The sequence below is a fragment of the Pseudomonas sp. lyk4-R2A-8 genome, from assembly GCF_030209095.1.
Taxonomy (GTDB): Bacteria; Pseudomonadota; Gammaproteobacteria; order Pseudomonadales; family Pseudomonadaceae; genus Aquipseudomonas; species Aquipseudomonas quebecensis.
This window is the reverse complement of the sequence record NZ_JARVSS010000031.1, coordinates 1-57,671: the sequence shown is the minus strand read 5'-3', so window position 1 is coordinate 57,671 and position 57,671 is coordinate 1. Positions and strand designations below refer to the sequence as shown.

Annotated in this window: 46 protein-coding genes and 3 pseudogenes (1 of these 49 running past the window's edge); 30 read left to right on the top strand and 19 right to left on the bottom strand. The window is 62.6% G+C overall.

From position 1 onward, the window contains the following. Nucleotides 1–220, top strand: partial view of a cysteine hydrolase family protein gene (locus QRN10_RS22740; RefSeq protein ID WP_285429202.1) — the 3' end only. The gene continues 350 nt to the left of window position 1, outside the view; the window shows 220 of its 570 coding nt (coding positions 351–570); its start codon lies off the left edge, out of view; the stop codon is at nucleotides 218–220. A 253-nt stretch (nucleotides 221–473) separates the two neighbouring features. Here QRN10_RS22740 and nirD read toward each other — a convergent pair whose 3' ends face one another. After that, a complete protein-coding gene (nirD, locus tag QRN10_RS22735) occupies nucleotides 474–839 on the bottom strand; it encodes a nitrite reductase small subunit NirD (protein WP_285429201.1) in 366 nt (121 codons plus the stop codon). After that, nucleotides 839–3,400 carry a nitrite reductase large subunit NirB gene (gene nirB / locus QRN10_RS22730; protein WP_181077871.1) on the bottom strand — a complete coding sequence of 854 codons (2,562 nt, stop codon included), beginning with the start codon at nucleotides 3,398–3,400 and terminating at the stop codon, nucleotides 839–841. The genes nirD and nirB overlap by 1 nt, the downstream gene beginning before the upstream one ends. A 506-nt stretch (nucleotides 3,401–3,906) precedes the next feature. On the opposite strand from nirB, the gene QRN10_RS22725 reads away from it, so the two are divergent. The 3 genes and pseudogenes from QRN10_RS22725 (at nucleotide 3,907) to QRN10_RS25405 (ending at nucleotide 10,005) form a co-directional block, all read left to right on the top strand. Further along, the gene (locus QRN10_RS22725; RefSeq protein ID WP_285429200.1) at nucleotides 3,907–7,914 is read left to right on the top strand and encodes a bifunctional nitrate reductase/sulfite reductase flavoprotein subunit alpha; all 4,008 of its coding nucleotides are present in this window, start codon (nucleotides 3,907–3,909) and stop codon (nucleotides 7,912–7,914) included. Between the two features lie 138 nt (nucleotides 7,915–8,052). Next, nucleotides 8,053–9,150, top strand: a pseudogene (locus QRN10_RS25410) (cache domain-containing protein); the annotation flags it as partial. A gap of 87 nt (nucleotides 9,151–9,237) precedes the next feature. Then, entirely contained in the window at nucleotides 9,238–10,005 is a 768-nt protein-coding gene (locus QRN10_RS25405; RefSeq protein ID WP_370694778.1) for a methyl-accepting chemotaxis protein, read from the top strand. On the opposite strand, the gene QRN10_RS22715 is transcribed toward QRN10_RS25405, so the two are convergent. The 3 genes from QRN10_RS22715 to QRN10_RS22705 are packed head-to-tail and all read right to left on the bottom strand — an operon-like array spanning nucleotide 9,995 to nucleotide 12,314. Continuing rightward, on the bottom strand, nucleotides 9,995–10,789 hold the full coding sequence (locus tag QRN10_RS22715; RefSeq protein ID WP_285429198.1) for a nucleotidyltransferase domain-containing protein: 795 nt from the start codon (nucleotides 10,787–10,789) through the stop codon (nucleotides 9,995–9,997). The genes QRN10_RS25405 and QRN10_RS22715 overlap by 11 nt on opposite strands. Further along, nucleotides 10,786–11,265 carry a P-loop nucleotide/nucleoside kinase family protein gene (locus tag QRN10_RS22710; RefSeq protein ID WP_285429197.1) on the bottom strand — a complete coding sequence of 160 codons (480 nt, stop codon included), beginning with the start codon at nucleotides 11,263–11,265 and terminating at the stop codon, nucleotides 10,786–10,788. The genes QRN10_RS22715 and QRN10_RS22710 overlap by 4 nt, the downstream gene beginning before the upstream one ends. Before the next feature lie 20 nt (nucleotides 11,266–11,285). After that, nucleotides 11,286–12,314, bottom strand: a complete 1,029-nt coding sequence (locus tag QRN10_RS22705; RefSeq protein WP_253507934.1) for an apurinic/apyrimidinic endonuclease family protein — start codon at nucleotides 12,312–12,314, stop codon at nucleotides 11,286–11,288. Nucleotides 12,315–12,509: 195 nt separating this feature from the next. On the opposite strand from QRN10_RS22705, the gene QRN10_RS22700 reads away from it, so the two are divergent. Both QRN10_RS22700 and QRN10_RS22695 read left to right on the top strand, forming a co-directional pair. Further along, complete coding sequence (locus QRN10_RS22700) at nucleotides 12,510–12,926, top strand: DUF2231 domain-containing protein (protein ID WP_181077880.1); 417 nt, start codon at nucleotides 12,510–12,512, stop codon at nucleotides 12,924–12,926. After that, nucleotides 12,923–14,215, top strand: a complete 1,293-nt coding sequence (locus QRN10_RS22695; protein WP_285429196.1) for a PQQ-dependent sugar dehydrogenase — start codon at nucleotides 12,923–12,925, stop codon at nucleotides 14,213–14,215. Before QRN10_RS22700 ends, QRN10_RS22695 begins: the two co-directional genes overlap by 4 nt. A gap of 42 nt (nucleotides 14,216–14,257) precedes the next feature. Here the strand turns inward: QRN10_RS22695 and QRN10_RS22690 are convergent, their stop codons facing one another. Together QRN10_RS22690 and QRN10_RS22685 are read right to left on the bottom strand one after the other, a co-directional pair. Next, nucleotides 14,258–15,661, bottom strand: a complete 1,404-nt coding sequence (locus tag QRN10_RS22690; RefSeq protein ID WP_181077883.1) for an MFS transporter — start codon at nucleotides 15,659–15,661, stop codon at nucleotides 14,258–14,260. Nucleotides 15,662–15,925: 264 nt separating this feature from the next. Continuing rightward, a complete protein-coding gene (locus QRN10_RS22685) occupies nucleotides 15,926–16,456 on the bottom strand; it encodes a GNAT family N-acetyltransferase (RefSeq protein WP_285429195.1) in 531 nt (176 codons plus the stop codon). Between the two features lie 154 nt (nucleotides 16,457–16,610). On the opposite strand from QRN10_RS22685, the gene proP reads away from it, so the two are divergent. Continuing rightward, nucleotides 16,611–18,113, top strand: a complete 1,503-nt coding sequence (gene proP / locus QRN10_RS22680) for a glycine betaine/L-proline transporter ProP (protein ID WP_181077887.1) — start codon at nucleotides 16,611–16,613, stop codon at nucleotides 18,111–18,113. Nucleotides 18,114–18,164: 51 nt separating this feature from the next. Continuing rightward, a complete protein-coding gene (locus QRN10_RS22675) occupies nucleotides 18,165–18,671 on the top strand; it encodes a GAF domain-containing protein (RefSeq protein WP_181077888.1) in 507 nt (168 codons plus the stop codon). Here QRN10_RS22675 and QRN10_RS22670 read toward each other — a convergent pair. Then, nucleotides 18,668–19,568, bottom strand: a pseudogene (locus QRN10_RS22670) (AraC family transcriptional regulator). The gene QRN10_RS22675 and the pseudogene QRN10_RS22670 sit on opposite strands and share 4 nt — an antisense overlap. Nucleotides 19,569–19,734: 166 nt before the next feature. Here QRN10_RS22670 and QRN10_RS22665 point away from each other — a divergent pair. The 3 genes from QRN10_RS22665 to QRN10_RS22655 all read left to right on the top strand — a co-directional run bounded on the left by QRN10_RS22665 (nucleotide 19,735) and on the right by QRN10_RS22655 (nucleotide 24,645). Next, nucleotides 19,735–20,757: an alpha/beta hydrolase gene (locus QRN10_RS22665; protein ID WP_285429194.1), complete on the top strand. Its 1,023-nt coding sequence runs from the start codon at nucleotides 19,735–19,737 to the stop codon at nucleotides 20,755–20,757. A gap of 64 nt (nucleotides 20,758–20,821) precedes the next feature. Beyond that, entirely contained in the window at nucleotides 20,822–22,018 is a 1,197-nt protein-coding gene (locus QRN10_RS22660) for an MFS transporter (protein WP_285429193.1), read from the top strand. A 74-nt stretch (nucleotides 22,019–22,092) separates the two neighbouring features. Then, the gene (locus QRN10_RS22655; protein WP_181077892.1) at nucleotides 22,093–24,645 is read left to right on the top strand and encodes a bifunctional diguanylate cyclase/phosphodiesterase; all 2,553 of its coding nucleotides are present in this window, start codon (nucleotides 22,093–22,095) and stop codon (nucleotides 24,643–24,645) included. 9 nt (nucleotides 24,646–24,654) lie between these two features. Here the strand turns inward: QRN10_RS22655 and QRN10_RS22650 are convergent, their stop codons facing one another. Continuing rightward, complete coding sequence (locus QRN10_RS22650) at nucleotides 24,655–25,476, bottom strand: AraC family transcriptional regulator (RefSeq protein ID WP_285429192.1); 822 nt, start codon at nucleotides 25,474–25,476, stop codon at nucleotides 24,655–24,657. A gap of 103 nt (nucleotides 25,477–25,579) precedes the next feature. On the opposite strand from QRN10_RS22650, the gene QRN10_RS22645 reads away from it, so the two are divergent. After that, on the top strand, nucleotides 25,580–26,791 hold the full coding sequence (locus QRN10_RS22645) for an MFS transporter (RefSeq protein ID WP_181077894.1): 1,212 nt from the start codon (nucleotides 25,580–25,582) through the stop codon (nucleotides 26,789–26,791). A gap of 106 nt (nucleotides 26,792–26,897) precedes the next feature. Beyond that, on the top strand, nucleotides 26,898–28,058 hold the full coding sequence (locus QRN10_RS22640) for a GGDEF domain-containing protein (protein ID WP_181077895.1): 1,161 nt from the start codon (nucleotides 26,898–26,900) through the stop codon (nucleotides 28,056–28,058). 59 nt (nucleotides 28,059–28,117) lie between these two features. Here the strand turns inward: QRN10_RS22640 and QRN10_RS22635 are convergent, their stop codons facing one another. Next, nucleotides 28,118–28,432 (bottom strand): DUF2834 domain-containing protein, encoded by a 315-nt coding sequence (locus tag QRN10_RS22635; RefSeq protein ID WP_181077896.1) that lies wholly within the window; start codon nucleotides 28,430–28,432, stop codon nucleotides 28,118–28,120. Nucleotides 28,433–28,515: 83 nt separating this feature from the next. On the opposite strand from QRN10_RS22635, the gene QRN10_RS22630 reads away from it, so the two are divergent. The 3 genes from QRN10_RS22630 (at nucleotide 28,516) to QRN10_RS22620 (ending at nucleotide 31,734) form a co-directional block, all read left to right on the top strand. Next, nucleotides 28,516–29,304 (top strand): helix-turn-helix domain-containing protein, encoded by a 789-nt coding sequence (locus tag QRN10_RS22630; RefSeq protein ID WP_181077897.1) that lies wholly within the window; start codon nucleotides 28,516–28,518, stop codon nucleotides 29,302–29,304. Nucleotides 29,305–29,358: 54 nt separating this feature from the next. Next, nucleotides 29,359–31,068, top strand: a complete 1,710-nt coding sequence (locus QRN10_RS22625) for an amidase (RefSeq protein WP_285429191.1) — start codon at nucleotides 29,359–29,361, stop codon at nucleotides 31,066–31,068. 234 nt (nucleotides 31,069–31,302) lie between these two features. Beyond that, on the top strand, nucleotides 31,303–31,734 hold the full coding sequence (locus QRN10_RS22620; protein WP_253507946.1) for a nuclear transport factor 2 family protein: 432 nt from the start codon (nucleotides 31,303–31,305) through the stop codon (nucleotides 31,732–31,734). Nucleotides 31,735–31,756: 22 nt separating this feature from the next. Here QRN10_RS22620 and QRN10_RS22615 read toward each other — a convergent pair whose 3' ends face one another. Next, nucleotides 31,757–33,082 carry an aminotransferase-like domain-containing protein gene (locus tag QRN10_RS22615; protein WP_285429190.1) on the bottom strand — a complete coding sequence of 442 codons (1,326 nt, stop codon included), beginning with the start codon at nucleotides 33,080–33,082 and terminating at the stop codon, nucleotides 31,757–31,759. Nucleotides 33,083–33,171: 89 nt separating this feature from the next. On the opposite strand from QRN10_RS22615, the gene QRN10_RS22610 reads away from it, so the two are divergent. The 3 genes from QRN10_RS22610 (at nucleotide 33,172) to yghX (ending at nucleotide 35,582) form a co-directional block, all read left to right on the top strand. Further along, nucleotides 33,172–34,056 (top strand): DMT family transporter, encoded by an 885-nt coding sequence (locus QRN10_RS22610; RefSeq protein WP_285429189.1) that lies wholly within the window; start codon nucleotides 33,172–33,174, stop codon nucleotides 34,054–34,056. A 99-nt stretch (nucleotides 34,057–34,155) separates the two neighbouring features. Continuing rightward, nucleotides 34,156–34,650 (top strand): PaaI family thioesterase, encoded by a 495-nt coding sequence (locus tag QRN10_RS22605; protein ID WP_266249652.1) that lies wholly within the window; start codon nucleotides 34,156–34,158, stop codon nucleotides 34,648–34,650. Between the two features lie 44 nt (nucleotides 34,651–34,694). Beyond that, the gene (gene yghX, locus QRN10_RS22600; protein ID WP_285429188.1) at nucleotides 34,695–35,582 is read left to right on the top strand and encodes a YghX family hydrolase; all 888 of its coding nucleotides are present in this window, start codon (nucleotides 34,695–34,697) and stop codon (nucleotides 35,580–35,582) included. 95 nt (nucleotides 35,583–35,677) lie between these two features. On the opposite strand, the gene QRN10_RS22595 is transcribed toward yghX, so the two are convergent. Further along, nucleotides 35,678–36,862 (bottom strand): DUF2252 domain-containing protein, encoded by a 1,185-nt coding sequence (locus tag QRN10_RS22595; RefSeq protein ID WP_181077908.1) that lies wholly within the window; start codon nucleotides 36,860–36,862, stop codon nucleotides 35,678–35,680. A 61-nt stretch (nucleotides 36,863–36,923) separates the two neighbouring features. After that, nucleotides 36,924–37,826 (bottom strand): LysR family transcriptional regulator, encoded by a 903-nt coding sequence (locus QRN10_RS22590; RefSeq protein WP_285429187.1) that lies wholly within the window; start codon nucleotides 37,824–37,826, stop codon nucleotides 36,924–36,926. Between the two features lie 133 nt (nucleotides 37,827–37,959). On the opposite strand from QRN10_RS22590, the gene ampC reads away from it, so the two are divergent. Beyond that, nucleotides 37,960–39,102: a class C beta-lactamase gene (ampC, locus tag QRN10_RS22585; RefSeq protein ID WP_253507955.1), complete on the top strand. Its 1,143-nt coding sequence runs from the start codon at nucleotides 37,960–37,962 to the stop codon at nucleotides 39,100–39,102. A gap of 21 nt (nucleotides 39,103–39,123) precedes the next feature. Here the strand turns inward: ampC and QRN10_RS22580 are convergent, their stop codons facing one another. Then, the gene (locus QRN10_RS22580) at nucleotides 39,124–40,401 is read right to left on the bottom strand and encodes an ATP-binding protein (protein WP_181077914.1); all 1,278 of its coding nucleotides are present in this window, start codon (nucleotides 40,399–40,401) and stop codon (nucleotides 39,124–39,126) included. Further along, nucleotides 40,402–41,109 (bottom strand): winged helix-turn-helix domain-containing protein, encoded by a 708-nt coding sequence (locus QRN10_RS22575; protein ID WP_181077916.1) that lies wholly within the window; start codon nucleotides 41,107–41,109, stop codon nucleotides 40,402–40,404. A 162-nt stretch (nucleotides 41,110–41,271) separates the two neighbouring features. Between QRN10_RS22575 and QRN10_RS22570 the strand changes: the two genes are divergently transcribed. Further along, nucleotides 41,272–42,471, top strand: a complete 1,200-nt coding sequence (locus QRN10_RS22570; RefSeq protein ID WP_285429186.1) for an MFS transporter — start codon at nucleotides 41,272–41,274, stop codon at nucleotides 42,469–42,471. On the opposite strand, the gene QRN10_RS22565 is transcribed toward QRN10_RS22570, so the two are convergent. Beyond that, entirely contained in the window at nucleotides 42,427–43,029 is a 603-nt protein-coding gene (locus QRN10_RS22565; RefSeq protein WP_285429185.1) for a MiaE family protein, read from the bottom strand. The genes QRN10_RS22570 and QRN10_RS22565 overlap by 45 nt on opposite strands. A gap of 148 nt (nucleotides 43,030–43,177) precedes the next feature. Between QRN10_RS22565 and uspL the strand changes: the two genes are divergently transcribed. Continuing rightward, nucleotides 43,178–44,041 (top strand): universal stress protein UspL, encoded by an 864-nt coding sequence (gene uspL, locus QRN10_RS22560; protein WP_285429184.1) that lies wholly within the window; start codon nucleotides 43,178–43,180, stop codon nucleotides 44,039–44,041. A gap of 72 nt (nucleotides 44,042–44,113) precedes the next feature. Here the strand turns inward: uspL and QRN10_RS22555 are convergent, their stop codons facing one another. Next, nucleotides 44,114–44,584, bottom strand: a complete 471-nt coding sequence (locus QRN10_RS22555) for a DUF1289 domain-containing protein (RefSeq protein ID WP_181077924.1) — start codon at nucleotides 44,582–44,584, stop codon at nucleotides 44,114–44,116. 398 nt (nucleotides 44,585–44,982) lie between these two features. Here QRN10_RS22555 and acnB point away from each other — a divergent pair, with 398 nt between their 5' ends. Beyond that, entirely contained in the window at nucleotides 44,983–47,592 is a 2,610-nt protein-coding gene (acnB, locus tag QRN10_RS22550) for a bifunctional aconitate hydratase 2/2-methylisocitrate dehydratase (protein WP_253511851.1), read from the top strand. Between the two features lie 121 nt (nucleotides 47,593–47,713). On the opposite strand, the gene QRN10_RS22545 is transcribed toward acnB, so the two are convergent. Then, the gene (locus QRN10_RS22545) at nucleotides 47,714–48,991 is read right to left on the bottom strand and encodes a serine/threonine transporter (RefSeq protein ID WP_253507963.1); all 1,278 of its coding nucleotides are present in this window, start codon (nucleotides 48,989–48,991) and stop codon (nucleotides 47,714–47,716) included. A gap of 261 nt (nucleotides 48,992–49,252) precedes the next feature. Here QRN10_RS22545 and QRN10_RS22540 point away from each other — a divergent pair, with 261 nt between their 5' ends. The 4 genes and pseudogenes from QRN10_RS22540 to pdxR form a co-directional block, all read left to right on the top strand. Next, nucleotides 49,253–50,206: a 2-hydroxyacid dehydrogenase gene (locus QRN10_RS22540; RefSeq protein WP_181077928.1), complete on the top strand. Its 954-nt coding sequence runs from the start codon at nucleotides 49,253–49,255 to the stop codon at nucleotides 50,204–50,206. 129 nt (nucleotides 50,207–50,335) lie between these two features. Beyond that, entirely contained in the window at nucleotides 50,336–51,403 is a 1,068-nt protein-coding gene (locus tag QRN10_RS22535; RefSeq protein ID WP_285429183.1) for a phosphotransferase family protein, read from the top strand. 9 nt (nucleotides 51,404–51,412) lie between these two features. Then, a complete protein-coding gene (locus tag QRN10_RS22530; protein WP_181077932.1) occupies nucleotides 51,413–52,180 on the top strand; it encodes an SDR family oxidoreductase in 768 nt (255 codons plus the stop codon). Nucleotides 52,181–52,250: 70 nt separating this feature from the next. Further along, nucleotides 52,251–53,669: pseudogene (pdxR, locus tag QRN10_RS22525) on the top strand (MocR-like pyridoxine biosynthesis transcription factor PdxR); the annotation flags it as partial. A gap of 73 nt (nucleotides 53,670–53,742) precedes the next feature. Here the strand turns inward: pdxR and QRN10_RS22520 are convergent. Then, nucleotides 53,743–54,372 carry a DNA-3-methyladenine glycosylase I gene (locus QRN10_RS22520; RefSeq protein ID WP_285429182.1) on the bottom strand — a complete coding sequence of 210 codons (630 nt, stop codon included), beginning with the start codon at nucleotides 54,370–54,372 and terminating at the stop codon, nucleotides 53,743–53,745. Nucleotides 54,373–54,590: 218 nt separating this feature from the next. On the opposite strand from QRN10_RS22520, the gene QRN10_RS22515 reads away from it, so the two are divergent. The 3 genes from QRN10_RS22515 to QRN10_RS22505 all read left to right on the top strand — a co-directional run bounded on the left by QRN10_RS22515 (nucleotide 54,591) and on the right by QRN10_RS22505 (nucleotide 57,409). Further along, a complete protein-coding gene (locus QRN10_RS22515) occupies nucleotides 54,591–55,916 on the top strand; it encodes a C4-dicarboxylate transporter DctA (RefSeq protein WP_181077978.1) in 1,326 nt (441 codons plus the stop codon). A gap of 86 nt (nucleotides 55,917–56,002) precedes the next feature. Beyond that, complete coding sequence (locus QRN10_RS22510; protein ID WP_285429181.1) at nucleotides 56,003–56,704, top strand: FadR/GntR family transcriptional regulator; 702 nt, start codon at nucleotides 56,003–56,005, stop codon at nucleotides 56,702–56,704. A gap of 18 nt (nucleotides 56,705–56,722) precedes the next feature. Then, nucleotides 56,723–57,409, top strand: a complete 687-nt coding sequence (locus QRN10_RS22505; RefSeq protein WP_181077939.1) for a GntR family transcriptional regulator — start codon at nucleotides 56,723–56,725, stop codon at nucleotides 57,407–57,409. The last annotated feature ends 262 nt before the right edge of the window (nucleotides 57,410–57,671 follow it).

The following is a 57,671-nucleotide window of genomic DNA, read 5'->3' as shown; positions in this document are numbered from 1 at the left end:
CACCAACAACTCCGTCGAAGCCACCGCCCGCAGCGGCGGCAACCTGGGCTTTAACGTAATCGTCGCCGCCGACGCTTGCTACACCTTTGACCAGACCGACTTATCCGGGCGCCTGTGGCCGGCCGAGGATGTGCATGCACTGTCGTTGAGCAACCTGGCGATGGACTATGCCAAGGTGGTCGAAACTTCACAGATACTGGACTTAAAGGCTGACACATAAACCTGTGGTAAGCGGGCTTGTCGAATCGTCGCACCGCCCGCGCTGGGCCGCGAAGCGGCCCTGTTCCCAGACACCGCGGTGTGCCAGGCAAAAACGCCTGGCAGGTTTTGGGGCTGCTGCGCAGCCCAGCGCAGGGCAAGCCTGCTCACCACAAAAACCTCACATTGCTCAGGCTCTGTGTTCTATCGAAGAGGTCTAGATACCTGTGCCTATCGGGGCAGGCTCCCACATCGTGCTCTGTGTAGGTCAGGATTCAGCAAGACACTTGCACCTCCACCATCCCACCCTTCAACCGCACCGGCCACACCCGCAGGCGCTGGCGCTGGGTTTCCAGGCATTGGCCGTCGTGCAGGCGGTAATGCTGTTTGTAGATCGGCGCGGCCACCACCAGCTCGCCCTTGAGGCTGCCCACCAGGCCACGGCCGATTACATTGGCGCCGGACTCCGGGTCGTGGTTGTCGATAGCGTAGAGCGTCTGTGCTTCGGCGTCGGGCAGGTAGAACAGCGCCACCTGTGCGCCGTCCAGCCACACCACCACGCCGGAATTGCGCACCAGGTCGGTTTCATTGCAAACGGCTTTCCAGCTGGCGAGTGTACGTAAGGTATTGGGCTGGCTCATCAGGCAATCTCCTCGGCGACGGCAATCAGGTTGAGTTCGGCGGCCATGATCGGGCGACGCTGGCCGCGTTCCTGGACGAAGTGAATGTCCGGGTCCGGGCGTTTGTCGTTGACGAAGGTGCGGAAGCGCTTGAGTTTTTCCGGGTCTTTGAGGGCATTGGCCCATTCGCATTCGTAGCGGTCGACCACCTGTTGCATCTGCGCTTCCAGTTCGGCGCCCAGGCCCAGGCTGTCGTGCACGATCACATCCTTGAGGAAATCCAGGCCGCCTTCCAGGCTTTCGCGCCACACCGAAGTGCGTTGCAGCTTGTCGGCGGTGCGGATGTAGAACATCAGGAAGCGATCGATGTAGCGAATCAGCGTGGCATCGTCGAGGTCGGTGGCGAACAGTTCGGCATGCCGTGGACGCATGCCGCCGTTGCCGGCGATATAAAGATTCCAGCCTTTTTCGGTGGCGATCACCCCCACATCCTTGCTCTGGGCTTCGGCGCATTCGCGGGTGCAACCGGACACCGCGAACTTGAGTTTGTGCGGCGAACGCAGGCCCTTGTAGCGGTCCTCGATCAACAGCGCCATTTTCACGCTGTCCTGCACGCCATAACGGCACCACGTGCTGCCGACGCAGGATTTGACCGTGCGCGTGGACTTGCCATACGCATGCCCGGTCTCGAAACCGGCCGCGATCAGCTCGCCCCAGATGTCCGGCAATTCGTGCAGTTGCGCGCCGAACAGGTCGATGCGCTGGCCGCCGGTGATCTTGGTATAGAGGTTGTATTTCTTCGCCACCTCGCCGATCACGATCAGCTTGTCGGCAGTGATCTCACCGCCCGGAATCCGTGGCACCACCGAGTAGGTGCCGTTCTTCTGCATATTGGCCATAAAGGTGTCGTTGGTGTCCTGCAACGGCACCAGCGACGGGTCCATGATCGGCTGGTTCCAGCACGAGGCCAGGATCGAGCCCACCGCCGGTTTGCACACGTCACAGCCGATGTGACCACGGCCGTGCTTGGCCAGCAGTGCTTCAAAGCTGAGCACCCCTTCCACACGCACCAGGGCATACAGCTCCTGACGGGTATAGGCGAAGTGCTCGCACAAACGCTTGTCGACACTGACGCCACGGGCCAGCAGTTCATGTTCGAACACCTGCTTGAGCAACCCGGCGCACCCGCCGCAGCCGGTGCAGGCCTTGGTCTGCGCCTTGAGCACGCCGAGGTCGGCGCAGCCGCCGTCGATGGCTGCGCAGATCGCGCCCTTGGTGACGTTGTGGCACGAACACACCGTGGCCGATTCCGGCAACGCGCCGGGGCCGAGGGTTGGTGCGCCGGCCGAGGACGGCAGGATCAGGCTGGCGGGTTCGGCCGGCAAGGCGATGCCGTTCTGCAGGTATTGCAGCAGCGTGTCGTAGTAGCTGTTGTCACCCACCAGCACCGCGCCGATCACCTGCCTGCCGGCGGCATCCACCACCAGACGGCGGTAGCTGGCGGTGGCCTCGTCGATAAACTGATAGCTGCGCGCGCCCGGCGTGTGGGCGTGGGCGTCACCGATGGAACCGACGTCGACGCCGAGCAACTTGAGTTTGGTCGACATGTCCGCCCCCACAAACGGCTCGGCGCCCTGCCCGCACAGCAACGCCGCCACGCCACGGGCCATCTGGTAGCCGGGCGCGACCAGGCCGAACAGGCTGCCGTTCCACGAGGCACACTCACCGATTGCGTAGATATGCGGATCGCAGCTCTGGCATTCGTCGTTGATCACCACCCCACCGCGCGGGCCGATCTCAAGCCCCGCCTGGCGCGCCAGAGCATCCTGGGCGCGAATACCGGCGGAAAACACGATAAGGTCGGTTTCCAGAAATTCGTCGTTGGCGAAATTCATGCGATAGCGATACTGCTCGCCAACGCTGATCGACTGCGTGGCACGAGACAAATGCACGCCGACGCCCAGTCGTTCGATCTGCGCCTTGAGTGCCAGGCCGCCGAAGTCATCCAGCTGCACCGGCATCAGGCGCGGCGCGAACTCCACCACATGGGCTTCCAGGCCCAGGCTTTTGAGGGCGTTGGCCGCTTCCAGGCCGAGCAGCCCACCGCCGACCACCACACCGCGCCGCGCATTGGCGGCGGCCGCACGGATGGCGTCGAGGTCCTGCAGGGTGCGGTACACCAGGCGCGAGTCACCTTCGGCGCCCTCTATCGGGGGTACGAAGGGATATGAGCCGGTGGCCAGCACCAGCTTGTCATAGGTGACGCGACCTTGGGCGGTGACCACCTGGCGCTGGGCGCGGTCGATATCCAGCACCTGCACGTCAAGGTGCAGGGTCACGCCCGGCGTCTGGTACAGCGCCGCGTCGGACAGCGCCAGCGACTCGGCATCGCGGCCGGTGAAGTATTCGGATAAATGCACGCGATCATAGGCGCGCATCGGCTCTTCGCTGAACACATGCAGTTGGTAGTGATCCAGCGCGCCGCGTTCGATCAACTGCTCCACGCAGTGATGACCGACCATGCCATTGCCGACGACGATCAGGGTTTGCAGCTGGTTCAGACTGGCGTTATTGGCGTTCATATCAGCACCCGACAAAACTCATCACGGTTTGAAAAAAGCAAAAAAAAACGCCTGAAACCTTACGGTTCCAGGCGTCTTTGCCTGTTCTTATACGGTTGGCATCGGACGACTTCGCCGATTCCACCGCTGTTGCCCATGTTGTCGATCGTCGTTGACCGAAGGGGGTTACCGGTGATCTTGCAGGCTCTGTGCCAACCTGTCGCAACCCCGTACCCACAGCCTCCACGCCCGCGCCCCCCTGCCGAACACGCCTCCAACTGGTGCGCAGCGCGTCATAAAAGGGCACAGGACGCTTGCTCCCGCGAGTTCGCGCGGCGGCGGCAAGCACCCTCACCACCATCAGTACGGCACCTTGAACAACCTGGCGCGCCGCTTGCTAGGTACAGCGCCACAGAGCAGTCAACGCTGATTGCCCATCCACGACAAAGGCGCCGTGTAATCCCCGTTCCAACGGAGGGTTACGCGGCGCTTTTTTTTGCCGGGCAGAAAAGATTCGAGGGTTATCGATGGCCAACCAACGCGTACGCAGTGTGTGCCCCTATTGTGGCGTAGGCTGCGGCATCGTCATGCAGGTCGAAGACAATAAGGTGGTCAAGGTAATCGGCGACCCCGACCACCCCACCAATGCCGGTCGCCTGTGCACCAAGGGCAGCACCTGCGGGCAAGCCATCGCCGAGTCCGGGCGCATGGAAAATGCCTACCTGCGCCAGGCCCGCGACCGCGACCCGGTGCGCATCGCCATGGACGAAGCCATCGCCAGGACCGCCGGGCGCCTGCGCAACGTGCTGGAGCGGCATGGCCCCGATGCATTGGCGTTTTATGTGTCCGGGCAGATGTCGCTGGAAGCCCAGTACCTGGTCAACAAGTTAGCCAAGGGCTTTGTCGGCACCCGCCATATCGAATCCAACTCGCGGCTGTGCATGGCCAGCGCTGGCAGCGGCTACAAGCTGTCACTGGGTTCCGATGGGCCGCCGGGCTCCTATGAGGACTTCGACCGCGCCGACCTGTTCTTCGTGATCGGCGCCAATATGGCCGACTGTCACCCCATCCTGTTCCTGCGCATGATGGACCGGGTCAAGGCCGGGGCTAAGCTGATCGTGGTCGACCCACGGCGCAGCGCCACCGCGGACAAAGCTCACCTTTACTTGCCGATCAGGCCCGGCACCGACCTTGCGTTGCTCAACGGCCTGCTGCACCTGCTGGTGAAAAACGGCCATACCGACCCGGCCTTTATCGCCACCTTCACTGAAGGTTGGGAGGTCATGCCTGCGTTCCTGGAGGACTACTCACCGCAGCAGGTCGCCGCCATCACCGGTCTGGCCGAAGCCGACATCCGCCAGGCCGCCGCCTGGATCGGCGAGGCTGCCGAGTGGATGAGCTGCTGGACCATGGGCCTCAACCAGAGCACCCACGGCACTTGGAACACCAACGCCTTGTGCAACCTGCACCTGGCCACCGGCGCCATCTGCCGCCCCGGCAGCGGCCCGTTCTCCCTCACCGGCCAACCCAATGCCATGGGCGGGCGTGAGATGGGCTACATGGGCCCTGGCCTGCCGGGGCAGCGCTCGATGCTGGTGGAGGCCGATCGCGCCTTTATCGAAGACCTCTGGCAGATTCCCGCCGACCGCCTGCCGCGCCAGGCCGGCGACGGCACCGTGGCAATGTTCGAGCAGATGGCCGCGGGGCAGATCAAAGCCTGCTGGATCATCTGCACCAACCCGGTGGCCAGCGTGCCCAACCGTCAAACGGTGATCGATGGGCTGCAGGCCGCTGACCTGGTCATCACTCAGGACGCCTTCCTCGACACCGAAACCAACCGCTACGCCGACATCCTCTTGCCCGGCGCGCTGTGGGCCGAAGCCGAAGGCGTGATGATCAACTCCGAGCGCAACCTGACCCTGATGCAACACGCCGTGGAGCCGCCGGGCGAGGCCGTGGCCGACTGGCGGATCATCGCCCGGGTCGCCTGTGCGATGGGCTATGCCGAAGCGTTCAGCTACGCCAACGCCAGCGAGGTGTTCGAAGAAATCAAACGCGCCTGCAACCCCGCCACCGGCTACGACCTGCGCGGCGCCAGCTATGGGCGTCTGCGCGAGACGCCGCTGCAATGGCCGCTGGCGACGGCCGAGTCGGCGCCGCGCAACCCGATTCGCTACCGCGAGCACGGCGCGCTGCGTTTCGCCACCGCCGGCGGCAAAGCCCAGTTCTTTGCGCGCCCGCACATGCCCCCGGCGGAACTGCCCGACGACACCTTCCCATTCGTGCTCAACACCGGCCGCGTGCAGCACCAATGGCACACTCTGACCAAGACCGGCAAGATCGCCACGCTGAACAAACTCAACCCCGGCCCCTTCGTCGAGATCCATCCCGACGACGCCGCGCGCCTGGGCATCCGGGCCAGGCAACCGGTGCAAGTGCTGTCGCGGCGCGGGCGCGCGGTGTTACCCGCATTGATCAGCGACCGCGTGCAACCGAGCCACTGTTTTGCGCCATTCCACTGGAACGATGTGTTTGGCGAACACCTGGCGATCAATGCCGTGACTTCGGACGCGGTCGACCCGATTTCATTGCAACCGGAATTCAAATGCTGCGCGGTCAGCCTGGCGCGCGTCGAGTTGATCGACCATCAGTTCCTCGACACGCCCCCCCAGGCGGCCACCGACCTTCCCGCTCGCGCAGAGCAATCCACCCTGTCGCGCATCGACGCCTTCGCCGAAATCGCCGGCCTGCGGCCCCTCACCCCGCCGCCCTTGAGCGACAACGAACGCACCTACCTCGCCGGTTTCATCAGTGGCCTGCGCGCCGACAGCGCACGCCAGCCAGGGGAGGTGCCGGTGTTGCCGCCGAACGCGCCGCTGGCCGGCGAAGCGCGGCTATGGGTCGACGGTTTACTCGGCGGGCTGTTCAGTCGCGCGCACGCGGCGGGTGTCAGCACGCTGCCCGCCGCACCTGCCTTGACCTTGCTGTGGGCATCCCAGACCGGCAATGCCGAAGCATTGGCCGAGCGCTGTGCCCAACGCCTGCGCGAGGCCGGTATCAGCGTCGAGCTGAGCGCGATGGCGGTTTTCCCGGCGAGCCGACTGGCAAGCACCCAGAACCTGGCGCTGATCAGCAGCACCTTCGGCGACGGCGACCCACCGGACAACGGCGAAGGTTTCTGGCACAGCCTCAGCCGCAGCGAAACGCGCCTGGAATCCCTGCGTTTTGCCGTACTTGCCCTCGGCGATCCAAACTATGACCAGTTCTGCAACCACGGCAAACGCCTCGACCAACGCCTGCTGGAATTGGGCGCCACGCGCCTGTTGGAGCGTGTCGATTGCGATACCCAATTCCACGACCGCGCCGATACCTGGCTGCTGCGCCTGCAGCACAGCCTCAACCCGACCAAAGCGCCGGCAGTCGCCACGCCCGCCGGCAAGACCAAGCTGTATGGCTCGCGCCTGTTGCTCAACCGCCACCTCAACCCGCACAGCCGCCATAAGGAAACCCGCCAGTTCGCCCTGGACCTGGCCGACTCCGGCCTCAGCTATGAAGCCGGCGATGCCCTCGGCGTAAGGCCGCGTAACTGCCCCGAACTGGCCCACGAACTGCTCGCGCTGACCGGCCTTAAAGCATCGACCAGCGTCAATATCGAGACCTTCGGCGAGGTCTCTCTGCAACAGGCGCTGACTCAGCATTTTGAAATCGCCCGGCCCAGCAGCGAAACCCTGGCGTTTATTGCCGAGCGCAGCGCTGACACGGGCCTTGGGCAGTTGCTGCGGCCCGAACACAAAGCCGAACTGAACGACTGGCTATGGGGTCGGCAACTGGCGGACGTGTTGCAGGCCTACCCCATCGAGTGCTCGGCCGCCGAACTGCTGGGCACGCTGCGGCGCCTGCAACCGCGCCTCTATTCGATTGCCTCCAGCGCCAAGGCCCACCCCGGTGAGGTGCACCTGACCGTCGCGGCCGTGCGCTATGGCAAACGCAAAGGCGTGTCTTCGACCTTTCTCGCCGACCGCGTCGGCGACGGTGAAGTGCCGGTGTTCGTGCAGCCGTCCAAGCATTTCCGCACGCCCAGCGACGGCGATGTGCCGATCATCATGATCGGCCCCGGCACCGGCGTGGCGCCGTTTCGCGCGTTCCTGCAGGAGCGTCGTGCCCTCGGGCATCAAGGCCGCAACTGGTTGTTTTTCGGCGAGCAGCACGCCGCCAGCGACTTCTATTACCAGGACGAACTGCAAGGCCTGCAGCGCGACGGTCTACTCACCCACCTGAGCCTGGCGTTCTCCCGCGACCAGGCGCAAAAGGTCTACGTGCAGGACCGCCTGCGCGAACAAGGCGCCGAGCTGTGGCGCTGGCTGCAGGACGGCGCCAGGGTGTACATCTGCGGCGACGCCCGCCAGATGGCCAAGGATGTCGATCAGGTACTGCGCCAGATCGCACAAACCCACGGCGGGCTGGACCCGGAGCGTGCCGTGGACTATTGGCGTCAGCTGAGCGAGCAGAAGCGTTACCTGCGTGATGTGTACTGATTGGATACAGAACAATCACCGATTGTATTGTGTACAAAAAACCCTAAAGATTTACCCAGACCACGCCGAAACAGCGGTGATAGCAAATCGCCTCGCTTCTTCCCGAACGCGAGTCGCTTTGGCCGCCCCTCCACGCTGATGGTCATCTTGATGAAAATAAAGAACAAGCTTGTACTGGCGTTTGTCTCGGTCGCATTTATCCCGGTCAGCCTGGTGGCGGTGATTTCGGTCATGAACACGCGCAGCCAGGCGGTGGAGCAATTCATCGACGGCAGCACTCGGGAGATTCGCCAGATCGACGGCAATATCCGCCAGTTCTTCGACGGCACTTTGCAGAACGTCGATCAGATGGCCACCGATTCTGTATACACCTCCGTCAGCACCCTGAAGAATTACCAACCCGCCGACGCGCCTGCTCAACCGATGCCCGCCGAAGCGCAAACGGTGATCGAGCGCTTCGCGCGCTATGGCGCGACCCACCCGGCGGCGGCGATCCTGTCTATCGGCCTGGAAGACGGCACCTACGTCAAATGGCCGGATGACCCTCAGTTGGCCAAATACGATCCGCGCGCACGCCCTTGGTACAAAGCGGCGATGGCCAGCCCCGGCAAAACCGTGCGCACACCGGCCTATTACTACGACAAAGACGACGTGGCCCTGGTGGGCACGGCGCGCGCCATGCTCGACGGTGCCGGCAAGCCCAAGGGTGTATTCGTGGTCAGTGTGTCGCTCAAAAACCTCACCGAACTGGTCAAGAGCATCAAGCTCGGTGACAGCGGCTATGTGATGCTGATCGAAGACGGCGTGGTGCTGGTCGACCCGCGCGACGCCGCCCACAGTTTCAAACCGCTCAAGGACCTGGGCACGGCTTACGCGCAACTGGCCCAGACGACTCAAGGGTCCACCGAAGTGGAGATCGACGGCGTGCGCTACATGGCCAACGTGTGGACCTCCCCCGGTCTGGGCTGGCGCTATATCGGCCTGATCGAAAAAGCCGAAGTGATGGCCGAAGCCACCCGCATGACCTACCTCACCGCGATCATCGTCGGCGTGCTGGTGCTGATTTTCGGCCTGATCGCCGCGGCGTTTTCCAAAGTGATTGTCAAGCCGATCGGCCAGGTCAGCACGGGCCTGCAGTCGATCGCCGAGGGTGAAGGCGACCTGCGCCATGAGTTGCAGGTGCAGGGCAAGGACGAAACCGCCGAACTGGCAGGCTGGTTCAACAAGTTCCTCGCCGCCATTCGCCAGTTGATCCAGCACATCGGCGCGGCCTCGGCCAACCTGCATAACGCTTCGAAGGTCAACAGTGAGGTGGCCCACAACATGAATGAAGCCGCCGGTCGCCAGCGCGAAGCGGTGGAACTGGTGTCCACCGCATTCAATGAAATGGTGGCCACGGCCAACGAAGTCGCGCGTTCCTGCAGCGGCGCGGCCGAATCCGCCGAGAACGGCCACCGCCGTGTGGCCGAGGGCAAACAGCAGATCGAAGCGACCACCGACAACGTCAACCGCCTGGGCCGCCGCTTGAGCGAATCGTCCCAGGCCATGGTCGAGCTGGAGGCCGGCAGCCGCAGCATCAACCAGATCCTCGGCACCATCCGCGCGATTGCCGAACAAACCAACCTGCTGGCCCTCAACGCCGCCATCGAAGCCGCGCGCGCCGGCGACCAGGGCCGCGGCTTTGCCGTGGTGGCCGACGAAGTCCGCGCCCTGGCCAAGCGCACCTCCGACTCCACCGGCGAGATCGAGCACCTGCTCGGCACCCTGGAAACCAAGACCCAGGAAGTCACCCAGAAGATGGGCAGTTGCATGGACCTGTCGAAAGCCAGCGTGTCGTCCATCGAAAACGCGCGGGACAGCTTCGAAGGCATCCAGACCTCGGTCAACGAAATCCGCGACCAGAACCTGCAGATCTCCGCCGCCGCCGAAGAGCAGCACAGCGTGGCCGAAGAGATCAATCGGCATATCCAGCAGATCTACGACGAAGCGCGCCTGGTGGAAAGCCTGGCCAACTCGGCCCAGGACGACTCGGGTCGGCTGTCGAAGCTGTCGGATGAGTTGAATGGCTTGGTGGGGCGGTTTAAGTCCTGAGGAGGGGGTCGCGCTGGTGTGAAACCAACCACTCCAGAAACACCTGCAGCCGCGTGCAGAACTGATCGCTTGCGGCGCCAGGGTTGCGCGCTTCAAACAGAAAGAACGCTACCTGGGTGACCATCGCCGGTTGACTCTGGAGGAACATCGCCACATGTTCTTCCAGTGTTTGTGGCCACATCGTTGCCGCTTCCGGGCGCAATATCTGCGTCGCCCTGATCAGTTTGCGCGACGCTTCCCGCTGCAAGCGCAGCCGATCCGCCTCGATATCCGCCTGACCGATCTCGGCAAGATAGGTGTTCAATACCGAATAGACGTCTCCATTTAACGCCAGCGCGATTTCACGGCATGGGCGAAACCGCTCGAAATGGACGGAGAGGTCATTGCCCCAAATACAACGACACTGATGCTTGAGCCAGAACCCCCAAAGGTTGCGGTTTTCAACCGCCATTACCTGCGCGCGCTCGCCGATATCGAAGTCGACTTTGGTGACGTGCGGGTGACGCCGTTCAAGTTCACGGCGAACACGTTCCAGTTGCTCTGCTACCTGCGGGGTCTGCGGCTCGCGCAGCACCAGTGTGAGGTCCAGGTCGGAATGACCGGGCGTCGCGTCACCCCGCGCGACGCTGCCGTGAACATACAAGCCATCGAGCCCCAACGTTTGCTGCGACAGCAGTGAGCAGGCATCCGCCAACACCGACTCATACTCAGCCTGCACGGGTGCCTGCGCCACGGTGAGGATAAAACCCTCGGTGTCCAGGCCCTGTGACGCTGACACGCTCACGGCCGATGCACTTCAATCACCAGCCCCTCAGCCTCGCTCGGCACGCAGAAGTGCCGGGTGATCAGGTCGAACTCGGCGTCGGTGGCGGCAAAGTCGTGTTCGCCGCCGGCATTGCGAGCATGCAGGCGGGCGCGGCAGGTGGCGTCGTCCAGTTCCAGGTAGTGCAGGCAGTGCGGCACTTGGGCGCTGTGTGCCAGGCTCAGCAGCCATTCGCGATTGGCCAGGGTGTTGGCCGGAAAATCCAGCACCACATTGACGCCGGACTTGAGCAGGTCGATCACCAGCGGCCCCATCACGCCGCGCAGGCGTTGAGCACTGCGCAGGTAGTCGGCGATGGACAGCACCTCACCGGGGTACAGTTGCGCCAGCCAAGTGTCTTCGCTGAGCAGGACCGCGCGGTGTTCCGCCACCAGGCGCCTGGCCAGTGTGGATTTGCCGGCGGCGATCTTGCCGCACAACAGGTGCAGGGTGGGCATGCCGGGAAACTCCTTTTTGTTTAACTGGCCTGTGACTGCCAGTATTCGTAGAACGCTGACGATGCCACGTTCTTGTCCTTGGCTTCCAGCATGATGTCGAAGCGATCCAGAAACTGCAGGGCGTAGTCGTTGGTCCAGCGGTTCCACATCTGCTCACTGTGGGCGTACAGCTCGCGCTTGGAGACCACCTGCAACAGCGCCGTCATTTCCAGCTTGTGTGCGGCGTCGAACCCCAGGTCCTGCAGGCGCTCCTGGGGCTGGGAGTAGTGCATGGTGGGGCGCACGCCGCGCCAGCTGTCGATCACACGGGCCACCCGAGGCGAGTCGGGGTCGATATAGGCCTCCTCGTGAATCCAGCAATGGTGGATATCGAGCACCACCGGTGCCAGGTCGGCGACTTGCAGGCAGTGGTCAAGGCCGTAGGTTTTTTCATCGTTCTCGAAGGTGATGCAATGGCGCGCCACCTCCGACAGTCGCGCCCACACCGCGCGGGTGCCTTCCACGCCAAGGCGGCCGGCGATATGCACGTTGCATTTGAGGTCCTGGAAGCGCCGGCCGTAGCCCATCATGCGGATCATGTCGGCGTGGTACTCGAATTCGGCCACGCTGTTTTCCACCACATTCGGGTTTTCCGAGCCAAGCACACAGTATTGGCCGGGATGAAACGACAGGCGAATGTCCGAGGTCCGCGCCAGCTCGCCGATGGCGGCGAAGCCCTCAATCAATTGCGCCTGGATGGCCGGGTCGCGGTAGACAGGCGCCACTTTGGGATGGCTGTAGAACGGCAACAGATCACTGCTCAGGCGCAGCATGCGCAAGGTCGGTGGCAGCGTGGCGACGTAACTTAGCAACTGCAATTGTGCTGCCAGGTTGTGGGTCACCACTTCGACCAATTTGTCACGGGCGACGCCGGGGTCGACGCTGTCCATCCAGCGCAATGTGGTGGTGCGCGGGTTGAACGGGCCTTCAATCAGTTTCAGCGCGCTGGTCGAGAGCACGCGGTCGGGGTGTTTGTACTGGCAGGCAAAGCCGATGCGAGGGTGGGTCATGGAAGGGCCTGGACTGAGTGAGGGCGAGATCATAAGAGCTTGGGCCGAGGAACACGCCACGCGGTTCATAATATTTCGACACGTATCCTCGGTATAACATCTATGAACTTTCCTACAAATGACACGCTCCTTTCCTATGCGAAGTCACTGCGTCCCTGAGCCCAGGGCGCTGCACGATAAGGAGCCGCTTCCCCCATGACTACCCTCCCCACCTACCCCGATATCCGGCCCGGTCCGCTGCACGCGACCTTGCTGGCCGGCAGCGTGCCGCTGTTTTTGGGCGCCCTGCTCAGTGACATCACCTACGCTCAGACCTTCCAGATTCAATGGGCCAACTTCGCGTCCTGGTTGATTGCCGGTGCACTGGTGTTCTGTGGCCTGGCCCTGGTGTTCGCGCTGGTCAACCTGCTGCGCGCCACCCACAAAGCCGGACGCCCCGTCGCCTATGTACTGCTGCTGTTGGCCACTTGGGTGCTGGGGTTGATCGATGCGTTCCAGCACGCCAAGGACGCCTACGCCATGATGCCCGCCGGCCTGGTGCTGTCGGCAATCGTAACCGTGCTGGCAATCCTCGCCACCTGGACCGGCCTGCGCACCGGAGGTGCCCGATGAAAACCTGCCATGCATTGACCGTGCTAAGCACCGCCCTGCTGCTGAGTGCCTGTGGCGCTGAAGGCGACAAGACCCAGGCGCGCGGCCCCGATCCCAAATTGCCCGAACAACAAAGCAGCCTGCTGCCGAGCATGAAGATCGCCGAGCCAACGCCCTGGGGCGAGCAGAAACCCACCGTACCCGAGGGCTACAGCGTCACGGCGATTGCCACCGACCTGGCCATCCCACGCCAGACCCTGGTACTGCCCAACGGCGATATCCTTGTCGCCGAGGGCCGGGGCGGCAGCGCGGCCAAGCTCAAGCCCAAGGACGTGATCGCCAGCGTGATCAAGGCCCAGGGCAACACCCAGGTCAAGGGCGGCAACCGCCTCACCCTGCTGCGCGACGCCGACGGTGACGGTACCTACGAGCTCAAGACAGTGTTCGCCGATAACCTCAACGCGCCCTACGGCCTGGCCTTCGCCGATGGCAAGCTGTACGTGGCCAACCAGGACGCGCTGGTGCGATTCGACTACACCGACGGTCAGACCAAGGCCAGCGGCGCGCCGGTCAAAGTCACCGACCTGCCGGCGCAGATCAACCACCACTGGACCAAATCCCTGGCCGTGAGCGCCGATGGTCGTCAGTTGTATGTGGGTATCGGTTCCAACAGCAACATCACCGAGCGCGGCATGGAAGTGGAAATCGACCGTGCCATGGTCTGGCAGATCGATGCCCAGACCGGCGCGCACAGGCCCTATGCAACCGGCCTGCGCAACCCGACTGCGCTGACGATCCAACCGGATTCCGGGCAATTGTGGACAGTGGTCAACGAGCGCGACGAACTCGGCCCCGACCTGGTACCGGATTACCTGAGCTCGGTGCGCGAGGGTGCATTCTACGGCTGGCCCTACAGCTACTGGGGCCAGAACGTCGATCCGCGCGTGCAACCGCAGAACCCGGCGAAAGTCGCGGCGGCGATCAAACCCGATTACAGCCTGGGTTCCCATGTGGCCGCCCTGGGCGTGGACTTTTCCCTCCCGGCGCTGGGCGAGCGCTTTGCCGACGGCGTGTTTGTCGGCGAGCACGGCAGTTGGAACCGCGACCAGCCGGTGGGCTACAAGGTGATTTTCGTGCCGTTCAAGGACGGTAAGCCGGCCGGTGAACCGCTGGACTTCGCTACCGGCTTTCGCGGCGAGGATGGCAAGACGCGTGGGCGTCCGGTGGGGGTGACGGTGGACCCGAAAGGCGCATTGATCATCGCCGACGACCTGGCCAACACCGTGTGGCGGGTAACGCGCAATCGTTGATCGCGCGCTGCCGGAGCGGTGTGCCCGCTCCGGCAGATTGATTTACAGGTCAGTGATTTCCTTGTGGCGTGGCACCAGGGTCTTCATCACGCTCCAGGCCACCAGATACGCCAGGGCACAGATCGCGAACATGATCATGTAGCCGGTGTGGATGTCATTGATGGACTTGTAGTAGTCAAATACCCAGCCGCCGATCTTGGTCATCACTACACCGCCCAGCCCGCCGGCCATGCCGCCAATGCCGACCACCGAGGCCACGGTTTTCTGCGGAAACATATCGGACACCGTGGTGAAGATATTGCACGACCATGCCTGGTGCGCCGAAGCACCGACGCCGATCAACAATACCGGCACCCAGAAGCTGATGTAGCCCAACGGCTGCGCCAGCAGGACCACCAATGGGAACAGCGCAATCACCAGCATGGCTTTCATGCGGCCGTCGTAAGGGGCGTCGCCTCGGGCCATGAAGTAGCTGGGGAACCAGCCGCCGCCGATGCTGCCGACCATGGTCATGCTGTACAGCACGGCCAGGGGCATCACGATATCGGCGCCTTTCATGCCGTATTGCGCCGCCAGGTAGGTGGGCAACCAGAACAGGAAAAACCACCACACGCCGTCGGTCATGAACTTGCCGAACGCAAAGGCCCAGGTTTGGCGATAGGTGAGCAACTTGAACCACGAGACTTTTTTCGGCGTGGCGCCTGCAGGTGCCTGGGCGAACGGCTGAACGGTCTGGTCGCTGCGGATGTAAGCCAACTCCTCGGCCGACAGGCGTTTCTGCTCTTCAGGCTTCTGATACAGCCCGATCCATACCGCTACCCATACGAAACCGAGCATGCCGATCACGATGAAGGCGGCTTCCCAGCCCCACAGACCGGCGATCAGCGGTACGCAGATCGGCGCCAGGATCGCACCGACGTTGGCACCGGAGTTGAAGATACCGGTGGCCAGCGAGCGTTCTTTTTTGGGGAAGTATTCAGCGGTAGCCTTGATCGCAATCGGGAAGTTACCCGCCTCACCAACCGCCAGCACCGCGCGGGACAGCATGAAGCCGGCAATCGACACCGGGATCACCGCCAGCCCGATGGCGCCACTGATGGCGGCGATGCCCTCGCCCATCGGCACGGAGAACGCATGCATCACCGCACCCGTGGACCAAATGGCGATGGCGATCACATAGGCCGCCTTGGTACCGATTTTGTCGACGAAGCGTCCGGCGAACAGCATGGAAATGGCATACACAAACTGGAACACGGCGGCGATGTTGGCGTAATCGGTGTTGCTCCAGCCGAATTGCGTCGACAACTGCGGCGCCAGCAGGCTGAGCACCTGGCGGTCGAGGTAGTTGACGGTCGTGGCGAAAAACAGCATCGCGCAGATGGTCCAACGATAGTTGCCGACGGCCTGGCCGACACGATGGGCTTTGATGGGCTCGCTTAGATTCATGGCATCACTTTTTATTTTTGTTAGATAGGACATACGCAACGTCATATGTCGTCGTACAACTGCGGCTTTTATATCGGGCCGCGTGGACGCTGTCAATCCGGCATTACCGGTAAATTAGGCAGCCTCGTTCAAGCAAGGTCATATGATGACAAGGCGGGTAATTACCGTTTCATCAGCGGGAGAAACGCGGTGTGCTTTTGAGGGCTGCTGCGCAATCCAGCGCGGGGCAAGCCCGCTCGCCACAGAGCTGTTGGTCGGCCCTGCTCAGGCCGGTTCAGTCGCTGGGCGGCAAACCCGCAGCACCAGGCTCGGTGCCTGGCCGGGAACGTCGTCGAGCAGGCCGTGGCGCTGCATGCCGATCTTCTCCAGCACGCGGATCGACGCCGTGTGGTTCGGACGCACCAGCCCGAACACTTCGGGCAATTGGAGGGTTTCGAACGCCAGTGTCAGCGCGTCGCGGCCCAGTTCGGTGGCATAGCCCTGCCCCCAGGCCTGAACGGCAAAGCGATAGCCAAGGTTGATACGCTGCTGGCCGAGGTAATTCATAGGCGCGATACCACCAAAGCCGATGATGTGGCACGGCGTGTCGCGATGGGCAATCGCCCACCAGCCGTAGCCGCCGCTGGCCCACTGCGCCATCCATCTGTCGAGCAGCCGTTGTGCATCCGCCCAATGCTGCATAGGCCCCGCCGGGTTGAACAGGTTCGTCTGGGGGTCGCCGAAGATCGCGAACAATCGCTGCACATCATCGGATTGGGGCGCACGGTAAACCAGGCGTGAGTTGCTGGACGACATTCGCTGATTGCTCCTTAGGGGTTAAGGCCACTCACCCTATCCGCAAAAAAACGCAAATAGCGGTGAATTATTTCGCATGCACTTGTATCTGAAGTGACAGAGCGGTGCTATCGCAGTGATAGCACCTCCCCTGTTCTGTTTTAGAGTGGTCCGCATGAAATCACGTAAGAAAAGCGTCAATCCCATCGGATTGAATGACATCACCATTGTCGATGACACCAAGATGCGCAAGGCGATCACCGCCGCTGCACTGGGTAACGCCATGGAATGGTTCGACTTTGGCGTCTACGGGTTTGTCGCCTATGTGCTGGGCAAGGTGTTTTTCCCGGACGCTTCGCCCAGCGTGCAAATGATCGCCGCGCTGGCCACCTTCTCTGTACCGTTTTTGATTCGTCCGCTGGGTGGCCTGTTCTTCGGCGCCCTGGGCGACAAGTATGGGCGGCAGAAAGTCCTGGCGGCGACCATCGTGATCATGTCGCTGAGCACCTTCGCCATCGGCCTCATCCCCGGCTACGACAGCATCGGCATCTGGGCGCCGATCCTGTTGCTGCTGTGCAAGATGGCGCAAGGTTTCTCGGTGGGCGGTGAATACACCGGCGCATCGATCTTCGTCGCCGAATACGCGCCGGACCGTAAGCGCGGCTTCCTCGGCAGTTGGCTGGACTTCGGTTCCATCGCCGGCTTCGTGCTCGGCGCCGGTGTGGTGGTGCTGATCTCCAGCATCCTCGGCGAAGCCCAGTTCGAGTCCTGGGGCTGGCGCCTGCCGTTCTTCCTTGCCCTGCCTCTGGGCATGATTGGTCTGTATCTGCGCCACGCACTGGAAGAAACTCCGGCGTTCCAGCAGCACATGGACAGCCTCGAACAAGGCGACCGCGAAGGCCTGTCCCACGGCCCGAAAGTCTCGTTCAAGGAAGTCGCCACCAAACACTGGCGCAGCCTGCTCACGTGTATCGGCATCGTGGCGGCGACCAACGTGACGTACTACATGCTGCTCACGTACATGCCGAGCTATCTGTCCCACAATCTGCATTACAAAGAAAACAGCGGTGTGCTGATCATCATCGCAATCATGGTCGGCATGCTGTTCGTGCAACCGTTCATCGGATTTGTCAGTGACAAGATCGGCCGCAAACCCTTCATTATTGCCGGTAGTATCGGCCTGCTGTTGCTGGCGATCCCGGCCTTTATGCTGATCACCAGCGGCAAGATCGGTCTGATCTTCGCGGGGCTGTTGATCCTGGCCATCGTGCTGAACTTCTTTATCGGCGTCATGGCTTCCACGCTGCCGGCGATGTTCCCCACGCACCTGCGCTACAGCGCGCTGGCCAGCGCGTTCAACGTCTCGGTGCTGATCGCAGGCCTGACCCCGACCGCCGTCGCCTGGCTGGTGGAAACCACCAATGACCTGTACATGCCCGCCTACTACCTGATGGCGTTTGCGGTGGTCGGCCTGATCACCGGCCTGACGATGAAAGAAACCGCCAACCGCCCTCTGCGCGGTGCGGCTCCGGCTGCCTCGGACATGGAAGAAGCCAAGGAACTGCTGCAAGAACACCATGACAATATCGAGCAGAAGATCGAAGATATCGACGCCGAGATCGCCGAGCTTGAAGCCAAGCGTGAAAACCTGGTGCAACAGCATCCTCGCATCAACTAAGACCTGTCCGTGCGCGGTGGCCACCACCACCGCGCCTTTGGAGTGTTCAGCATGCTTTCCAGCGTCACCGCACCACTGTCATTGCTCAGCCCGGAAGAACGCGCCGCCATCGCCGAAATCGAAGCCACCACCAGCATCCTGCAACTCGTCACGCGTCTGACCGGCATGCGCTTTGCTGGCATCGCCAAATTCACCGACCTGGAATGGGTGGTGTGCTCGGTGCATGACCCTTTCGACATGGGCATCCATCCGGATGACGTGCTCGATCTGGAAACCACGCTGTGCAGTGAGTTCTGCATCAACCCGCAGACCCTGTTCATCCCCCAGGTCAGTCAGAACGGCCGCTTCGCCACGCGCCCGGTGGTCAAGCAGTACGCCATCGAGAGCTACGCCGGTGCTCCGATTTTCCTGCCCGACGGCCGTCTGTTCGGTGCGCTGTGTGCGCTGGACTCCAAGGCGATGCTGTTCGACGACCCCAACCTCGCCGAAACCCTGAGCCTGTTCGCGCGCCTGATCGGCTGCATCTTCTTCGCCAACCTCACTGCCCACGAGCGCTAGTGGATGCCTCGGCGCAGCCCGGCGATATCGCGCTTGGGCGGCAAGCCGAACAGTCGACTGTATTCGCGGCTGAATTGCGACGGGCTTTCATACCCCACCCTGAAGGCCGCGCTGGAAACGTCGTGATGCTCGTTGAGCATCAACCGGCGTGCCTCGTTCAAGCGCAACCATTTCTGATACTGCAACGGGCTCATCGCCGTCAGCTGGCGAAAGTGATGGTGGAACGTGGCCGCACTCATCTGCACCCGCGCCGCCAGCTCATCCACACGCAGCGTCGCGTCGTAGTTGAGCTTTAACCAGTCGATGGCTTTGGCGATGCGATAGCCCTGCCCGTCCACGGCACAGATGCGTCGCAGGCGACCGGCCTGATCGCTCTGCAGGAGCCGATAATGGATCTCGCGCTGGATCAACGGCGCGAGCACCGGGATAGCGGCGGGTTCATCCAGCAACGCCACCAGACGCGCGACCCCATCGAGCAGGCCGCCGGTGATGGTGCCGATACCTACGCCTGTCAATGCGGCCCGCTCACGGGTGGGCGGCGTCTCGCCCTGGGCGATCAACTCCGCAAGCATGCGCAGGTCGAGCTTGAAGGTCAGGCCCAGGCACGGCTGCTCGGCGCTGGCGCGCACCACCTCGGAATTGGCCGGAATATCCAGGGACGTCAGCAGGAAGCGCGCAGGGTCATAGCCGTAGCCATGGCCGCCGACCCACAACTGCTTTTTCGCCCTGCGCCACCAGCACGATGCATGGCTCGACCATGCACACCACGGGAGGCTGCGGCCATTCACGTCGATAGAAACCCAGGCCTGGAATCGGCATCGGGCGGTCGCCGGGGCTTGGCACATGCCGGGCAATCGACTGGATCAGCGCGTCCAGGGGCGCTTGATGGAGGTTCATAAGGGGCTCTCTGCTGTGGTCGGTGCACTGTAGCGCGCCACCGCGATACTGTCCCGGTGGGCACGCATGACTCAGAGGATCAGGCAAGTAATCCAGGGTAACGCACTACAGATGCCCGGAGGTCTTGAGGACAATAGGCACACCCCTTTCCTCCAAGGATCATCCGATGAAACGCCTCTTGCTCGCTCTGGGTTTGCTGGTGACGTCTTTTTCTTCACTGGGAGCCGATATGTCCAACGGTGCCGACAACTTCTACACCAGCCCACAAGTGACCGTCGAAAAGGTCTCTTTCAATAACCAATACGGCCTGCGGGTGGCGGGCAATCTGTTCGTGCCCAAGCACCTCGCCCCCGGCACCCGAAGCGCCGCGCTGGTGGTCGGCCATCCCATGGGCGCGGTCAAAGAACAAAGCGCCAATCTCTACGCCACCAAAATGGCCGAACAGGGTTTTGTCACGCTGTCCCTGGACCTCTCGTTCTGGGGCGAAAGCGCCGGCCAGCCGCGCAATGCCGTGCTGCCTGACCTGTATGTCGAGGATTTCAGTGCCGCCGTGGATTTCCTGGGCACTCGGCCCATGGTCGACCGCGAACGCATCGGCGTGATCGGTATCTGCGGCAGCGGCAGCTTCGCGATTGCGGCGGCCAAGATCGACCCGCGTTTCAAAGCCATCGCCACGGTCAGCATGTACGACATGGGCGCGGCCAACCGCAACGGTCTCAAGCACGGCATGACCCTGGAGCAACGGCGCAAGGTCCTGCTGCAGGCGGCCAACCAGCGCTATGTGGAGTTCCAGGGTGGCGAGACCGCCTACACCGGCGGCACGCCGCTGACCCTGACCGGGGACGCCGTGGGTGACGAGTTCTACGACTTCTACCGCACCCCGCGTGGCCAGGTCACGCCCGACGGCGCCTCGGCCCAGACCACCACGCGGCCGACGTTGACCAGCAATGTGAAGTTCATGAACTTCTATCCGTTCAATGACATCGAGACGCTGTCCCCGCGCCCATTGCTGTTGATCGCAGGTGCGGACGCACACTCCCTGGAATTCAGCGAGGACGCCTACCAGCGCGCCGCCGAACCCAAGGAACTGCTGATTGTCCCAGGGGCCGGCCATGTAGACCTTTACGACCGGGTCAACCTGATTCCCTTCGCCAAGCTCGGCGCCTTCTTCAAGCGCCAATTGCAATAACCGACGAGCGCGGTGGCCTGGATCACCAGGCTGCCGCCGTTTGCGCTCTACAGGATTCATGTTCATGAACGCTACCCCGCATTCCCCGCGTTGGGGCGCCGTATTCGCGATGGCGCTTGCCGCTTTCACTTTGGTCGCCTCGGAATTCATGCCGGTGAGCCTGCTCACGCCGCTGGCCACGGACCTGCATATCAGCCAGGGCCAGGCCGGCCAGGGCATATCGGTGTCCGGGCTGTTCGCCCTGCTCACCAGCCTGATGATCGCCGCGGTCGCCGCGCGGATGGACCGCAAGCGCCTGCTGCTGGGCTTGACCGCGCTGATGATCGTGTCCGGCACGGTAGTGGCGATGGCGCCCAGCTTTCAGGTGTTCATGCTTGGCCGCGCGCTGATCGGCGTGGCGATCGGTGGTTTCTGGTCGTTATCGGCGGCCACTGCCATGCGCCTGGTGCCCGAGGCCCAGGTGCCGCGTGCCTTGGCGCTGGTCAATGGTGGCAACGCCTTGGCGACAGTGATCGCGGCGCCGCTGGGCAGTTTTCTCGGCGGCATCATCGGTTGGCGCGGAGCGTTTTTCTGCGTGGTGCCGGTGGCGGTGCTGGCGTTGGTGTGGTTATGGGTGAGCCTGCCATCGATCACATCACCGCGACGGGCCGGCACCGGCAACGTTTTTGCGCTGCTCAAGCGCCCGCCGGTGGCCCTGGGCATGCTCGCCGTGAGTGCCTTTTTCATGGGCCAGTTCATGTTGTTCACCTACCTGCGCCCGTTTCTGGAAGACGTGACCCACGTCAGCGTGACGCTGCTCTCGTTGATTCTGCTGGTGCTGGGCGTTGCAGGGCTGGCGGGCACGCTGCTGATCGAACGCTTTGTGCAACGCAACCTGTATCGCACCTTGACCTTGATTCCCCTGGCGATGGCCGTGATCGCCCTCGCCTTGGTGAGCTTTGGCGGTTCAGCCGTCATCACCACACTGTTGCTGGGGCTCTGGGGGCTGGTGGCCACCGCCGCGCCGGTGGGTTGGTGGACCTGGCTGGCCCGCACCCTGCCCGACGCCGCCGAAGCCGGCGGCGGCCTGATGGTGGCGATCATTCAATTGGCCATTGCGGCCGGGGCTATGCTGGGCGGCGCGGTGTTCGATCTGCTGGGCTATCAGGCTACGTTCGAACTGAGCGCGGCGGTCCTGTGCGCGGCGGCGATCCTGGCCTGGGCCACGGCCCGCGTCAGCCGGCGCGCATCCGGCCATAACGCCGAAGGCAGTCTCGCCTGAGTTTCTAAATATTTCTGAGGGAGCGCCGATAAACTGTCATATCCATGACTTGCAGCGACGCCCTGCGGGAAATAATGCCAAATACTCTCGCTCCTATCGTCCGTACCCTCTCCACCCGCACCAGCCTTTCGCTGACCCGCACCTCACTGCTCAATTTCATGGCCTTGTTGGCGTGTGTGTTTATCGCAGCGGCTTATTCTCTGGTGTACATCGCGCACGACCTGGACCACACCGAGCAGGTCGAAAGCGCTTTTTATACGCGCAAAGCCATGCAGTCGCTGGAAAAATCCCTGCGCTTGACCGTCAAGGACTACGCGTTCTGGAGCGATGCCTACAAGCACCTGCACGTCACCGTCGACACGGAATGGGCCTACGTGCGTGAAAACGTCGGCCCGACGCTGTTCAAGGACTTTGGCTTCCAGGGGCTGTTTGTGGTCAACGAGGCCGACCAGACGGTCTACGCCGTGGTCGAGGGCGAAATGCAGAGCGTCGAACTCAGCCAATGGCTGGGGCAGCCCATCACCGGCATTCTTGAGCAGGCCCGCGCCGGTGCCGAGGACCAGGCTCCGGTCACGCGTTTTATCAACGTACGCGGCAGCCCCGCGCTGGTGGCCGCCGCAGCCATCACCCCAGGCACCGATCCCACGGTCACCGTCGATGGCCGGCTGCCCTCGGTGCTGGTGTTCGTCGACCTGCTCACCGCCGACAAGCTGGCGCTAATCGGCCGTGAATTCGGCGTGAACAATCTGCACATCGCCACGCCCGATGACATCGGCAATGTGCTGCTGGTGCCCCTGGGCGAAAACGGCGACGCCGGCAGCCTGCATTGGGACCCCGAACGTCCCGGCCTGCGCCTTATAGGCATTGGCCTGCCGCTGCTGAGCCTGGCCGCATTGCTGGTGTGCCTGATGGCCTGGGTGATTTCACGCCGGGCCACGGCGGACGCCCTGGCCCTGGATGCCAGCCATGCCTCGCTGCAGAACAGCCAGAACGCCTTGGCCACCAGCGAAGCGCGTTTTCGCGACGTGGTGGAGGCCAGCTCCGACTGGGTCTGGGAAATCGACGCACACTGGCGCTTCACTTACCTGTCGGAGCGTTTCCAGAGTGTCACCGGGCTGGACCGCCACGCCTGGATCGGCGCGGCCATGGTTGACCTGCTCGGCACCGAGGCAGGCCTGCTCTCGCAATGGCTGGGCGACCCCGAGCGCCGTCCGGACTTGAGCCTGCAATGTCGCTACGTAGATGCCCAGGGCCAGGAGCGCATGACCCGCCTGGCCGCGCGGGAAATGCCTTGTGGGGGGTTTCGTGGCACCGCGACGGACGTCACCGAAGAAGTCGAGGCACGCCGGCGTATCGAGTTCCTGTCCCAGCATGACGCGCTCACCGGGCTGGCCAACCGCACGCGCCTGCAGGCATTCCTCAATGGCAAGCTCAAGACCTTGCCGTCTCCGGACCGTCCGCTGGTGATGCTCAGCCTGGACCTGGACCGCTTCAAACCGGTCAACGACCTGCTCGGTCACGCCGCCGGCGACCGGGTGCTCAACGAGGTTTCCGGGCGCCTGGCCGATTGTGTGCGCCACGGCGACCTGGTGGCCAGGGTCGGCGGCGATGAGTTTGTGTTGATCCTCAGCGATGCCGGCACCCAGGACGAGGTCGAGAACCTGTGTCGACGCTTGATCGCCTCCATCGAGCAGGCCGTGCGGATCGACGAGCAGGAGGTGTTTATCAGCGCCAGCATCGGTATCGCCCTGGCGCCCAATGACGCCGGCAACGTAACCGAGCTGTTGCGCTATGCCGACATTGCGCTCTATGAAGCCAAGTCCGCGGGGCGTAATACCTGGCGTTTCTACTCCGGGGAAATGAACGCGCGGATCATCGAGCGGCGCCGCCTGGAAAGCGACCTGCGCTTCGCGATCAAGCACGCCGAACTGCGCCTGCACTTCCAGCCGCGTTACCGCATCACCGACGGGCAAATGGTCGGCGCCGAAGCACTGGTGCGTTGGCAACATCCGGTGCGTGGGCTGATCGCGCCGGACACATTTATTCCGATTGCCGAAGAGTCCGGGCTGATCCTGGCGCTGAGCGACTGGGTCCTGGAAACGGCCTGTGCCTATGCGGCGCGCTGGCCGGACCTGCTGTTTGTGTCGGTGAACCTGTCGCCCACCGAGTTCAAGCGCGGCAATCTGGTGGAGCGCGTGCAGCAGGCGTTGCAGGCCTCGGGCATTGATCCGGCGCGGGTCGAGCTGGAAATCACCGAAAGCGTGATGCTCGAAGACGCTCCCGGCGCGCTGGAAGTGATGCATGCCCTCAAGCAGCTTGGGGTGCGCATCGCCATGGACGATTTCGGCACCGGCTATTCATCGCTGAGCTACCTGCGCGCGTTCCCGTTCGACGGCCTGAAGATCGACCGCAGCTTCCTCAATCGCCTGGAAGAAAGCGAGGATGACAAGGCTATTATCCAGGCCATCGTCGGCCTGGGTCGCGCACTGTCCCTGACGGTAACCGCCGAAGGCATCGAGACCGCCGAACACTTGGCGATGCTCAAGTCGGTGGCCTGCGACGAGGGCCAGGGCTATTTCCTGAGCCGCCCGCTGGACATCACTGCGTTCCATGGGTTGCTGGGCTGACGCGACGGCTTAGGTAAAAAACTGACTCGGCGTTTTGCCGAACTGTTTCTTGAACATGCTGGTGAAGGCGCTGGGGCTGTCGTAGCCCAGCGTCAGCGCCACGTCGATGATTTTCTCGCCCAGCGCAATGCGCTCCAATGCCAGTAACAGGCGCGCCTGCTGGCGCCACTGCCCGAAGGTCATACCGGTGTCTTTGCGGAACAGACGCTGGATGGTTTTCTGGTCCAGCGCCAGCCGCGCGCTCCAGTGGGCGACGGTGGAGGCATCACCGGGATCGTGCTGCCAGGCCTCGCAGATCTGCCGGATACGCAGGTCGGCCGGCTGCGGCAGCGACAGTGGCAAGGCCGGTAACAACGCCAGCTCATCCAGGATCAAGTGCATGATGCGCGCGTCCCGCGAGTCTTCTGCGTACGGCGGCTTGAGGCTGACCGATGCCTTGATCAGCTCGCTCAGCAGCGGCGAAATGCTCACCGCCTTGGTCTCGCTCGGCAAATTCGGGAAACTTTCGGGACGCACGAACACGCTGCGCATTTTCAACGCGCCCACGCAGCGCAGGGAATGAACATGACCGCTGGGCATCCAGAAACCGCGATGGGGCGGCACGGTCCACTGGTTGTGCGCCGAATGCACCACCATCACACCCTCGGTGGCGTACAACAGTTGATGCTTCTCGTGACTGTGGTCGGGGATCACCCAGTTTTCCGGGTAGTCGGTGGCCGAACTGATCACGGCCCAGTCGCCCTCGTCGATCTCGCGCAGGAATGTGTCCAGTGATTTGATCATTTCGCCCTTTTTGCGATGATTGCCGCCCCAATTACGCGAGACAGGCATTTGCGCCGAATCTAGCATAAACACCGCGTCCAGATAGAGAGCAGCGATTCATAACATCGCTGCCCGTCTCCACACCGTTTGCTGCCTTGTATGGAATGCCTGCATGTCGACCCTGACCGCCTCACCTGTCGCCACCCCGAGCCCACCCCAAGCCAGTCCGCTGGTGCTGCGCGTCATCGGCGCCTGCGCCCTGGCGCACCTGATCAATGACCTGATCCAGGCGGTGCTGCCGTCGATCTATCCGATGCTCAAGGCCAACTATGGGTTGAGCTTTACCCAGGTGGGCATGATCACCCTCACCTTCCAGCTCACTGCTTCGCTGCTGCAGCCGTGGATCGGCTATCACACCGACCGTCATCCCAAACCGTGGCTGCTGCCGGCCGGCATGGTCTGTACGTTGGTCGGCATCCTGCTGCTGGCGTTTGTCGGCAGCTTCGCGGCGATCCTGCTCGCCGCCGGCCTGGTGGGCGTGGGCTCGTCGACCTTTCACCCGGAAACCTCGCGCGTCGCGCGCCTGGCCTCCGGCGGTCGCTACGGCCTGGCGCAATCGACCTTCCAGGTCGGCGGCAACACCGGCAGCGCATTCGGCCCGCTGCTGGCGGCGGCGATTATCATCCCCTACGGCCAGGACCATATCGCCTGGTTCGGCCTGTTTGCGGTGTTCGCCATCGGCGTGTTGTATGGCTTGAGCCGCTGGTATCGCAACCACCTCAACCTGTTCAAGCTAAAGCAGGGCGGCCAGGCCACCCACGGCCTGTCCAAGGGCCGCGTGACGTTTGCCCTGGTGGTGCTCGCGGTGCTGGTATTTTCCAAGTACTTCTACATGTCCAGCCTGACCAGCTACTTCACCTTCTACCTGATCGAAAAATTCCACCTGTCGGTGGCCAACTCCCAGCTGTACCTGTTCCTGTTCCTCGGTGCAGTGGCCGCAGGCACGTTCTTCGGCGGGCCGATCGGCGATCGCATCGGGCGCAAGAAAGTCATCTGGTTCTCGATCCTCGGCGCCGCGCCGTTCACCCTGGCGCTGCCCTATGTCGACCTGTTCTGGACCGCCGTGCTCAGCGTGGTGATCGGTTTTATCCTGGCCTCCGCGTTCTCGGCCATCGTGGTGTTCGCCCAGGAGCTGGTGCCGGGCAATGTCGGCATGATCGCCGGCATCTTCTTTGGCCTGATGTTCGGCTTCAGCGGGATCGGCGCAGCCTTGCTCGGCCTGCTGGCGGACAACCACGGCATCGAATACGTCTACAAGCTGTGTTCGTTCCTGCCGTTGGTAGGGATACTCACGGTGCTGCTGCCATCGACTAAAGGGGTTTGACCGCCGGCCATCGGATGGCGGTATGCCATTACGGTTTATGTTCTGAAAAACCTGTGTGTGCGCTTACAATTCGCGTTTAAACGCACACCAGGCAGTTCTGCACGCTATGACGCTCGACCCACCCACGATCCTGGCCCTGACCGTCGCCCTGGCGGCCGCGGCTGCGCTTTACCTGTTGATTGAATGGCGCAGTGTGCGCGAACCCTCCTTGCTCTGTTGGAGCGCCGGTTTCGCCACCATCACCGTCGGCTCGACCCTGGCGCTGCTGCGTATCAATGGCTACCTGGTGATCGGCATCTGGTTCGCCAACGGTTTGCTGGTGAGCGCACATTTTCTGTTTTTGCTCGGGGTGGCGCGGTTTACCCAAGTGCGTTTGTCAGCGCTTTGGGCACTGATGCTGCCGGTCTGGCTTGGCATGCTGATGCTGCCGGCCGACCTGCCGTGGTCAAAGGCGATGTTGGCGGTGCAGTCGCTGCTGGTGGCGTTGCCGACGTTGCGCGCCAGTTCTCTGCTGCGTCCCCATGGCAAATCCCTGAGCGTCGGCGCGGTGCAACTGCGCTATGTTTTATTGATTCATGGCGCTTTCTACGTGGCCAAGGCTGCGTCGGCGGTGGTTCCCGGCACCTTGATCGACCTCGCGGCGTTCAAGGGCGAAATCATCCAGGTGTCACTGGTGGAAGGCGCCATGGCGATCATGCTGATTGCGCTGTCGATGACCGGCTCGGAACGCTATCGCCGCGAACAGCACATCGCCCGCCTCGCCGCCCGCGACCCGCTCACCGCGCTCTACAACCGCCGCGCCCTGAACCTGCGCGCGCCACGCCTGCTGGCCCAGGCGTCGGCCGCACAACCGGGCGCACTGCTGCTGATCGACATCGATCACTTCAAAAGCGTCAACGACCTGCATGGTCACAGCGCCGGTGACCACCTGCTGATCGCATTGAGTGAAATGATCCGCAGCGTAACCCCCGACGGCGCCCTGGCCGCGCGCCTGGGCGGTGACGAATTCGCCATCCTGCTCAATGCCACCAGTGCGCAGGGGATCGTGGAACTGGGCAATCAACTACGCGGGCAATTCCAACAACTGGCCTGCCAACGCTTCACCACGCCGCAACCGGTGACACTGAGCATCGGCGCCCTGCTGTTCGACCAACCGCCGGCCAGCCTGGCGGCGTTGATCGAACAGGGGGATGCCACGTTGTATGAATCCAAGCGAGGTGGGCGTGACCGGATTCAGTTGGTGAGTGGGACGGGGGCTGGCGTTTGAGGCGCCGACTGTTGTGCTGAGCCGATTCGCTACCGCAAGCAGCATCTACCAGAGCGGAGCTATCTGCGCGCTGGCGGGGTAAAACCCTTCACCACGAGATACAACAACGGCCCCACCGATACGAACACCGCCGTCAGCAACCAGTACGGCAGCACCGACACCATCGGCCGCCCGCGCCGACGCGTATCGCGATACATCCACACGCAGGCCAGCACTGCCATCAAGTACAGGTCGATAACCACCTGCGCCGTGTCCGGGCGTGACAGCAGTTGCCGGCCAAAAGCCAATAGCGATTGCTCGGCAGTGAGCAGGGTCACAAGGGTATACAGGGAAAACCCCAGCAACGCGGCCAGGGCAATGAAAGGTCTGTGCATAGTCTGCTCCTTGATGTGATCGAGCATCACCCTAGTGATAAGGTGACGCTCCTCGCAATGACCAAGGAGGTCATGAATTGGCCATGGACACCCCTTCGACTGCCGGCGCACAACTGCGCCAATTGCGCCGCCGCGCCAAGCTGAGCCAGTTGGAACTGGCGCTGGTCACCGGTGTGTCCCAGCGCCATCTCAGTTGCGTCGAAACCGGCCGCGCGAGGGCCAGCCCCGGCACGCTGCATAACCTGCTCAGCGCGCTGGACGCACCGTTGGAGCAGTGCAACCGCGTGTTCCTGGCGGCCGGCTACGCGCCGCGCTATACCGCCACTGCGCTCGCCGCGCCCGGCATGGCGGCGGTTCGCGAAGCCGTCAGCCATGTGCTGCATGCCAACAACCCCGCGCCGGCGATCCTGCTGGGCAGTCATTGGGAGGTACTGGCCGCCAATGCCAGCACTGGGGTGTTGTTTGAACTGGTCGGGATCGCGCCCCAAGCCACTGACGGCCTGAACCTGATGGCCACTCTGCTACAGCCGGGCGGCCTGGGCGATCACTTAATCAATGCCGAAGAAATCCGCAGCGTGGCTTGGCAACGCGCCAGCCGCGAAGCGTTGGGTAACCCCGAGTTGGCCACGCTGTTGGCCGGCTTGCCGGCGCCGGACGTCACCGAATTGCCAGCGTCTATGCCGCCGCTGGTGCTGACGCGCGTCCGTTCGCGCCGGGGCGAGTTGAGCTTCCTATCGACCTTCACCACCTTCGGCATGCCCCAGGACATCACCCTCACCTCCTTGCGCATCGAACACCTGATCCCCGCCGATGCGCACACTTGGGAAGTAATGCGCGGTGCCTATGCGGACTATTGCGCGCTGGTTTTGTGAAATATCTGTCCGTAGACTGCCGCCATACCTCCCCTCTGAAGGCGGCGAAAAAACGTGATGCAAGTTACTGAAGTTTCCATTGCCCAGCTGCGCGCGGCGCTTGAATCCGGCCAGACCACTGCCGTTGAACTGGTCAAGGCCTACCTGGCGCGGATCGATGCCTATGACGGTCCGCAAACGGCCACCGCGCTGAACGCCGTGGTGGTGCGCAATCCCCAGGCGCTGGAAGAAGCGCGGGCGTCCGATGCGCGGCGAGCCAAGGGTGAGACCCTCGGGCCGTTGGATGGCATTCCTTACACGGCCAAGGACAGTTACCTGGTCAAAGGCCTCACAGCGGCCTCCGGCAGCCCGGCGTTCGCCAAGCTGGTGGCCTGTCGTGACGCGTTCACCATCGAACGCCTGCGCGCCGGTGGTGCGATCTGCCTGGGCAAGACCAATATGCCGCCGATGGCCAATGGCGGTATGCAGCGCGGCGTGTACGGCCGTGCCGAGAGCCCCTACAACGCCGATTACCTGACCGCGCCGTTCGCCTCCGGCTCGTCCAACGGTGCCGGTACTGCGACGGCGGCCAGTTTCGCCGCGTTCGGCCTGGCTGAAGAAACCTGGTCCAGCGGCCGTGGCCCGGCCTCCAACAACGGTCTATGTGCCTACACGCCGTCACGCGGGGTGATTTCGGTGCGCGGCAACTGGCCGTTGACCCCGACCATGGACGTGGTGGTGCCGTTTGCACGCACCATGGCCGACCTGCTGGAAGTACTCGACGTGGTGGTCGCCGAAGACCCCGACACCCGTGGCGACCTGTGGCGCCTGCAACCCTGGGTGCCGATCCCCAGCGTTACCTCGGTGCGCCCTGCTTCCTATGCTGAACTGGCTGTCGACAGCACAACCCTGACGGGTAAACGCTTCGGCGTGCCACGTATGTATATCAATGCCGACCCTGAGGCCGGCACCAGCGAAAAACCCGGTATCGGTGGCCCGACCGGGCAGAAAATCCACACCCGCGCGAGCGTGATTGACCTGTGGCAGGCCGCGCGCCAGGCGTTGGAAGCCGCCGGCGCGGAAGTGGTCGAGGTGGATTTCCCGCTGGTGTCCAACTGCGAAGGCGACCGCCCGGGCGCACCGACGGTGTTTACCCGTGGCCTGGTGTCCAAGCAGTTCCTGCACGATGAATTGTGGGAGCTTTCCGCATGGGCCTTCGACGATTTCCTGCGCGCCAATAACGACCTGGCCCTCAACCGCCTGGCGGACGTCGACGGCCCGCAGATTTTCCCCCACGACCCCGGCACCCTGCCCAACCGCGAAGACGACCTCGCGGCCGGCATGGACGAGTACGTGCGCATGGCCCAGCGCGGCATCACGCCGTGGAATGAAATCGCCAGCGTCCCCGACGGCCTACGCGGCCTGGAACAGACCCGACGCATCGACCTGGAGGACTGGATGGACAGCCTCGGCCTCGACGCGGTGCTGTTCCCCACCGTGGCCGACGTTGGCCCGGCGGATGCGGATATCAACGAAGCCAGTGCCGACATCGCCTGGAGCAACGGCATCTGGGTGGCCAACGGCAACCTCGCCATCCGCCACCTGGGCGTGCCTACCGTCACCGTACCGATGGGCGTGATGGCGGATATCGGCATGCCGGTGGGGCTGACGTTTGCCGGTCGGGCATACGATGACTCGGCGTTGCTGCGCTACGCCTCGGCGTACGAAGCCACCGGCAGCAAACGCCTGATCCCGCCGCGCACGCCGCCACTGAACGCACACTAACGTGTCCATCTGATTCTCGGCCAGGGGGAGGCAACGAGCATAGCGATGCGCCAGTTCGACAGGAAGCCGTACGTCCCCATGCACTGTATTAGGACGTCATACCAGTTAAATCGAACACGAAGCGCCTTATATTCAGGGATATTCAAAATTTAATTTCCTTACCCTTTCAAAATATTGCATGGTTGTACGACGACATCGAATGTCGTCTCTCTCAACAACAATAAGGAACGCCCCATGCAGAATATGAAAGTGCTGATCGGTTTTCTGTGCCTGTTCAGCGGCTATGTCGCCGCCGCCCCCGCCACCGATGACAAGGACGTCGCCCAAGCCGTCGACCACCTGACCCAAGCCATGCTGCACAAGGACATCAATCAGTTACAGGCCCTCACCGCCGAAAAGCTGACCTACGGCCACTCCAGCGGCAAGATTCAGAACAAGCAGGAATTCATCGCCGACATAGAGACCGGCCGCAGCGGCTTCAAGACTCTGGAAATGCAGAAGCAGACCATCACCTTGAGCGGCGATACCGCGCTGGTGCGCAATCACTTTCACGCCCAGGCGGTGAACAGCGGTGTCGAGGTGCCCACCGATATCGAGAACTTCCAGGTCTGGCAGAAACACAAAGGCCACTGGCTGCTGATCGGCCGTCAGGCCTTCAAGTTCTGATTCCCCGGTGAGCCGGCGCGGCTCACCACATCACGGCACTGCGCACCTTGAGCAATGCTTCGCGCAGTGCCGGCATGTCCACCGACCCCAGGGCCAGGCGCAGTGCATGCGGCACATGGGTCGAGACCGCGAACGGCTCGGCGGTGGACACCGACACGCCCTGGCGCTGCAGTTGCATCGCCACCTGATCGGCGCGGGCATCTTCGGCCAGGGGCAGCCATAAGAAATACGAAGAGGGATGAGCGGTGTAAGCCAGCCCCTTGAGCACCTGGGCCGCCAACGCCTGGCGCGCCCGCGCATCCTCGCGCTTTTGCGCTTCCAGCTGTGCCACGGTGCCGTCTTCGAGCCAACCCACGGCGATTGCGCTCATGACGCCGGGCACGTTCCAGGTGGTCGCCATGACGCTGCGCTCCAACGCCTTGACCCAGGCCGGTGGCGCGGCGACAAATCCTACCCGCAGGCCAGTGGCGACACTTTTGGATAACCCGCCGACATACACCGTGCGCTCCGGCGCCAGCCTGGCCACGGGTGGCGGCGCGTCCTCGGCGAGAAACGCGTAGGCCGCGTCCTCGATAATCATCAGATTGTGTTGTTGGGCGATGTGCACCAACCGCTCGCGCTGCGCCAGGTCCATTACCCAGCCAAGTGGATTATGCAACGTCGGCATGCTGTACACCGCGCGCACCGGACGGCGACGACACAACGCCTGCAGGGCGTCCAGGTCCGGGCCGTGGGCGTTGGCCGGCAGGGCCAGGATTTCCAGGTGCAGCGTGTCGGCCAGCACCTTGAACCCCGAGTAGGTCAGCGCATCGACAGCAATCACATCGCCGGGCTTGAGCAGCGCCATCATCGTCACCGCCAGGCCATGCTGCGCGCCGCTGACCACCAGCACCTGCTCGGCGGTTACGCATAATCCGCGGCTAAGCAAATGCCGAGCGACAGCGGCGCGCTCGTGCACGCGGCCGGCGTGCGGCTGGTAACGCAGCAATGCCTCCAGGTCGCCCGACAGCGCCAATTGACGCAAAGCCGTGCGCAGCAGGTCAGCCTGACCAGGCAACGACGGGTAGTTGAAATTCAGATCGAGCAGCCCCGCCGCCACGTTCATCTGCCCGCTGCCCTGCCCCGGCGGCAAGGCGATTTCACGCACAAACGTACCGCGTCCGGTTTCGCCACTGACCAGGCCCATGGCCTCCAGCTCGGTGTACACCCGGCTCGCGGTGGCCAGCGCAAGGCCATGTTCGGCGGCCAGCTGACGGTGCGTGGGCAGCCGAGTACCGGGCGCCATCGCGCCTGAGCGAATTGCCTGGGCGAAGCGATCGACCAGCAGTTTGTAACGGGCTCGCGGCATGCAAGGTGTATCCATGACAATTTTTTGATTGTGCCAATGCTCGCTCCTAGGATGACGCCCACGCAACTTCTCTTTTTCAGGCAGACCTCATGGAACATACGCTCGGCACCCCGGACACCCGCGCACAGGGCTGGATCAACGGTTTTATCGGCGTGGTGATTTTCAGCGGTTCGCTGCCGGCCACGCGCCTGGCGGTAATGGAATTCGACCCGGTGTTCCTGACCGTGATCCGCGCCACCCTCGCCGCGCTGCTCGCGGTAGTGCTGCTGTGGGTGTTCAAGGAAAAACGCCCCACCCGCCAACAGTGGCTGCCCCTGGTCATCGTTTCGCTGGGCGTGGTGATTGGTTTTCCCCTGCTGACTGCGCTGGCGCTGCAATACGTGACCTCAGCCCATTCCATTGTGTTTATCGGGCTGTTGCCGCTGGCCACGGCGGTGTTTGCGGTGTGGCGCGGTGGCGAGCGGCCACGCCCGGTATTCTGGCTGTTCTCGCTGCTGGGCAGCGCGCTGGTGGTGGGCTACGCCTTCGCGCAGGGCCTGACCGCTGCCCCGGCCGGTGACCTGCTGATGCTACTGGCGGTGCTGGTGTGCGGCCTGGGATACGCCGAGGGCGCCACGCTGTCGCGCAGCCTGGGCGGTTGGCAGGTGATCTGTTGGGCGCTGGTGGTGGCGCTGCCGGTAGTGGCGCCACTGAGCCTGATGCTGGCGCCGTCGAGTGTCACCGCGATCAGCCTGCCGGCGTGGCTGAGCCTGGGCTACGTGGCGTTGTTCAGCATGTTGCTCGGCTTTGTATTCTGGTATCGCGGCCTCGCTCAGGGCGGTATCGCCGCGGTCGGCCAGTTGCAGTTACTGCAACCATTCTTCGGCCTGGCGCTGGCGGCTTGGCTGCTGCATGAACAGGTCAGCCCAGGCATGCTGTTGGTGACGCTGCTGGTGATCGCGTGCGTGGCGGGCGCCAGGCGTTTTGCGCGGTGATACACCGTCTCTGGGCGGCATCATTACCTCAGCGTTTTATTCCCATTCCTCGTTTGTCCTGCTAAACAGAGTTATCGCCACGGAATAAAAGGATGCGACATGCACGCCCCTTCATTGCAGGACACCACCGCGCCGGAAGGCGTCTGTTACGGCTGCGGCAGCAGCAACCCCCACGGCCTGCACATCAAGAGCCGCTGGGATGAAGACCGCGTCCATGTGATTGCCGAGCACCAGCCGGACGCCCGCTATTGCGGCTGGCCGGACTTGGTGTATGGCGGCCTGATCGCGATGCTGGTGGACTGCCACTCCAACTGGACCGCCATGGCTTATCACTACCAGGCCGAACAACGCGAACCCGGCAGCGTGCCGCGCATCGACTGCGTCACCGGCAACCTGGGCATCAAATTCATCAAGCCCACCCCCATGGGCGTACCGCTGACCTTACGCGCGCGGGTCGAGGGCGATGTCGGGCGCAAAACCCAGGTGATCTGCGAGGTGTACGCCGGCGGCGTACTCACGGCCATCGGCGATTCGGTATTTGTGCGTGTCGATACCGGCCAGTTGGCCGCCGCTGCCCACGGTCGCACCGACTGAATCCGGGTACCTTTCACTGCCACCGTTTAGCGAGGACTGCATCGATGGAACGCTTGAGCGCCAAAGACTTCGCCCCCGAACTGCTGCAACTCTATGACGGCTATGCCCATGGCACGATCAACCGTCGCGAGTTTCTCGACCGCGCTGCGCTGTTCACTTTCGGCGGGCTGACCGCGTCGGCGTTGCTGGCGGCGCTGAGCCCCGACTATGCCCTGGCCGAACAGGTGAAATTCACCGACCCTGCCATCGTCGCCGACTACATCACCTACCCCTCGCCCCAGGGCCACGGCACAGTACGCGGCTATCTGGTGCGCCCGACACATGCCAGCGGCAAGCTGCCGGCGGTGGTGGTGGTGCATGAAAATCGCGGTTTGAACCCCTATATCGAAGACGTCGCGCGGCGCCTGGCCAAGGCCGGATTCATCGCCCTGGCGCCGGACGGCCTGACCTCGGTCGGCGGTTACCCCGGCAATGATGAAAAAGGCAAGGCGCTGCAAGAGCAAGTCGACCCGACCAAACTGATGAACGATTTCTTCGCGGCCATCGAATGGCTGATGAAGCACGACAGCGGCAACGGTAAGGTCGGTATCACCGGTTTCTGTTATGGCGGCGGGGTAACCAATGCGGCCGCGGTGGCCTATCCCGAACTGGGCGCTGCTGTGTCGTTTTATGGGCGCCAACCGGACACGAAGGACGTTGCACGCATCAAGGCGCCGATCATGCTGCACTTCGGCGAGCTGGACACGCGCATCAACGAAGGCTGGCCGGCCTATGAACACGCGTTGAAGGCGGCCGGAACCCTCTATGAGGCGTATATCTACCAGGGCGCCAACCATGGCTTTCACAACGACTCGACACCGCGTTACGACGACGCGGCGGCGACCCTGGCGTGGGAGCGCACATTGGGGTGGTTTCGCAAATACCTGGCGTGAGAGCGACTGTGAGCGGGGTTGCCCGCCTGGAGCTGGAACATAAAACGCTTCTTGCAGTGAGCAGGCTTGCCCTGCTCATAACAGCAAGCTGAGGGTCAGTGTTCCAGGGCATATCGCCGGCAGTGGTTGAGGTAGCCTTGCTCATGGCTGCCTACCAGTTGCACCACGCTGGTCCATAACCACGACGGCGCGTCCAGTTGCCGGGTGCGGTTCTCCTGGAGGACCGCCATCCAGGCCTTGCGGGTGGCGCGGTCCATCTGTCGGGCGTGGGCGATGCCGACCACGCGGGCCAGGTAACCGGCGGCGTGCATGGCGTCGGTTTCGCTCAGTTCGTCCAGTTCTAGCTTCATGTCCTGGGGCAGCAGTTCCCGGATAAAAAAACCATGGTCCAAAAAGCGCGTCGCCACCATGCGTTCGCCCAATCCCGGCGACAACTGACGCGCGCCCTCAACCACGCGGCGACCATTGTCTCGTGGCATCTTCGCCCGGGACGCACGGGGTGCCGCCGCGCCCACGGCTTCCTTGATATCGATCAGGCAGTACTCCTGATCATCTTTGTCACCCACACCGAGCAACACCGCATAACGCAGCAGCCCGAGGGAACTGCAGCCCTTGACCCAATACGCCGAGTCCAGCAACTCGACCTTGGCATCCTTGGGCCGCCCCTTGAGCGAGGTGACCAACTGCTGAATGTCATCCGAGGCGCAGACGTTTTCCAACGCACTTTTTTCCGCCCGCGACAGCGACCAGAAGTGTTTGCCCAGCGGGATCGTCGGCCGCACGCTCTCGATCCGTTCACGCGCCAAATGCTTCCAGGTACGCGCCACCGCGCTGCGCATGCCGGCCTTGACCTGGGAGGGGCGTGGCGGGGCTTCGTCCGGCTTGTCTTTGAAGGCTTGTTCGTAACCCTGCATCATTTCTTCGAGCATGCGTGCGGTGGTCACCCCTGGCAGGTCCGAGCCACGCGCGGCCGTGGCCAGGGACAGGGCCAGGCGCACCAGGTCATGGGCCGGGTTGCCGATCACCGTTTGGTCGAGGTCGCGGATATGCATGTCGATGCGGCCGTCGGTGTCCCCGGTCGGGCCCAGATTACCGGCGTGGCAGTCGCCACAGATCCAAATCGCCGGGCCATGGGGCAAGCGGCGTCCGGGCAGGCTGTGCAGCCACTCGTAGAATTGCACGGTGCTGCCCCGCACATAGGCGTGGGCCGAGCGCGCCATCTTCAGATTGCGTAGTTGAGTCAGGTGCGGCATGCGGGCGGAGGGGCGCGGAATTTTCATGAACAGCCTCAGGTCGGGGCCACAGTAGATCGCCGAGCCAGCGAGAATGTTTCATTTTGTTTCAAGAAGATGGCAGAAGGACAGCTTCGCCCTCACCGGCCTGGGTTTGCAGCCAGCCCTTGAACGCCAGCATCGCCGTTGTCTCGGCCCTGGACTGCAGGCGCGTCAACCAGTAGCTGCCGGTGGTAATGCCCACGTCGAAAGGCTGGCGAATCAGATCGTTTTCCAATTGCCGCGCAAACATCACCGCCGGTGCCAACGCCACCCCGATCCCCTGCAACGCGGCATCCATCATCGCCAGCGAAGAGTCGAACACGATACTGCGTGGCACAAGGGTATCGGCGGGCAACCCAGCGGCGTGAAACCACAGGTTCCATTCATCGGCGCGGTAGGAGCGCAGCAGCGTGTGCTTCAACAGGTCGTGCGGCGCGTGCAGGTGCTCGGCGATCGCCGGGATGCACAGCACCGTCAGCGGCGCCGCCAGCACGTGGCAGGCATCGGTGCCATGCCAGGCACCGGCGCCGAAACGTACCGCGTAATCCAGGCCTTCGGCAGCCACATCGACACGGTTGTTGTGGGTGGACAGGCGCAGGTCGATCAACGGGTAACACTTCTGAAAGTCCGAAAGGCGCGGCAACAGCCAGCCCACCGCGAAGGTGCCCACCGCACCCACGGTCAGCACTTCGCGGTAATGCCCGCCTTCGAACTGCCCCAGGGTCTGGGCGATGCGGTCGAAGGATTCACGCAGCACCGGCAGCAGGGTTTCGCCTTCGCGGGTGAGCATGAGCCCGCGCGGCAGGCGCTTGAACAAAGTGACATTGAGTTGGGCTTCCAGGCTTTTTACCTGATGGCTGACCGCCGCCTGGGTAACGCACAGCTCGATGGCGGCGCGGGTAAAGCTCAGGTGGCGAGCCGAAGCCTCGAAGGCGCGCAGGGCATTAAGGGGCAAATGGGAACGCAACATCAGCTAGCCCAAATTTTTCTAATGGCTGGGACGAGATATCATCGTTTGTCCAGTCAGTGAAATCCACCTAGATTTGCGGCGCCTGCGCAGGCCTTGATTGTTATCGCACCACTTATTAGGGAAGCCAACCACCATGCGTCACTCCGTACGATCACTCGCCCTCTCTAGCCTGCTGCTCAGCGCCGGTCACTGTCTGGCCGATTCGGACCTGCGCCCCGTGGTCAACGCCAGCGTCGAACCGCTGATGCAGCAGCAAGGCATCACCGGTCTTTCGGTGGCAGTGATCCACAAAGGCCAGGTGCAATACTTTAATTACGGTCTCGCTTCCAGAGACACGCGACAGCCCGTGACCGAAAACACGCTGTTTGAAGTGGGTTCGGTCAGTAAAACCTTCGCCGCCACGCTTGGCGGCTACGCCCAGGCTACCGGCAAACTTAAGCTCACGGACCCGGCCGCCCAGCACCTGCCGACTCTCAAGGGCAGCGCCCTAGAACGTATCAGCCTGCTGCAATTGGCGACCTACACCGCGGGCGGCCTGCCGTTGCAGTTTCCCCAGGCCGCCGACAATGCCGACAACATGCTCAGCTACTTCCAGCACTGGACACCCGCCTACGCCCCCGGCACGCAGCGGTTGTATTCCAACCCGAGCATCGGCCTGTTCGGCTATCTGGCCGCGCGAAGCCTGGGGCAGCCTTACCACGTCGCCATGGAGCAGACGCTGCTGCCCAAACTAGGCCTGAAAAACACCTACGTAAACGTGCCAGACGAGCAAAAACCTCGTTACGCCCAGGGCTATGACAAGCAGGACAAGCCCGTGCGCGTTTCCCCTGGCGCGCTGGACAGCGAAGCCTATGGCATCAAGACCACCGCCCGTGACCTGGCGCATTACGTCATCGCGAACATGCACCCGCAAACCCTGGAGCAACCGCTGCAACAAGCCATCGCTACCGCCCATAGCGGTTATTACCAAGTAGACGGCATGACCCAAGCTCTGGGCTGGGAGTACTACCCTTACCCCATCGCGCTGCAGGCCCTGATCGACGGCAACTCCACGCCGATGGCCATGCAACCCCACGCGGTCGGTTGGTTTGCCACGCCCCACGCGCAACCGGCCAATGTGCTGTACAACAAAACCGGTTCCACCGGCGGTTTTGGCGCGTACGTCGCGTATGTGCCAGCCCAGGACAAAGGCGTGGTGATCCTGGCGAACAGGAATTACCCGAACGCTGAGCGGGTAAAGGTGGCGCATGCGATCCTGAGCGCGCTGGCACCCTAACTGGCTCGGGCGCCATCGCTGTTATTCGGCGTAAGCCCAGGTCATGCGAAACGACGCCCCGCCCCACTCCGAATCCTGCACCTCGACCTGCCCTCCATGCCACTGGGACACCCGTTGCACCAGGGCCAGGCCGAGGCCGAAGCCGCCGGTGCGACGGTCGCGACTGGCGTCCAGGCGCATGAACGGCTGGAAGATTTTCGCGCGGCCGTCCTCGGGCACGCCGGGGCCGTCGTCACATACACGCACTTCATAGCCGCTACCGAACGCGATCAGCGACACCTGTACCCGCCGCTCGGCGTAACGGATGGCGTTGCGCAACAGGTTGATCACCGCGCGAGCCATAAAGCGCGGCTCAATCTGGATAAAGTCCACCTCACACACCCGCAGCGATAACTGGACGCCGGCCGCTTCGGCCTCCAGCGCCACGCTGGCGATAACGCTGTCGAGCCAGCTGTGGGCTTCGATGCGCTCGCGGGTTACCTGCGTGGCGCCTCGCTCCAGGCTGGCGTAGGTGAGCAACTCCGAGACCATCTCTTCCAGCTCGCCCAGGTCGGCGTACATGTCGGCAATCAGCTCGCCGCGCTGGCGTGGGTCGGCCTGTTGCTTGAGCTGGTCGAGTTCGAACGACAGCCGCGCGATCGGCGTGCGCAGTTCATGGGATACCGCGTTAGTGAGTTCGCGCTGATTGGCGATCAGGCTTTCGATGCGCTCGGCCATCTGATTGAAGTGGCCGGCCAGCTCGCGCACGGTGGAACGGCGCGGCAGCAGGATACGTGAGCCGAGGTCGTTATCACCAAAGCGTTGGGCGGCCAGGCGGATGTGCTCCAGATCGCGCCAATGCGGGCGCACCCAAAAATACAGGACAACGGCCAGGCACACGCCGAGAAACCCATAGGCCCACATATACAGCCATTTAGGCTCTTCCGGCAGCTTGATCTCCAGCAATTGCGGGCCACCGTCAATATCGGCGAGGAACTCCATAAAGTCGCCACGTACCACCAGCCGCCCCTCGGCCAGCAGCGCTTGCTCGCGTGCCGTCAGTGCCTGAGCATCCTTGAGCACCAGTTGCAGACGCAGCCCGTAATAAGGTTGCAGCTCAGCAAGCCGAGCCTGGCGCTGTGTAACGGGCAGCGGCCGCAATTGTTCCACCAGGCCGTAAGCCGGGCCACGCAGGGCCTCGCGGTTGTAGGTTTCGTTGGCCTCGGGCAGCAACTCGTCGAAGGTGTAGTTGACCAGCCAGATCGCGCCCGCCAGCCCCAACGCCAGGATCAGATACAGACGCAGGTAAAGTCGCAGCACCTAGACCTCCCACGCAAACGGATTGAACAGGTAGCCCTTGCCCCAAATGGTCTTGATGCAGACCGGTTCGCGAGGGTTGTCGTTGAGCTTGGCGCGCAGCTTGCTGATGTACACGTCGACGCTGCGGTTGAGCCCGTCGAAGGCGATACCGCGCATGCGGTTGAGAATGTCATCGCGCGACAGGATGCTGCCGGCGTTGCTGGCCAGCAGCCAGAGCAGTTCGAACTCCATGGTGGTCAGGTCGATGCGCTCGTCGCCCAGGCTGACCACCCGGCAACTGCGGTCGATGGCCAACCGGCCGAACGCCAGCGCGCCACGTACCGTGGGCTCGGGCGCCTGCCTGCGTTGCAGCGCACGCAGGCGCGCCAGCAGCACGGGGGGTTTGATCGGCTTGATCACGTAGTCGTCGGCGCCGGACTCCAGGCCCAGGATATGGTCCAGGTCGTCCTCCTTGGCGGTGAGGATCACAATCGGTGTGTCCGACACGCGACGGATTTCACGGCACACCTGCAGGCCGCTCTGGCCCGGCAGCATCAGGTCGAGCACCACCATCTTCGGGGTGAAATCCAGAAAGGCTTCCAGGGCCTCGTCGCCCCGGTGCACCACTCGCACGTCAAAGCCATGCTGCGACAAAAAATGTGCGATCAGCCCTGCCAGTCGCTCGTCGTCCTCGACCAGCAGAACCTTGCCCAGCCCCAGGTTTTCCATAGGTTCTCAGTGTGCAAACGGCGATTGATTGAAGAGCGGGCATTATAGATGGCAAGCTGCACCACTTGAGTGGTCGGCCAACTCCCCACAGGGCAAGCTTCATGTTTTTAAGAGTTTTTAACAAATAGCCCGCAGTTTTTAACGCCAACCCCAGGGAGCTGTATGCGTAAGGATTACCTGGCGTTCTTCATCTCACTGTTTGTGTCGCGGCTGGCGGATCAGGTTCTGTTGTTTATCGTGCCCCTGATCGTGTTCCAGACCACCGGCAGCGTGGCCTGGGCGGGCCTGGCGTTTTTTTGCGAGTCGCTGCCGCGCTACCTGGCGTTCCCGGTGTGCGGGGCGTTGTGCGATAAGTTTTCACCGGTGCGCATCCTGCATATCAGCCAGGTCTACCGGGCACTGGCGTGCGCGGTGACGGTAGCGTTGTATGGGCTGTTCGATGGCATTTATTGGCTGGTGATCCTGTCGGCGCTGTGCGGGGTGCTGACGACCCTGGGCATCATGGCGCGGGAAGTGGTGATGCCCCATGGTTTCCCACAGTACAGCTACGCCAAGACCCTGTCCTATTCACAGATTGCCGATCAGAGCGGCCTGGTGCTCGGCCCGCTGCTGGCGGCGCTGCTGCTGCAAGTCTGGAGCTGGCCGTGGGTGGTGGCAGGCGTGGCCGGGTTGTTCGTGGTGGCCGATCTGGCCATGTTGATCTGGCAGCGCCACACCACAATCCACCTACCGAGCCATGCCCAGCACGGCGATATCTGGCTGCAGCCGCTGCGCATCGCCTTCGGCCACATAGGTCGGTTGGCGGCACTCAAGCGCATCATCACCCTGGCGGTCGGCGTCAACCTGATCGTCGGCGTAACGCTGGCGACCTCGGCGGCCATGGTCACCGGCCAGTTCGGCGCCGGCAAGGACAGCTACGCCCTGCTCCAGGCTGCCGGGGCGCTGGTCACCATCGGGATTCTGTTCTATCTGGCTCACTCGGCATTGCCCATGAAGCTCATGGGCGGGCTGGGCTATTCAATGATTGCCGTCGGTGCGCTGATCACGGCGATCAGCCCGGATGTGTGGGCCTACACCCTGGGTTTCCTGCTGATCACAGGCTTTGACAAGATGTTCAATGTGTACCTGCGCAGTACCCGGCAGCGGGTGATTCCGGTGCAGGACTTCGGCAAGACCGTAGGCGTGATCACCCTGCTCAACAACCTCGCCCAACCCTTGGCGGGCTTGATGGTTGCGCTGCTGGCCGCGCCTGTCGGCACGCAAACGGTGATCCTGTTACTGACCGGGATCACCGCGCTGATCGGCGTCGCGGTAGCGTCAGGCTGGCACGCCACTGTGAAAGCGGAACTCGATGTCGGGTGACTCGATCAGTTCCTGCTCCGCCGCCCTTACCCGCTCGATCACCTGGGCAATGTCCCCGGCGTCGCCATACTGGTAGGCCAATTTCAAATAGCCCTGGAAATGCCGCGCTTCGCTTTTGAGCAGGCCAAAGTAGAACTTGCCGAGTTCTTCGTCCAAATGCGGCACCAGCGCTTCGAAACGCTCGCAACTGCGCGCCTCGATAAACGCGCCGACCACCAGAGTGTCCACCAGCTTGACCGGCTCATGGCTGCGCACCACTTTGCGCAGCCCCGAGGCATAACGCCCGGCGTGCAGTTGGCGCAGTTCCACTTTGCGCTTTTTCATCAGGCGCATGACCTGCTCGTGATGCACGAGTTCTTCCCGGGCCAGGCGCGACATCATGTTGATCAGGTCAACATGGGCGTAGTACTTGGCCATGAGGCTAAGCGCGGTGCTGGCGGCCTTGAATTCACAGTTCTTGTGGTCGATCAACAGGGTGTCCTGATCGGCCAACGCGGCCTGGACCCAGGCGCCAGGGGTACGGCAACCGAGGAATTCGTGGATTTCGGGCAGGTTCATCGGGCTCACGGGCAAAGGATCACAAAAGGGTGGCGATTATACCGACCGCGCCGCAGACCACCAGCCACCGGGCTTGATGTGCATCAACATGACGTCCGGCGGGCAGCAACTATAGTTGTTCCACGCTCACCCTTTTGGAGATCCGATCATGCAAGCCATTCGCAGCATCCTGGTGGTCATCGAGCCCGCGCATTCGGAAAGCCTGGCCCTCAAGCGCGCCAAGCTGATCGCCGGGGTCACCGGCGCGCACTTGCATTTGCTGATCTGCGACAGGAAACACGAGCATTCGGCGCTGTTGAGCCTGCTCAAGGCCGGCTTGCAGGAAGACGGTTACAGCGTGACCACCGAGCAGGCGTGGAATGAAAGCCTGCATGACACCATTATCGACGTGCAGCAGGCCGAAGGCTGTGGGCTGGTGATCAAGCAGCACTTTCCCGACAGCCCGCTTAAAAAGGCGCTGCTGACGCCGGCGGACTGGAAACTGTTGCGCGTGTGCCCGACGCCGGTGCTGCTGGTGAAGACGTCCACGCCTTGGGCGGGCGGGGTGATTCTGGCGGCGATTGATGTGGGCAACAACGACGCAGAACACCGCGAACTGCATCACGCGATCATCGACCATGGCTTCGACATCGCCAGTCTGGCCAAGGCGCAGTTGCATGTGATCAGCGCCCATCCTTCGCCGATGCTGTCGGCGGCGGACCCGACGTTCCAGCTCAAGGAAACCATCGAGGCGCGTTATCGCGAGCAGTGCAAGGCGTTCCAGGCTGAATTCGATGTGGATGACGCACACCTGCACGTCGAAGAGGGCCCGGCGGACGTATTGATCCCCCATCTTGCCCACACACTGAAAGCGGCCGTGACCATCATCGGCACAGTGGGGCGCACCGGCATTTCCGGAGCGCTGATCGGTAATACGGCGGAGGTGATACTGGACGCGGTGGACAGCGATGTACTGGTGCTCAAGCCGCAGACCTTGATGGATGACCTGGGGGCACTGGCGACCAAGGCCTGACGCCGACTCCCCCCTACCACCGAGATCCAATGTGGGTGGGGGCAAGACCCTCCCCCATTTGGATGTGTGTTGTTAGTCAGCGAGTGCATCGTTCAAGAAGGCCGGGGCGATATAGCGCTGGTAATGGGCCTCGGAGAGGATAAAGAACTCACGGTCGATGGCATCGCGCAGTTCCGGCAAGGCCCACTCGCGAAACTCCGGCAACAGCACCATGCCGTACGCCTCCAGGTTATTGATCACCCGCGCCCCGCGAGCAATCAACTGGTACGCCCAACAGTACGCGGACTGGTGCGGCACAAAACGGATCTTGCGCTGCTCCAGTTGCCCGCGCAGTTTGCCAGGGTCGAACACTTCCAGCTTGCCGGCCATCACCTGCACCAGCAGGTGCTCCAACCGCAGCCAGACCGCGCGTTTTTCTTCTTCGTTATAGCCGTTCCACTGGATCACTTCATGGTGGAAGCGCTTGCAGCCACGGCAAACGAGGTCGCCGTAAACGGTGGAGCACAGGCCTACGCAGGGGGTTTTGATGGTTTGGTTGGACATGGGCGGCGGCACGCAAATCAGTGAAACAGTGCGCCATGTTAGCCCTTTGTCTAAGGTTGATCACCCGGCAAACGTGACATGGCAACTTACCTTTAAATTTTTTTTGCCGTAGAATCATCCGGCCTTGTAAGGCGCCAATAATCCGCTGGAAGCTGTTTTCAAAGCGTCACGAGCACAGTCGTTCCTTCAGAACGGTGTTGGCGATGGTGAACGACCCGGTAGGTCGAGCATCAGCGCCAACCCTCATCAGCTCCGTTCTGCAGGCGTAAAACTTTGAAAGCAGCTTCTGTGAGAAATGCCGGCAGCGCTGGCTTTGCGGCCCAAAAAGCCCCCGAGCGCACGCGTGCCGATCATTTCTGGATGAGCGTCCCGTGGGACCACTGATGAGGGTAATAACTGTGCTTGAAGCCTACCGCAAACATATCGAAGAGCGTGCAGCCCTGGGTATCGTTCCCCAGCCGCTTAATGCCGAACAAACCGCAGGCCTGGTCGAGCTGCTGAAAAATCCTCCGGCTGGCGAAGAAGAATTCCTCGTTGACCTGATCACCAACCGCATTCCACCAGGCGTTGACGAAGCTGCCTACGTCAAGGCCGGTTTCCTGTCCGCCCTGGCCAAGGGCGAAGCCACTTCCCCCCTGATCGACAAGAAACGCGCCGTTGAGCTGCTTGGCACCATGCAGGGCGGCTACAACATCGTGACCCTGGTCGAGCTGCTCGACGATGCCGAGCTGGCACCTGTTGCCGCCGCTCAACTCAAGCACACCCTGCTGATGTTCGATGCCTTCCACGACGTTGCTGAAAAAGCCAAGAACGGCAACCAACACGCTAAAGCCGTGCTGCAGTCCTGGGCCGATGGCGAGTGGTTCAAGAACCGTCCGACCCTGGCCGACAAGATCAGCCTGCGCGTGTTCAAGGTCACCGGCGAAACCAACACCGACGACCTGTCCCCTGCCCCGGACGCCTGGTCCCGCCCTGATATCCCGCTGCACGCCCTGGCCATGCTGAAAATGGCGCGCGAAGGCATCGTGCCGGACGAGCAAGGCAAGACCGGCCCGATGAAGCAGATCGAAGAGATGCGCGGCCAAGGCTTCCCGATCGCCTACGTCGGTGACGTGGTCGGTACCGGTTCGTCGCGTAAATCCGCCACCAACTCCGTACTGTGGTTCTTCGGCGACGACGTGCCTTACGTACCGAACAAGCGCGCCGGTGGTTTCTGCTTCGGCAGCAAGATCGCTCCGATCTTCTACAACACCATGGAAGATGCCGGCGCACTGCCAATCGAATTCGACGTCACCAACATGCACATGGGCGACGTGATCGACCTGTACCCGCATGCCGGCAAAGTCTGCAAACACGGCACCGACGAAGTCCTGACCACCTTCGAAATGAAGACCCCGGTGCTGTTGGACGAAGTCCGCGCCGGCGGCCGTATCCCGCTGATCATCGGCCGTGGCCTGACCGAAAAAGCGCGTGCCGAGCTGGGCCTGGGCCCGACCGATCTGTTCAAGCTGCCAGAAGCCCCGGTCGATACCGGCAAAGGCTTCACCCTGGCGCAGAAGATGGTCGGCAAGGCGTGCGGCCTGCCGGAAGGCAAAGGCGTGCGTCCAGGCACCTACTGCGAACCGAAGATGACCACCGTGGGTTCCCAGGACACCACCGGTCCGATGACCCGTGACGAACTCAAAGACCTGGCGTGCCTGGGCTTCTCGACCGACCTGGTGATGCAGTCCTTCTGCCACACCGCGGCCTATCCAAAGCCGATCGACGTGACCACCCACCACACCCTGCCTGACTTCATCATGACCCGTGGCGGCGTGTCGCTGCGTCCAGGCGACGGCATCATCCACAGCTGGCTGAACCGCATGCTGCTGCCGGACACCGTCGGCACCGGTGGCGACTCCCACACCCGTTTCCCGATGGGCATCTCGTTCCCGGCAGGTTCCGGTCTGGTCGCGTTCGCCGCCGCCACCGGCGTCATGCCGCTGGACATGCCGGAATCGATCCTGGTGCGCTTCAAAGGCAAAATGAAACCTGGCATCACCCTGCGTGACCTGGTTCATGCCATTCCTTACTACGCGATCCAGGCTGGCCTGTTGACCGTAGAGAAGAAAGGCAAGAAAAACGCCTTCTCCGGCCGCATCCTGGAAATCGAAGGCCTGAACGACCTGACCCTGGAGCAGGCGTTCGAGCTGTCCGACGCCTCGGCCGAACGTTCGGCTGCCGGTTGCACTATCAAGCTGTCCAAAGAGTCCATCACCGAGTACCTGAACTCCAACATCACCCTGCTGCGCTGGATGATCGGTGAAGGCTACGGCGATGCGCGCACTCTGGAACGTCGCGCCCAAGCGATGGAAGCCTGGGTCGCCAACCCGGAGCTGATGGAAGCCGATGCCGACGCCGAATACGCCGAAATCATCGAGATCGACCTGGCCGAGATCAACGAGCCGATCCTCTGCGCACCGAACGACCCGGACGATGCCCGTCTGCTGTCCAGCGTTGCCGGCGAGAAGATCGACGAAGTGTTCATCGGTTCGTGCATGACCAACATCGGTCACTTCCGCGCTGCCGGTAAGTTGCTGGAACAGGTCAAGGGTCAGCTGCCAACCCGTCTGTGGCTGTCGCCGCCGACCAAAATGGACGCTCACCAACTGACCGAAGAAGGCTACTACGGCATCTACGGCAAGGCTGGCGCACGCATGGAAATGCCGGGCTGCTCGCTGTGCATGGGTAACCAGGCACGGGTAGAACCGAACTCCACCGTGGTGTCGACTTCGACCCGTAACTTCCCGAACCGTCTGGGTGACGGCGCGAACGTCTATCTGGCTTCGGCTGAGCTGGCGGCAGTCGCTTCCACCCTGGGTCGCCTGCCGACCGTCGAGGAGTACATGGGTTACGCGGCCAAGCTGGACACCATGGCCAGCGACGTCTACCGCTACCTGAACTTCGACCAGATCGCCGAGTTCCGCAAGATCGCGGCCAGCGCCAACATCCCGGTGCTGCAAGCTTAACGGTGTGTTGATGTGAAAAACGCCGCGTATCGCAAGATACGCGGCGTTTTTTTATGTCTGGAACAAGCCATTACTCAAGGCAAAACAATGGTGGGAGAGGTCAAGCCCCCTCCCACACCACTTAAGCCATCAGCGAATACACCAACGCCGTAATCGCCACCAAACCGACCGCCGTGACAAACACGTTGGAGGCCTGCCCACGGTACTTGGCCATGGCCGGTACTTTGCGAATGGCGTACATCGGCATCAGGAACAGGATCGACGCAATCACCGGGCCGCCCAGCGTCTCGATCATGCCGAGGATGCTGGGATTGAGCGTGGCGACGATCCAGCACACCACCAGCATGAAGGCGGCGGTCATGCGGTCCAGGGTTTTGGCGGCCGGGCGGCGACCGGTTTTGAGCACCAGGCCCTTGAGGCCTTCGCTGGCACCGATGTAGTGCCCCAGAAACGACTTGGCGATCGCCACAAACGCGATCAACGGCGCAGCAAATGCGATGGTCGGGTTGTTGAAGTGGTTGGCCAGGTACGACAGGATCGACAGGTTCTGCGCCTTGGCTTCGGCCAACTGGGCCGGCGACAGGGTCAGCACGCAGCTGAACACAAAGAACAACACCATCGCCACCATCAACAGGTGCGCGCGGGACAGGATCTGCGAGCTGCGCTCATCGGCATGGGCGCCGTACTGGCGCTTCTGATCCACCGCAAACGCCGAGATGATCGGCGAGTGGTTGAACGAGAACACCATCACCGGAATCGCCAGCCACAACGTATTGAGCAACGCCGCCGGCGCCGGCACCTCGCGGGCGGTGCTGAGGATGCCACCGGTCCAGTGCGGCACCAGGTACACCGCCAAAAACAGCAAGGCGACGATAAACGGATACACCATCAGGCTCATGGCCTTGACGATCACCTGCTCGCCGCAGCGCACCACGGCCAGCAGGCCCAGGATCAGCACGAACGACAGGATCGCCCGTGGCGGCGGCAGAATGTGCAACTGGTGTTCCATGAAGCTACTGACGGTGTTGGTCAGCGCCACGCTGTAGATCAGCAGGATCGGGAAAATCGCAAAGAAGTACAGCAGCGTGATCAGCGCCCCGGCCTTGATGCCGAAGTGCTCCTCTACCACGTCGGTAATGTCGGAGCCTTCACGACCGGACAGCACGAACCGCGTCAGGCCACGGTGGGCGAAGAACGTCATCGGGAATGCCAGCAGCGCCAGGATCACCAGGGGCCAGAAGCCGCCCAGCCCCGCGTTGATCGGCAAGAACAAAGTACCGGCGCCGATGGCGGTGCCGAACAGGCCGAGCATCCAGGTGGTGTCCTGGCGGCTCCAGCGCGTGAGGGTTGCAGGTGTCGTTGCATAGCGTTCATCGACGCTATTGGCCTGATCATTCATCCGGTCGGATCTCCGCATTTACACGGCCGGGACGAGTCAGAAAAACCTGACAGGCAGCGCCCCGACCATAGAAGGGCCCGGATTGTCCGGGATTCTCGTGAAGAAGCAAAGACTTAGCTGAGGAATGGTTGACCGGTGCAGGCGCTCACAGGGGCGAACGTGCCCGATCCTACGAGCAGTAAATTTTCCTTCCCGATAAAACGCTCTGTCTTACAAATCCCGCATACTGGTGCTCTCTAACCCCCAAGGAAGAGCCTTGCGATGACCACCACTGTCCTGGTCCTGGTTGAAACCATCAACGACTACCTGCCCATCATCGAGAGTAACGATTTTCATGTGATCCTGGCCCCGACGCCCGCCGAACGCGCCCACGCCATCAAGGCCCACGGCGGGCAGATCCAGGCCGTGCTGACCCGTGGTCCGCTGGGCTTGTACGCCGAGGAAATCGCCGCGCTGCCGCTGCTGGAGATCATCTGCGTGATCGGCGCCGGCTATGAACACGTCGACCTGCAGGCCGCCAGCAATCGCGGGATCGTGGTCACCAATGGCGCCGGCGTCAACGCGCCATCGGTGGCCGACCACGCCATGGCGTTGTTGCTGTCACTGGTACGGGGTATCCCGCAGAACGATGCAGCCGTGCGGCGCGGCGAGTGGCCCAAGGTGATGCGCCCGTCCCTGGGCGGCAAGCAGTTGGGTATTCTCGGGCTCGGCGCCGTCGGCCTGGAGATCGCCAAGCGCGCGGCCCTGGGCTTTGGCATGGAGATCAGTTACCACAATCGCCAACCACGGGATGACGTGGACTACACCTACTGCGCCACGGCCCTGGACCTGGCGCGCACCGCAGACTTCCTGATCCTGGCCACGCCGGGCGGCGACGGCACCCGGCACCTGATCGACCGACGTGTGCTGGACGCCCTCGGGCCCCATGGTTATCTGGTGAATATCGGACGCGGCAGCGTGGTGGTCACCGCCGACCTGATTGCCGCCCTGGAACAGCGCCGCATCGGTGGCGCAGCCCTGGATGTGTTCGACGACGAACCCAAGGTGCCCGACGCCCTCAAACGCCTGGGCAATACCGTGCTCACCTCCCATGTCGCCGGTCTGTCGCCCGAAGCCGCGCATGACACCGTACAGCGCGTGGCCGACAACCTGGTGGAGTACTTCGCCGGGCGCCCGGTGCTCACCCCGGTCGCCCTGCCCCCGCCCGCAAAATGACCGATCAGGCACGTTGATCATCGTGCAACACGCTAACCTATTAAACCGCCCCGACCTTGTGGCTGGGCGGTGGCGCGCATTAGATTAGCCAATAGTCCGAGGCCTTTAGAATAAGCAGAAGGGATAAGCATGGCGCTGAACGACCAATCCACCCAGATTCGCCCCGGCGAAGAACTCGATGCCGGCCTGATCGATCTCTACCTCAAGGCCCATATCCCGGGGTTGAACGGCACGCCTACCATCAGCCAGTTCCCCGGTGGCGCCTCCAACCTGACTTACCTGCTGGAATACCCCGATCAGGAATTTGTGCTGCGCCGCCCGCCCTTTGGGCACAAAGCCAAGTCCGCCCACGACATGGGCCGTGAATTCCGCATTCTCAACCAGCTCAAGGACGGGTTCCCGTACTGCCCCAAAGCCTACGTGCATTGCACCGATGAGTCGGTGATCGGCGCCGAATTCTATGTGATGGAACGCGTCAACGGCATCATCCTGCGCTCCGACCTGCCCGCCGAGCTGGGCCTGGACGCCGCCAGGACCGAAGCACTGTGCAAAAGCTTTATCGACAAGTTCGTCGAACTGCATCAGGTGGACTACAGCGCTTGCGGCCTGGCCGACCTGGGCAAGCCCGAAGGCTACGTGGCGCGGCAGATTCGCGGCTGGGGCGAGCGCTACGAAAAAGCCCTGACCCCCGACGCGCCGAAGTGGGAGGCGGTACGCGCCTGGCTCAACGACAAGATGCCGGCCGATCACCCCACCTCCAGCATCGTGCATAACGACTACCGCTTCGACAACGTGATCCTCGACCCGCATAACCCGATGCAGATCATCGGCGTGCTGGATTGGGAACTGACCACCCTGGGCGACCCGCTGATGGACCTGGGCAACTCCCTCGCCTACTGGATCGAAGCCGCCGACCCTGCACCGGTGCAATTGATGCGCCGCCAGCCGAGCAATGCGCCAGGCATGCTCACCCGCCGCGAGTTCGTCGACTACTACGCCGAGCGCTCGGGCATCCGGATCGACAACTTCGATTTCTACTACACCTACGGCCTGTTCCGCCTGGCCGGCATCGTGCAGCAGATCTACTACCGCTTCTTCCATGGCCAGACCCAGGACAAACGCTTTGCGCAGTTCATCCAGATGAACGCACTGCTCGAGCAAATGAGCCTGAATGTCATCGGCAAATCAGCCCTCTAAGGAACCCTCATGTCCAAGACCCACCTGTTCGACCTCGACGGCAAGATCGCGTTTGTCTCCGGCGCCAGCCGTGGCATCGGTGAGGCCATCGCCAAGTTGCTGGCTCAGCAAGGCGCCCACGTAATCGTCTCCAGCCGTAAGCTCGAAGGCTGTCAGCACGTAGCCGATGCGATCATCGCCGACGGCGGCAAGGCCACGGCGGTGGCTTGCCACATCGGTGAAATGGAGCAGATCAGCCACGTGTTCGCAGGCATTCGCGAGCAGTTCGGGCGCCTGGATATCCTGGTCAATAACGCCGCGACCAACCCGCAATTCTGCAACGTGCTGGACACCGACCTCGGCGCGTTCCAGAAAACCGTGGACGTGAATATCCGTGGCTACTTCTTCATGTCCGTGGAAGCCGGCAAGCTGATGCGCGAAAACGGCGGCGGCAGCATCATCAACGTGGCCTCGATCAACGGCATCTCGCCCGGCATATTCCAGGGCATTTACTCGGTGACCAAGGCGGCAGTCATCAACATGACCAAGGTGTTCGCCAAGGAATGCGCCGAATTCGGCATTCGCTGCAACGCGCTGCTGCCGGGCCTGACCGACACCAAGTTCGCCTCGGCACTGGTCAAGAACGACTCGATCCTGAAAATGGCCCTGGCACAGATCCCCCTCAAACGCGTGGCCGCCCCCAGCGAGATGGCCGGCGCGGTGCTGTTTCTGGCCAGCGATGCGTCGAGCTACACCACCGGTGTGTCGCTGAATGTGGACGGTGGTTTCCTGTCCTGAGTGCTGCCACAGCGCGACAGATCGATTTGCGGGTAACCTTGGCGCAGATCGATCTGTCTCAGGATGAAACATGGAACTGCACCTCATCATCAACGGGCGTAAAGACCTGGCGGCCCAGCTTTATCAACAGTTGCGTGAAGCCATCTGCGCCGGGCGCCTGGCGGCGGGTGCGCAACTGCCACCCAGCCGCTTGCTGGCCAAGCAATTGGGCCTATCGCGCAAGACCGTGTCCGATGCCTACGCCACGTTGACCTATGAAGGCCTGCTGGTAGGCAGGATTGGCCGTGGGACCTTCGTCAACGCATGGGCGCCGCAGCCTGATCGCGTGCAGGCCGCCACCGACCTCGCGTGCGCCGCCAACCTGGCGAAGTGGCAAGCGCTGCCCTCCCCCATGCATCACCCCGCCGGCGACAAGCGCCTGCGCTATGAATTTATCGGCGGCGCCACCACCCGTCAGCAGTTCCCTCAGGATGAATGGCGCCGCTGCACCCAGCACGCCCTGCGGCGCATCGCCGAGCACAGCGGGTTCTACAGTCAACCCGCAGGGCTGCCGGAATTGCGCAGCGCCATCGCCGGGCATATCGCATTTTCACGCGGGGTCAATTGCCGCGACAGCGACATAGTGGTCACCAACGGCGCGCAACAGGCGCTGGACCTGCTCGCCCGCGTGGTGCTGGAACCGGGCAGCGTCGTCGCGATGGAAGACCCCGGCTACAGCCCCGCGCGGCAGTTGTTCATGGCGATGGGGGCCAGCGTCGCCAGCGTTCCGGTGGACGACCAGGGCATTGAGGTGGACAAGATCCCCGACGGCACGCGGCTGATCTATGTCACGCCCTCGCATCAATTTCCCCTCGGCATGCCCATGAGCCCGGCGCGGCGCGAAGCCTTGCTGGCGCGGGCGTTCGAGCTGGGCGCGATCATCATTGAGGACGACTACGACAGCGAATTCCGCTACGAGGGCCGCCCTACCGATTCGCTGCAAAGCCTGGACGGCCGCGGGGTAGTGGCTTACGTGGGCACCTTCTCCAAGACCCTGCTGCCCGAATTACGCCTGGGCTATGTGGTACTGCCGCCGGCGATCCACGGCGCGGTGCTCAAGGCCAAGCAACTGACCGACCAGCACAGCTCCACGTTGCCGCAATGGGCGCTGGCCAAATTTATCAGCGACGGCTATCTGCTCAAACACATACGCCGCTGCCACGCGGTGTACGCCGCGCGCCGCGAACGCATCCTGCAGCGCCTGGCGGGCGATCTGTCGCCGTGGTTCGAAGCAATACCCACGGTGGCCGGTTTCCACCTGGCTGCCCTGTGCAAGGTGCAGGTAAATATTGCACGGCTGAGGGAGCTGGCGCGGCAGGTGGACGTCGGCTTGTACCCGCTGGAGGTGTTCTTTCATGACGCGCCGGTGCGTAGAGGCTTGATTGTCGGGTTCGGTGCCATTGAACTGCTCGATATCGACCCGGCCCTGGACAAGGTCCGCGATATTCTGCTGACGATGGATATACCCATGCCTATCGGGGTTAAGCCTCCTCCCACAGTTTCAACCGCGCCGAGTCGGCAATTCAGGGGCGCTTGAACTGGCACCGCAGCGCTTCAATCCGCGGGCGACATGCGCATCCTTCGAGATGATCATTGACCATCCCCATCGCCTGCATCAGCGCATACATTGTGGTCGGCCCCACGAACGTCCAGCCACGTTTCTTCAAAGCCTTGGATAAACGCACCGAAGCCGGCGATGTCGGGTTGCCGGTCCAGTAAGCCAGGTCCACCACGGCCGGGCGCTCTTCCGGGCCGGGCTCGAAGGCCCATAACCACTGCGCCAGCGAGCCGGTCTCCTCCACCAGCTCACGCGCGCGGCGTGCATTATTGATCGTGGAAACGATTTTGGCCCGATTACGCACGATGCCTGGGTCCTGCATCAGGCGCGGGATATCCGCCTCGCCATACTGCGCCACGCGGTGGAAATCAAAGCCGTCGAACGCCGCACGAAACTGCTCGCGCTTGCGCAGGATGGTGATCCACGCCAGTCCCGCCTGAAACCCTTCCAGGCAGATCTTCTCGTACAACTGGCGGTCATCGGCCACCGGCACGCCCCACTCATGGTCGTGGTAATGCAGGTACTCCGGCGCGGCACCGCGCCAGGCGCAGTGTCGGTGCCCATGCTTATCGGTGCTCAAACCTGGTGTGTCCATTCGCCCCCCTTCTGTGCCGAGCGCCGGATGATAAGCGAAAAATTTTGCACGCCGCCAACCGCTCAAGCATCGCCCTTACCGACCCACTGGTCAGACCGGGACCTGCCAACCGCCGAATTATTACTTGTGATTTCAAAAAAACCCGGCGTAGACTGGCCCCGCACTGGACTTACCGGTATGACCACAACAATTAAGCCCTGGAACCACCAGGGCACCGAATAGAGATCCCTCCCATGCTCAGATGGTGCTCGCGTTCGATTTTCCTGCAAGTCGTGATCGGCCTGATGCTAGGCGTTGTTTGCGGCCTGGCCCTTCCCGAATTCTCTTCGCAACTCAAACCCCTGGGCGACGGCTTTATCAAGCTGATCAAAATGCTGATCGGCCTGATCGTATTCTGCGTGGTGGTCAGCGGCATTTCCGGTGCCGGCGACCTGAAAAAAGTCGGGCGCATCGGCCTCAAGTCGGTGATCTATTTCGAAGTGCTGACCACCATCGCCCTGGTGATCGGCCTGGTCATGGCCTTCAGTACCGGCATCGGCACCGGCGCCAACATCCACTTGGAACAGCTCTCCTCCGCCGGCCTTAATGAACTGGCCGACAAGGGCCAGCACATCCGCGGCACCAGCCAGTTCCTGATGGACCTGATCCCCAACTCGGTGATCGGCGCCTTTGCCGACAACAACGTGCTGCAAGTCCTGCTGTTCTCGGTGCTGTTCGGCAGTGCGTTGAACCTGGTGGGCGAAGCGGCGTCGGGTATCTCGCGACTGATCAACGAACTGAGCCATGTGATTTTCCGCATCATGGGCATGATCGTGCGCCTGGCGCCGATCGGCGTGTTCGGCGCGATCGCCTTCACCACCAGCACGTACGGCCTGGACTCCCTGCAGCATTTGGGCAGCCTGGTCGGCCTGTTTTACCTGACCTGCTTTGCCTTTGTGGGATTGGTCCTCGGCGTGGTGATGCGCCTGTCGGGCCTGCGCATGCTGCCGTTGCTCAAGTACCTGCGCGAAGAGTTGCTGATCGTGATGGGCACCGCATCGTCCGACGCCGTGCTGCCACAGATCATGCGCAAACTGGAACACCTGGGCATCGGCAGCTCCACCGTGGGCCTGGTGATTCCGACCGGGTACTCGTTCAACCTCGACGGGTTCTCGATCTACCTGACCCTGGCCATCGTATTTATCGCCAATGCCACCGGCACACCGCTGTCGATGACCGACCTGCTGACCATCCTGCTGGTGTCGCTGATCACCTCCAAGGGCGCCCACGGCATTCCCGGTTCCGCACTGGTGATTCTGGCGGCGACCCTCACGGCGATCCCGGCGATTCCGGTGGTAGGCCTGGTGCTGGTGCTGGCAGTGGACTGGTTCATGGGCATCGGCCGCGCGCTGACCAACCTGATTGGTAACTGCGTCGCCACTGTCGCCATTGCCCGTTGGGAAAAAGACATCGATATCCAACGCGCCAACAAGGTGTTGGACGGCCAGCAAGGGTATGCCTTCCAGGCCAAGAAACCGGTATTGCCGGCGCATCAGGAATTCTAACGCTGTCTCATGGGCAACACTGGCTGATGCGGGAGGGCTTGCTCCCTCCCACCTGACTGTATTAGCAACATTAAGGAAGTATCGACGTGATCAGCAGCTCAACCGTCGTCAATTCAGTGGTAGAAAAACTCCGCGCCGCCCTGGCACGAGGCCAATGGCGCCGCGGCGAAATGCTCCCCGGCCAGCGCGAACTGGCCGAACAGATGGGCATCAGCCGCCCCAGCCTGCGTGAAGCTGTGATCGTGCTGGAAACCCTGGGCCTGGTGCGCTCCATGCCCGGCAAAGGCGTGGTCGTGCTGGAAACCAGCGTCAGCGAACCGCAGTCGAGCGATGCCGTAGCCGACGCCAGCCTCGAAGATATCCTGCAACTGCGCTACACCCTCGAACCCTTTATCGTCGGCCTGGTGGCCCAGTCCATCAGCAGCAAGGAAGTCGGCCAGTTGCGCCTGACCCTGATGGACATGCGCGAAGCCCTGGATGCCGGTGACGCCGAAGCCGGCATGAACGCCTACGTCGACTTCCACGAGGAGCTGTTCGCGCTGACGTCCAACCCGATCTTCCAGAACGTGGTGCAGCAGACCCGCAACGCCCTCAAGCAAAGCGCCCAGGTATTGCGCAACTCGCCTGAACACCTGGCCGAACGCCTGCAGGAAAACGAGGCCGTGGTGCGCGCGATACGCAACAAGAACAGCGCCCTGGCCAGCGCCGAAATGCGCCGGCATATCCTGCAGGAAGGATTGCGCATGGGCATTGCACTGAACATTCCGGACGACCTTCTCGGCAGCTGATTTTTTTGGAGACAGTCCATGACCGCTCACGCCCTGCAACGCGACCCGATCCAGCCAGCCCTGCGCCTGGTGGCCGGTAAAAAGCCATCGGTGGACGACATCTACCCGCAGTTGTTCGATGCCATCCTCGAACAACGCATCGCTCCTTCCAGCCGTTTTACCGAAGAAGGCCTGGGCGACACCTTTGGCGTGAGCCGCAGCGTGATTCGCCGGGTGCTGGCCAAGCTGTCCCATCAGCAAGTGATCATCCTGCGGCCCAACCAGCGCGCCCAGGTCGCCGCGCCGGACAGTCTGCAAACCCGACACATCCTCGAAGCCCGGCGCATCACCGAAATCACCGTGGTACAGCTGGCCTGCGCCCAGGCTACCCCGACACAGATCCGCCAACTGCGCGAGCTGATCGCCCGCGAGCGCGAGTGCATCGAACACGACCAGCGTGGACCGGCGATTCGGTTGTCCGGGGAGTTTCATCTGCAATTGGCGGCGATGGCAGGCAATGCGCCACTGGCGCAGTTCCTCAACAGCCTGGTGCCGTTGACGTCGCTGGTCATCGCCCAATATGAAGCGAAAGCCTGCACGTATTGCGCGTGGCAGGAGCATGTGGCGATTGTGGATGCGATTGAGCAGCGCGACTCAAACACTGCAGTGACCCTGATGACCCAACACCTGGATCACCTGGAAAGCAAATTACTGAAACACCACTGACCTTCAGATAAATGAAGATCCAAATGTAGGAGGAGGCCTGCCCCCATGGCAGTGTGTCAGTCAAACTAACCATGGCTGATACACCGCTATCGGGGGCAAGCCCCCTCCCACAGTTTTGTCCGCGCCAGGCTTGGTGCCAGGGTGCTTTCTATGCCTCTTGTCAGCCAAGACCGCACAAAAACCTGAAGTCAATTCAGATCCAAATGTGGGGGGTTGCCCTCCCACAGTTCTGTCCGCGCCAGGCTTGGTGCCAAGGCGCTTT

Bases quoted from the DNA above. Each gene is read 5' to 3' on its own strand.
- QRN10_RS22555 (WP_181077924.1), bottom strand. From the start codon at position 44,584: ATGTCCAACCAAACCATCAAAACCCCCTGCGTAGGCCTGTGCTCCACC.
- QRN10_RS22635 (WP_181077896.1), bottom strand. From the start codon at position 28,432: ATGCACAGACCTTTCATTGCCCTGGCCGCGTTGCTGGGGTTTTCCCTG.
- QRN10_RS22710 (WP_285429197.1), bottom strand. From the start codon at position 11,265: ATGCCCACCCTGCACCTGTTGTGCGGCAAGATCGCCGCCGGCAAATCC.
- QRN10_RS22590 (WP_285429187.1), bottom strand. From the start codon at position 37,826: ATGTTGCGTTCCCATTTGCCCCTTAATGCCCTGCGCGCCTTCGAGGCT.
- proP (WP_181077887.1), top strand. From the start codon at position 16,611: ATGAAATCACGTAAGAAAAGCGTCAATCCCATCGGATTGAATGACATC.
- QRN10_RS22665 (WP_285429194.1), top strand. From the start codon at position 19,735: ATGAAACGCCTCTTGCTCGCTCTGGGTTTGCTGGTGACGTCTTTTTCT.
- QRN10_RS22535 (WP_285429183.1), top strand. From the start codon at position 50,336: ATGGCGCTGAACGACCAATCCACCCAGATTCGCCCCGGCGAAGAACTC.
- uspL (WP_285429184.1), top strand. From the start codon at position 43,178: ATGCAAGCCATTCGCAGCATCCTGGTGGTCATCGAGCCCGCGCATTCG.
- QRN10_RS22630 (WP_181077897.1), top strand. From the start codon at position 28,516: ATGGACACCCCTTCGACTGCCGGCGCACAACTGCGCCAATTGCGCCGC.
- QRN10_RS22565 (WP_285429185.1), bottom strand. From the start codon at position 43,029: ATGAACCTGCCCGAAATCCACGAATTCCTCGGTTGCCGTACCCCTGGC.
- QRN10_RS22660 (WP_285429193.1), top strand. From the start codon at position 20,822: ATGAACGCTACCCCGCATTCCCCGCGTTGGGGCGCCGTATTCGCGATG.
- QRN10_RS22595 (WP_181077908.1), bottom strand. From the start codon at position 36,862: ATGAAAATTCCGCGCCCCTCCGCCCGCATGCCGCACCTGACTCAACTA.
- nirD (WP_285429201.1), bottom strand. From the start codon at position 839: ATGAGCCAGCCCAATACCTTACGTACACTCGCCAGCTGGAAAGCCGTT.
- QRN10_RS22655 (WP_181077892.1), top strand. From the start codon at position 22,093: ATGCCAAATACTCTCGCTCCTATCGTCCGTACCCTCTCCACCCGCACC.
- QRN10_RS22685 (WP_285429195.1), bottom strand. From the start codon at position 16,456: ATGTCGTCCAGCAACTCACGCCTGGTTTACCGTGCGCCCCAATCCGAT.
- yghX (WP_285429188.1), top strand. From the start codon at position 34,695: ATGGAACGCTTGAGCGCCAAAGACTTCGCCCCCGAACTGCTGCAACTC.
- QRN10_RS22530 (WP_181077932.1), top strand. From the start codon at position 51,413: ATGTCCAAGACCCACCTGTTCGACCTCGACGGCAAGATCGCGTTTGTC.
- QRN10_RS22695 (WP_285429196.1), top strand. From the start codon at position 12,923: ATGAAAACCTGCCATGCATTGACCGTGCTAAGCACCGCCCTGCTGCTG.
- QRN10_RS22610 (WP_285429189.1), top strand. From the start codon at position 33,172: ATGGAACATACGCTCGGCACCCCGGACACCCGCGCACAGGGCTGGATC.
- ampC (WP_253507955.1), top strand. From the start codon at position 37,960: ATGCGTCACTCCGTACGATCACTCGCCCTCTCTAGCCTGCTGCTCAGC.
- QRN10_RS22570 (WP_285429186.1), top strand. From the start codon at position 41,272: ATGCGTAAGGATTACCTGGCGTTCTTCATCTCACTGTTTGTGTCGCGG.
- QRN10_RS22605 (WP_266249652.1), top strand. From the start codon at position 34,156: ATGCACGCCCCTTCATTGCAGGACACCACCGCGCCGGAAGGCGTCTGT.
- QRN10_RS22640 (WP_181077895.1), top strand. From the start codon at position 26,898: ATGACGCTCGACCCACCCACGATCCTGGCCCTGACCGTCGCCCTGGCG.
- QRN10_RS22700 (WP_181077880.1), top strand. From the start codon at position 12,510: ATGACTACCCTCCCCACCTACCCCGATATCCGGCCCGGTCCGCTGCAC.
- nirB (WP_181077871.1), bottom strand. From the start codon at position 3,400: ATGAACGCCAATAACGCCAGTCTGAACCAGCTGCAAACCCTGATCGTC.
- QRN10_RS22545 (WP_253507963.1), bottom strand. From the start codon at position 48,991: ATGAATGATCAGGCCAATAGCGTCGATGAACGCTATGCAACGACACCT.
- QRN10_RS22575 (WP_181077916.1), bottom strand. From the start codon at position 41,109: ATGGAAAACCTGGGGCTGGGCAAGGTTCTGCTGGTCGAGGACGACGAG.
- QRN10_RS22645 (WP_181077894.1), top strand. From the start codon at position 25,580: ATGTCGACCCTGACCGCCTCACCTGTCGCCACCCCGAGCCCACCCCAA.
- QRN10_RS25405 (WP_370694778.1), top strand. From the start codon at position 9,238: ATGAATGAAGCCGCCGGTCGCCAGCGCGAAGCGGTGGAACTGGTGTCC.
- QRN10_RS22520 (WP_285429182.1), bottom strand. From the start codon at position 54,372: ATGGACACACCAGGTTTGAGCACCGATAAGCATGGGCACCGACACTGC.
- QRN10_RS22620 (WP_253507946.1), top strand. From the start codon at position 31,303: ATGCAGAATATGAAAGTGCTGATCGGTTTTCTGTGCCTGTTCAGCGGC.
- QRN10_RS22505 (WP_181077939.1), top strand. From the start codon at position 56,723: ATGACCGCTCACGCCCTGCAACGCGACCCGATCCAGCCAGCCCTGCGC.
- QRN10_RS22650 (WP_285429192.1), bottom strand. From the start codon at position 25,476: ATGCCTGTCTCGCGTAATTGGGGCGGCAATCATCGCAAAAAGGGCGAA.
- QRN10_RS22690 (WP_181077883.1), bottom strand. From the start codon at position 15,661: ATGAATCTAAGCGAGCCCATCAAAGCCCATCGTGTCGGCCAGGCCGTC.
- QRN10_RS22675 (WP_181077888.1), top strand. From the start codon at position 18,165: ATGCTTTCCAGCGTCACCGCACCACTGTCATTGCTCAGCCCGGAAGAA.
- QRN10_RS22705 (WP_253507934.1), bottom strand. From the start codon at position 12,314: ATGACCCACCCTCGCATCGGCTTTGCCTGCCAGTACAAACACCCCGAC.
- QRN10_RS22615 (WP_285429190.1), bottom strand. From the start codon at position 33,082: ATGCCGCGAGCCCGTTACAAACTGCTGGTCGATCGCTTCGCCCAGGCA.
- QRN10_RS22725 (WP_285429200.1), top strand. From the start codon at position 3,907: ATGGCCAACCAACGCGTACGCAGTGTGTGCCCCTATTGTGGCGTAGGC.
- QRN10_RS22540 (WP_181077928.1), top strand. From the start codon at position 49,253: ATGACCACCACTGTCCTGGTCCTGGTTGAAACCATCAACGACTACCTG.